Consider the following 41,695-nt stretch of genomic DNA (forward strand, 5'->3'; position numbering starts at 1 on the left):
GTTACCTGCCCTTTTACCTGGTAGTTTACAGGCTCGGTCGCCAGTCGAGCATCCAATACGGAATAGTCGTAGGCAGTGCTTCCATTTTTCCAGGCATAATTGTCATAATAAGTCACCGAGTGAACATCCAGGTCAGCATTCGGAAAACTTACATTGGTATAACCGTGGGTGCCCGCCAGGTCAAATGTTTCGTGGCTGGCGTATCCAGGGTTGCCAAAATTAGCTTCTAAAGTATTTTGTAGCGCCAAACGGGTTTGGTCGCTGGTGTACACGCCCGTCATTACGGGGCGGTTGAGCTGGTCATACTTGGTAAAGCTCCACTTGCCCAGGTTGCGTTGGTTGGCATCTTGCGAAAGCACCAAACGGTCGCGTTTGTCGTACACCATCATTACTTTGCCTGCACCAGGCACTTCTTTGCTGATGAGGCGCCCACGGGCATCGTAATAATAACGGTACCAAAGTTTGTCGAGCTGGGCATCAACCGCGGCAAAATCCCAATTGGCGTCGTCCAGTGCTTTTACTGCCGCTGGAGGCAATACATAGCTCAACTGACCAAAGTCGTTGTACACATAATAAGTTTGTGCCCAGGTATGGGCGTCTACTTTGGCACGTTTGAGCACCACTTGTCCGGCCTTGTTTTTAAACTCTTCGGTTTGCTTGCCATCTTCGTCGGTCACCCTTACCCGGCTGAGCTGCCCGGCGGCATAAAAACCCGTGGCAGTAGGTTTGTTTTGGTCGCTTGCCACAATCTCAAAGCTAATGGTGGGGTCATTGTTTCCAATGCTAAAGCCCTCGCTGAGTATGATCTTTTGCCCCGCCCGGTGCAAGGTATGGGGGCTGGGGCTACTTAGCATCACCTCGTCTTTGGGTTTCGTCAGCTCCGCATTTGCGGCTATGTTGTTTACCTCAAATCGCCGTATTTTTTCCAGCGCAGTCGTACCAGCCTGCTCAGGGTCAGGGTTGGTCCACAGGTCAGTCGTGACTCCTTTGCCTGCGCCTCCCCAACTATTGCCAGGAGCCAGCATTTGCAACACTCGGCCACGGGCAGCGTTTTCTACTTTTTGCTCACTGTAGGGGTGAGCAGTATGGGCAATGTGGGGCGTGTTTTGATAAAACGAAAACAGTTCGTTCAATACATTAGGCCTTACATTGCCTGGTTGCGCGTTTTGAGCAGTATAAGGCAGCAAACCTTTGGTAGTGCGGCTCAGCTCATCGTATACCACTCCTTGCACTACATCGCGCTTATTGGGCGAATACTGTACTTGTACCGCCTGAACAGATCTGCCCAACCCATCGAAGTAGTGTACAGTGGCCAGCTTCTGCCCCTGGAGCACCGACAAAGCCGTTACCTCGTTTGCTTGGGTTATCCCAGGCACCCTTATTACTTCTTCTTGCCATTGATTGAGTTTATGGGTAGGCGTGTTTACCTCACCAGTAACCACCTTCGCCACCTCATAACTCGCCCCTTGGTATCCAATGCGTAGTTTGTAGGTGCCAGGGACAGTTGTTTGATAAGAGGGTTGGGTGGCTCCACTGATTGGTAAATCATCTTTAAACCATTGGTAAGAGTCGTAGATAGATGCCACCCATAAAGTATGCAAAATACTGCCCTCACTTTGGTACCGCCAGGAAGCGTTCAATACGGGGAGAGGCATCACTTTTATTTGAACAATGGCAGGAGGACTCACACAACCTTTAGCATTGACTCCTCGCACTTCTATATTTTTATCTCCCGACACATAGTCAAGGGCCAAATGCCTGGCCTTGATGACCGCCGGATACCCCGCCCATTGATAACTTATCAAGTCGGGATGATTATTTAGCGACACAGTGACAGGGCCAGGTCCAAAGCGGACAAACATCGATTGACTAGGCACTGGCACAGCAGGAGTAGTGTCTACCTCAATGCTGGTAGCCGCACTATACAACAAACTACACCCTTGGTAGTCTTGGTGTTCGGCTCCCACCCGGTACCAATAAGTAGTGCCTGCGTTCAATCCATTGGCTACTACCGACAAAGTGGCTGTAGTAGCAGAAATATCGGTCCAGGTTTGGCCGTTATCGGCAGATTGTTGCCACTTTACCACTCGGTAAGCTGGGTTATTATAAAAGCTAAAAGACAAACGTGCCTCATCTGACGATCCCGCGCATAACCTATCAACGGAGCTGTTTACAGTGCCTGCATCTATAGCCGCAGGGGGCGATAAGCGAGTAGCAACAGTTGCCACAGCGCTGTATACAGGGTTGCACCCCATATAGGTTTTATGGGTGGCTACCAGCCTATAGCTATAAAGAATACCAGCGTTTAAACTCGCGGGGTTTACGCTCAATACTGCAGAAGTATGCGCTATATCAGTCCAGCTTTGCCCACTGTTCGGCGAGCGTTGCCACTTGACTATAGCAAAATCATTGGTATTTACGGTGCCAGTGAGCACAAAATGCTCAGCCGCCCCAGTGCATAGTTCGGCCACTGAACTTGATATGGTGCCTGCGCTTAAAAAGTTGTAAGACTCAATAGTAGCCACTGGGGTAGTAGCGGTGTAGTTACAAGCAGTATACTTTACTTCGGCAAACACTTGGGTATACTCGCCCGCCACAAACGAACAACTTGCCCCTGATGCAATGGTCACATAGCTCTCCGGAATGTCTATAGCCTTGGCTTTCCAAACAATGCTCAAGCTATTGTTGAGGCTGGCGTTGCTATAGCCGTAGTTTTGCAAAGTAAGGTGTACATTGGCATACGAGCAAAACTTCCCGCTTCCCAAGCCTTGGATGGTTCCAGCAGCCGGAGCCCCCGCGTTATTGACTGTCACCAGGCTACGATTGGTCGCATAGACTCCCACTCCTACCCCATTGATCGCCCGAAAATAGGTATTTTGGGTAAGCCCACTAAAATGATAGCGAAACGACATGTCGGTGGGGTGTATGTCGAATAGAACTTCTCCCAAAGCAGGGTTGATTTGGGTCCAATGGACTCCATTGGTGCTTTTTTGAAGGTAAACAAATCCACTGCCCGGAAATGTCTTATGTATATTTACGGTCACTGTACCTGTGGCGCTTCCGCAAGAAGAGGTAACTCTAGTGGATAAACTAAAGCTACTATGGCTGTTTTGCCCATACACTTGCGCTTGGGTCAGTAGTAAACAAGCGGTTATGATGAGGTAATTGATTAACTGACGTTTCATTGTCTGATCGTTAAGTAATTTATAGATTAATCTTGTTGGTAGGTATAGGTGTATTTTTTAATAATATTTTGTTCGTGGTCTTTGACTAGGGTTAGCCTGCCCCAGGCATCGTATACATAATGTATAGCACGCCCGTTGGCATCGGTACCTGAGGTCATACCATATATAGGGTGGTAAGTATAGGTATACATCTGGGCGTCTTCAGGGTACATTCTTACTTCATCTATCAGATGAGTGGTATTTACCAACGTCGGGTTGGTGTTGGGGTCGTAGCTCAGTTTTTTTTGCCTAAACACCCACTTGCCATTTACGCGCTCCCAGTAAGTCAATAAATAGTTGCCCGCTGCTGGTTTTTGCCCCACCGGAATTCTATAGCTCCCTTGCCAGCTTTTATTGCCAGTATACGCCTGAGTAGCTACCAGGTGAGAAGAGGGCTCTAGGTCTTCGAAACTGGTATGAAAAATTTGTTGGGGCAAGGCATTGATTGCCCTCGCAATTGGGTAGTGGTGGTGGTAACCCCACAAATAAGCTATGCTAAGGTCATTGTTTTTTTGCTGCAAGTGGATGTTGCCTTCGCTGTCAAACCCAAAAGTAGCCGCCAGTTTATAATGACTGTCGCTTAATAATGTGTTATACAATGGCCCGGTTTGGGTGGCTTGGTTGAGGCTGGTCAATGCCTCATTGGTTTCAAGGCTGTACACTTTTTTGGGTTGTAAAACAAGCGGATCAATTGCAATCACCTTGCCGCTCAATAGTGTTTGAACTCCCGCCTTTTCTTGCCATACTTGTTCTTCAAGCACTACCGCCAATATGTGTTTATCTACCAAAAAACCCGCAATGGCATGGGTATAGTCTTCTGGGTATTTTTTTCGGTGAATGAGTTTTTCACCTTCCGAGTTCACGCTTATTACCTCGTTAGGGTAGCGATGTATACTGCTATAGCTTGTATGGGTGGTATTGATCATGACCTGATTGCGATCGTCGTAGCTTTTTTCGGTGACTTGAGTCAAGTACCGCCAACGCATAGGCAGGGTATACGACTCGCGAAAGTAATCTTTCAAATTATTACCGCCCAGGTTACACTGGTTGGTGCTCAGCACCCTGATTATAATGGCCCAAAATGTACGATCTGTCACCTCTTGGTATTGGTACGCCACCTCGTTGACCAAGCGAAAAGTATTGGTAGCGGGCATAAAAGCCAGCTGTTTTTGCTCCTTGACTGTCACATTGTTAAAATCTTCCTGGTTGGGTATTTCATAGTAGGTAATATTTTTACCACCTGCCCCGTTGTCGCCTATCAACTCGGTTACCTTGGTATATACCAGGGCATAATGGCTATAAGGCGAGAAGTACCTAAAGTCTTGGGGGCTGGTGCCTATATAGGTATAATTACAGGTAATACAGTCATAATCGCTTATATTGGTAGGGTTACTGCCTTTTGCCTCTAGGACAGAAACCTCCACGTTGCTTGCATAATTTTGCGTGGGTATTTGCAACACTCCCCCCTCATACAAATAAGTTTGAACTTTGGCTGGGGTGGTTTTCAAACGATCGTAAGCCGTAATTCTTTTTATCCTTAGCCCCGGCCCCGTTTTTCTGGTAATTACCTTATAATCATAGCTTTTATAATTTACACTGGCCACTATGTCGTCCCCCCCTTCGGCGTTTACCACCAAGGTATAATTGCCCGCAGGCAATTCTTTTTGCATCGTGCCTGTAATTCCTTGCTCTGCCTGCGCATTGTATGTAGTGTAGATGTACCAGATTACCTCACCCTGTGCATTCTTTAGCTCAATATCGTTTATATTGTCTTTTAGACCTGAGGTAGCTCTGTACCTTTTGACATTATGCTGCAAAGTAACCACTTGTTGATAGTCGATCGTAAGCGAAACACTACGTGTGGTAAGATTGACATTACTTACCGGGGGAGCTACAGAGGCTGACGCCTGTTGGTTTTTGAGTGCTACCGAGTTACTTGGTATATTTTCATAATGATTTTGTTCATACTCAAATACCGTGTGACCACCTGTGGGGTAAATCATTTTCTTGAGCACTGTGGTGCGGGTAGCTTCAAAGTCAGGGTTCCGGTTGGCGTTGCCATAAGGCTGCCCAGAAGTCAATTTGGGAATGAGGGTGGTATTTTGGGCACCATTGTAAAACCCCCAGTGGTCTTGTGATTTACTGGCTCGATCAGGCACGGGCAATTCTTCATGGTATTCAAACACATAAGAAGGCTTGGGCTGTAGATTTTTGTCATACGCTGTCACTTTATTTAGTTTTAGATGCACATTGTTGCCAAAATACCCTTGCTCTAATTGTATGGTTTTTATCGGATGATTTAAGTCTTGCTTGTCATACACCTCAATCGTTTTTAACGCTTTTCTGTTGGCCACATCCAACCTTACCTGGCTATCTGTCTTAAAAACAACTTTCATTAGGCTACTTTCTATGGCAGCCAGCTCTTGTCCATTGATATTGGTTTCGCTTGGAGTATGTACAGACGCATTATTTTTACTGCAAGCTCCCAAGGCATATCGATAAGACGCTATGCTTTTACTAATGGTGGTTGCCACGGCATTATAGCGTAGCGTAATGGTGTCTTTCTTATTGGCTGAAATAACTTGTGTGAGGTGCCACGAAGAGATATAGTCACTGGTGTTGATGTTGGGTATATTGCCAAAAATATGGTTTACCCGCTCCGCCGCGTCAAAAGTATAGGTGGTGCCATCTTCTCCAATAATGGTAAATAAATTGCTTCCCGAAAAATGGGTAACTTTCAAACGACTATGCGAAAAAAAGTAGGCTTTGTTTTGGTATAAAATAAAACGACCACTCTGCCCCAAAAAATTAAAAGTATATACATCAGGCGCCCCATCCTGAAAGCCTTGATCTATCTTACCAAAAAACTCTTGCGTAATTGTATTTTGAATATCTGCAACCTGATCGTAGCGTGTCATCCCACTTTTCTCATCTACTTCTCCTCTTACTACACGAGTGATCATACCACCCGCACTCAAATTCCATCCTAACCCCACTCGTCCAGACTGACCCTCGACTTGCAATCCTTTATGGTGATAACTTAATGATACAGGCAAGGTCAATGTTTTCCCTCTGACATTTACTATGGGCACTGCTACACCAGGGGTACCTGTATAAGCACTTACCGGAACATCTACATATTTACCAAAGCCACTTGCTTCGGCAGATGCAGGTATCAAGCTTTGAATGTTTGCATTGCTTGTTTGCCCCCTTACAGGTTTTATACAGCACAGGTTTACACAAAAAAAAGCGAATAACAGTAATACAGTATTTTTTCTCATCAATTTTTTATCTAATAGTTTAATCATTCCTAAAGCCTACATTTTCTCGCTCAATCCACTAGAGAAAGCCTCCTCCTTATTACATACCAACTTTTATCCTTCACTTTGGAAGTTTTTTCAAAAAAGTATCGTTTTATCCCTTTTTCTCCAGTAAAAAACCCCAATCATTGAAATGAGTGGGGTTTTTATGTGCATACTTGGGCTACGCTCTGCTTTCTTTTTTCAAATAAATTGCCCACTATAGTCTCCCTGGGCAAAAATATGCATTAACGATTAACCAAAAGGCAACATACATGACAGACAAAAAAAAGCCCGAAAAAATCGGGCAACTCTATGATTTAAAATCTTTGAAAAACTGCTATGCTTCACGCAACCAAATGGTTTTGTTGGTTTTGTCAAGCCACTGTCGGGCTTCTTCAAACTTGTCAAACAACTGAATGGTAAACTCGGCTTGCTGGGCTACATAACGCTTCACCGCGATTTGCCCAAATATGCTCTCAGGCATTACTATTGCCAGGTGAGTAAGCCCGGCTTTGGCGAGTGTTCTGTTCCATTCGTTGTGCATCCAGTCTTGATCGTCTGCCTTGAAAGCCGACATTTTGCCAAAATTGATGATCCAACCCAATTGATCCAGTTCTCTGCTTTTTTGGGCATATAGCATCAAACCATCTTCAAACTCCTTACGAAACGATTGCCCTATCATAGGTTTTTTGATAAAAGTAATCAGGGCAGGAATCGTAGTATCAAGCGTAATACTTGTATACTTATTGTCTTTTAAAGTCATCATTGTGGTATTATTATGTGGATAATATGTTATGGTTTTAGGATACCCTCAGGTTATTTGCTTGTGGTTGTTTGCTAGTACATTTACCTACCAAACGCATAGTTAAATTTACCTTATGCATTTTTCACGCCTAAAGTTACCAAAAAGCGGGGAAGCAAAGAAAAATATACAAAAAAAAACGCCTCTTAAAGAGGCGTCCTTTTCTATATTCAAAAATTTATTTAATTGTGTATTTATTCATAAGCAAATGTTCAGTCATCCGTCATTGTTAGTCAATCAAATACCTTACGCCCAACGAAAAGGTACGTCCTACGGTATAGTTATTTACTATGTGTTGGGCATCTTTAAAGTTGATAAGAAACTTATACTCAGGGTTTAACAAGTTACGTGCCTTCAAAGTAAGTTTCCATCTTTCGCCAAGCGACTTACCCACAGTAAGATCAAGTACCGGACGAGGTTGTTCGTATACATCGGGTACACCATTGCGAGATACAATGGCCATACGCTCTCCAAAAATATTGAAGTTTAAGCTGGCAGACCATCCACTGTTTATATTGTTGTAGTTAAGGTTGGCATTGATCAAAAAGGGAGATTGTGCAAACAAAGGACGTGTGCCGTCTTGGGCAAGCTCGGTTACTCTGTTTACATCGTTGGCTCTGATTTGGCTCAACTCCTGGGCTTCAATATTAAGCGCAGACACAATAAATGAGGCATTGGCGCCAATTGTAAAGTCTTTCAAACCAATGAATCCAAGTTTTTTGCGTAATTCAACCTCTGCACCAAACAACTGCGCATCTTCCTGGTTTACCCAGGTTACTTGTTGGTTAGGTGTAAACGCACTAAACGCGGTAGCTATTGGGTTTTTGATGTTCTTGAAAAAAGCACTTACTGTAATGATCTCTCCTGGGGTGGGGTACATTTCCCAACGCAAGTCTACATTGTCAATCAACGAACGCTTAAGGTTGGGGTTACCTACATATATCAACCCTCCAAAGGCATCAAAGCTGTCAAAAGGAGCCAACTCACGGAACACAGGACGTGCCAGGGTACGACCATAAGCCAGGCGCAAGTTCATATTTTCGGTCAAACTGTATGTAAGGTTAATGGCAGGCAATATATCATTGTTTTCCAACAAACCTTTGACAAGCGATGCGTCATTGCTAATCACAGAGATATCTGTTCGCTCAAAACGAACTCCAGCCAACACCCTGAACTTGGGGCTGAGTTTGGTATCAGCCATAATATAGGCACCAAAAATATTTTCTTTGCCATTATACACATCACGGTCTTGCGAACCATTCTGGATACGCGTACCAGGTACTTCTACGTAAGTGTTAAAATCAAACCCACCATCGGCATCCGCGGCAAAGTCGGTACGGTTAGATGCATACGCAAAAATAGTTTGGCTAAAGTCTCTGTTTTTGCTCACATAGGCTACTCCGGTTTTTAGTTTACCTTTGTTTTCTCCCAACTTGAAAGGAATCGTCAGGTTAAGCTTGTTGTCCCAGTTGGTTTGGGTCAAATCGCGGTAAAAACGACGAGGAGCTGCATTAGAGCGCACTACAATACTGCCGTTAGGCTCGTTTTCGTAGCTAAAGAAACGCAAGTCGGGCTGGTTCAAACGAGACACGGTAAAAGAAGTGATCCAGTCTAATTTAATGTTATTAACCCCTTCGCCAAAAGCGTGCTCCCCTTTTAGCTGAGCCGAAGACAATGAACGACTTAGGAAGTCTAATGCAATACTGTTAAATGTATTGGCAGGGTCCAGGTCTTGGTACTTACCTTGCTGCACCCGCGTTTCAGTTTTACCACTTTGGTTGTGCATCAGGTTCAAACCTACCTTACTTTTGTCAGTTATTTTATAAGAAGTATTCAATACAGCACCCCAAAGCACATTTTCAGTGCCTACATTGTTTCTTACAGTATATTCAGGGTTCAAAGAGTTGATCAAAGAAGCATCGCTATTGAGGCTAAAACGACCTAATCTGGCTTTTTCGCCAAACTCACCTATTTTGCCATTGTCGTAATACTGGTTGGTTTTGCGGTAAGAAAGGGCTGCTATAAAACCCAATGGTCGGCCTGCCACTGTGTATTGGTTACCCACCGATACTGAATAGCTTTGATTTAAGAAAGGGCTCTTGGTAACAGGTGTAATATCTTTAGAGAAATTCTCTTTGCCAGGCAAGGCATCTTCGCGACTGACAGGCAATTGACGCCCACCATCATCAAAGCCCAGGTAGTCCATGCTACCACCGTTATAAGAAAGGAAGTCAGAGTTGAACGTTGCCTGATCGTTGAAACCTAAACTGGCGTTTACCTGAAATGTGAAGCGATCGGGAAAGTCTTTGGTAGTAATGTTGATATAACCACCCGTAAAGTTACCAGGCAAATCAGGCGAAAAAGTCTTCAAAATCACCATATTATCAATCATATTGCTCGGAAACAAGTCCATTTGCACCGAGTTGCGGTTGGGGTCAAGCCCTGGAATGTCGGCACCGTTCAAAGTAGTTTTAGTGTAGCGATCGCCTAGGCCACGCACATATACATACTTGCCACCTTCAACCGATACTCCAGTTACCCGCTTGATGGCACCTGCAGCATTGCTATCGCCGGCTCTTGAAATCGCCTGCGCCGAAATACCGTCTTGTACCAGTGCCGATTTTCTTTGCATGGTGAGCAGAGCAATTTCTGCTTTTTTCTCTATGCGTGCTGTTACTACTACGGTTTCCAGCACTTTGGCATCAGAACCTAGCTTTACATCTTGTATGGTTACCTGTCCGGCTTTTACTTCAATGTCTTTTACTTCTTTGTTTTGATAAGATACATACTGTACCAATAAAGTATATTTTCCGGCTGCCAAGTCCCCAATTGTATACTTGCCATCAATGTCGGTAGGGGCACCATTGGTGGTTCCTTTGATTACTACAGTAGCGCCAATAAGTGCTTCCCCTGTTTTGGCGTCTGTTACAGTACCTCTAATGGTACCAGTCTGAGCGAAGACGCTGGCACCCAATAAGATGCCGATAAATGTAAGTAAAATACGTTGCATGAGTATTAATGATGTTTTAAATAAACTTTTGAATATGATGGTAAATATTGTTCGATATGAAATCAGTTAAAAATTAACCCAAAATGTTGAATGAAAATAAAAAGAACGGATCACTAAGTATCCGTTCTTGAGGTTATAAATGTATAGATGATTACTGTACAAGGTTTTGAGCCGCAAGTGCAGTCCAGGTGTTGTACCAAGGAGTTTGACCAGCAGCAAAAGCACCACGGTAAGCCGCAGCAGTAGGAGCACCAGCACTCACAGTTGTGTTGTTGGTAGCAGGTACTACATTGGCACGAGTGATCGCATTTGCTTCATAAGTATTGCCAGCAGTGGCAAAGTAGCTGTTCAAAGAAGCAACAAAAGCGTTACGATCAGCCTCAGCAGGGTATTTGTCGGCAACAATTACATCGTTGTCGTCTTTTACATAATTAGGTACCAATAGTTTATCAGCAGTAGTACCCGCAGTAACGTTACTGAAAGTGTTGTTTTCTAACAAAAGATCCTTCGCATCAAAACGTTTTTTGCTGCTTTCGCCATCTTTGATGTACTCAATGTCAACACCTTTGTCCCAGTTGAAGAAAATACTGTTATAGTATTTACCACCAGCGTTGTCACGGAAAGTCAAAGCTCTTTTACTACCGTTACCTACATAAGTTATATTGTAAAATTTAGGAGTGGCATAAGGAGTTCCATCTTCAGGAGAAGTACCACCATCGTGCTCACCGCCACGGTCACCAGCCGCCGCTGCCTGATAAATCAAGAAGAATTGGTTGTTTTCACCACGGTATCCTTCATCGTAGTCAATGTTATCGTCACCACAGTGCGACACTACAGCGTGCGTAACGCTTACAGTACCACCAAAAAACTCAATACCATCATCTTGGTTAGCAAATACCTCTACATAGTCAATGGTAGTTCCAGAACCAACCCCACCAAGAGTTAAACCGTTGATTTCGTTGTTGGCACCAATGTTAGTACCTCCGTGACGGATAGATACATATTTTAAAGTACCAGAGTTGTCAGCATCTACAGCACCTCCGTACAAACCGCGAGTTTCGGTATCAGGAATACCCTCTACTGCAGACTGTCCCTGTCCAGAGTTCAAGCCAGCTTTACCCAAAACTATTAAACCACCCCAAAGGCCGTTTTGAGTACCTAAAGAACCGTCTAATTTGTCAGACTCAGCAGTGAATATAATAGGCTCGGTTGCTGTACCTACTGCCTGAATTTTACCACCACGTGCCACAACCAATGCACTGGCATTGGCAGCTTCGCCTGGCTTACCTTTAATTACTGTACCTGCTTCAATAGTGAGGGTTTGTCCATCGTTTACAAACACCAAACCATCCAAAATATATACTTTATCTTTGGTCCATGTGGTAGTACCTGTGCCTTCGCCCTGATCTTTGTAAGTAACAGAAGCCCGGCTGGTAGCTGCATCTGTACCTTCTGTTATTAAAGTAGCAGTCGGATTTGTTGGGGTTGTTTCATCTTTCTTACAAGAAGAAAAAACAAACGCCATCATAGATAAGAATAGTGTACTGTATAGTAGCTTTCTCATTTGATTAAATGTTTTTAATATTTTTTGTTTTTGATGCCGCAAATGTCAGTAATTAATATTAACCGTAGATGAAAGCCTTGTTATCAAATGTTAAATATTAACAGGCTTTACCAAAGATAATTTGGCGCTAACTACCTGATAATCAGCATTGCATTTTTTATGATAAATAAATTAATTAAATGATTTATAAGATTTATTTAATGAAAACTTAATATTAGAAAAGCCTTTTTTTATCACTTCACTCCACTGTTATTGTACAATTTAAAGTTGATCGATTTGCTCAAATAAGGAATTGAATGTATGATTTAAAGGGGAAATTCATTTTTAAGTAATACTAAAATATTGTAAATGAGCTACTTGTTAAACAAGGTGCTTTATAAATGAGCTTGGTTTAGACGTGCTAAATATGCAACTAATACAGGTCAAGTAAAAAGTCAGGCGATAAACATACAGCTAAGCCAATGTTAGAGTACTTTTAAGTTTTGCGCTCAGGTGGCCATATCAGGCATTTTTTAGTTTATCAAGCAGTGTATTTTCATTATACCCTCACAAAACAGTGGGTTTTATCACATCTATTCCAGCGTAGCGACCTCAATTACTCCTTGGTTTTACCAAAAAAAATAAGTGAGTCATAGAACAATCAAGCTTTACTGGCTAGTTTTGTAGTGGCATAAACACAACTTCAAACATAAACCCCCAACCTATGGAATATAAAAATACGGCAGACTTTGCCCGGCAACAAGACCAACAAGACCCTTTACGTAAGTTTCGTGATCAGTTTCATTTACCTGCGAAGCTTCACCAAGACGTTATTTATTTTTGTGGCAACTCGCTGGGGCTACAGCCCAAAAACCTAAGGGCACAAGTAGAAAAAGAGCTACAGAAATGGCAAGACCTTGCCGTAGAAGGTCATTTTTTGGGCGACCACCCCTGGATGGACTACCACAAGGCGCTCAAGCAACCTATGACAGATATTTTTGGGGCAAAACCAAATGAGCTTACGGTTATGAATAGCCTCACAGTAAACCTACATTTATTAATGGCTACCTTCTATCGCCCTACTGCCACCCGCTATAAAATAGTAATGGAAGCAGGTGCATTTCCGTCTGATCAATACGCCATGGAATCGCAGGCGAAAATACATGGTTTTGCCTATGACGATGCGGTAGTAGAAGTAAGCCCACGCAAAGGCGAACATACATTGCGTACCGAAGATATTGTACAAACCATTGAAAACCTGGGCGAATCGGTGGCGTTGGTCATGTTTAGTGGAGTAAATTATTACACCGGACAAGTGTTTGACATGGACACTATTACCAAGGCAGGGCACAAAGTGGGTGCTTATGTGGGATTCGACCTGGCCCATGCTGCAGGTAATGTAGCCTTGCACCTACACGATTGGAACATTGATTTTGCGGTGTGGTGTACTTATAAATATTTAAACTCAAGCCCTGGTGGAATTTCAGGGGTGTTTATCCATGAAAAAAATGCTACTGACACTTCATTGCCCCGCCTTGCGGGTTGGTGGGGACACAACGAAGATGAGCGGTTTTTGATGAAAAAAGGCTTTGAGGCAATGCCCAATGTAGATGGTTGGCAGCTAAGTAATGCACAAGTGTTGCTACAGGCAGCTCACCTGGCTTCGCTTCAACTGTTTGCCCAGGCGGGTATGCCTCAGCTTACTGCCAAAAGTAAAAAACTGACGGGCTACCTTGAGTTCGTGATTCGTGAAGTGTGTCAAAACAGCCACTACCCTATAGAAATTATCACCCCAACAGAAGCACGGGGGTGTCAGTTGTCGTTGTTGGTACCCCAAGAAGGAAAGAAACTGTTTGATTATTTGCACACCCACGGAGTAGTGGGCGATTGGCGTGAACCTAATAGCATACGCATAGCCCCAGTGCCTTTGTATAACTCGTTTGAAGATGTATACAGGTTTGGGCAAATACTAAAAAACGGCATCCAACAAGGATAAATATATATAGGGGCTGTTTTGAATACCTGGCAGTTTTTTAGAAACCCGTCAGGTATCACTAAACCTATAATTGAAAACCGTACACTTTTTTATCTCAGGTGTTTCTTGATTTTTTTTGATAATTTTGCAACATAAAAACGGGGGTTAATCTACCTAGGTGTAAGGTAAAGCTTAGTTTCGTGCACCTCAGGCATCCGTTCATTTCCCCGAAGGCAAGTTCGGGATCACGGATTTTCTTTAGCTAAAAAAACGAACCAAAACCGATAGCTGCAGCTACGCTGCGCTGAGCTCTGCCAAAGGCTAAAAAGCCACCGCTGTAGTTTGTATGGCTAAAATTTACTGCATTACGCCTAAACAGCTCAAACACTCCTTCGTAACCTCAGTCGGTGATCTGTTTTTAACGGCTTCATTCCGTAAATTTTTTAACACCAACAAACTAAGGAATGGTGAGAAATTAAATTACCATTCTTGAGGTAGAGGTTTTGTTTTGAGACGAGGCTATTTTTTGCGCCCATAGCAGCGCTACGGGCAATAAAAATAACGAAGTATCAAGGCGAAAAATCACCCCTCAGAGTGTAAATTTATTTTTGAACAATTCCTAAGGCGGAAAGAAAGACCTTGTTATTCAAGCACTTTTAAAACTGATAAAGTTAACTTCTAAGGAACGATGCAAAAATAAAGTTCTATAGTTTAAGGAAATATTTTTTGGTCAGGCGAGGCCAAAAAACGCGGCATAGCCATAGCTATGGCAAGTTTTTTTAACGAAGCATGTCTAAAAAAGATGAGGTTAAGAATGTAAATTTATTTTGACACCGTTCCTAAGCAAATATTAATAGCTAAAAATTAGTGTACGGTTTCAAAAACCTATAATAAGACAGCTTCCATCATCAAATCATAAAGAATAAAAAAATGGATACATTGATTGGTCAGAACTTAAGTCAGGCAAGCACACTGCTTACACAAGGAAAACTGGTGGCCATACCCACCGAAACTGTGTATGGCCTGGCAGCCAATGCCTTTGACGAACAAGCAGTGACTCGTATATTTGAAGCAAAGAACCGCCCCACCTTCGACCCTTTGATTGTGCACACCTACAGTATAGAACAGGTGCGGCAGTTTACCAAAAATATTCCTGAAAAGGCAAAAAAGCTGGCAGAACAGTTCTGGCCTGGTTCGCTGACTATTCTGCTGGAAAAAAATGACTTGATCCCCGACTTGGTTACCGCAGGCTTGTCTACAGTAGCGGTGCGTATTCCTAACCACCCTTTGACTCTTGAGTTACTCAAACAACTTGATTTTCCATTGGCGGCACCCAGCGCCAACCCTTTTGGCTACATTAGCCCTACTACGGCATTGCATGTAGAAGCCCAACTCAAAAACAAAGTGAGCTACATTATAGATGGGGGCCCTTGTCAGGTGGGTATTGAGTCTACTATAGTAGAAGTAAAAAACAACCAAACTACAGTGTATCGTTTGGGAGGCATCAGTGTAGAAAGCATAGAAGCTGCCACGGGCAAAGTAGAAGAGGTAAGGCATTCTTCGTCAAACCCCAAGGCATCGGGCATGCTCAAGAGTCATTATGCTCCCCAAAAAAAAATGATTATTGGAGATATTGCGGCGTTGTTGTCCCAATACCCTTGTGATAAGGTGGGTATTTTGTCTTTTAGAAAAGCTTATGAACAAGTTTCCCAACAACAACAAGTGGTATTATCGCCTGAGGGCGAACTGGCAAAAGCAGCGCAAGGGTTATTTGCCGGCATGCGTTACTTAGACAACCAACCTGTAGAAATTATATTGGCTGAGCTTATGCCCGAAAAAGGCTTGGGTAGGGCAATCAATGACCGGATAAGAAGGGCTGCCGCCACCGAAAGCTAGTGCAGGAGTAATTTGGTGAGTTTATAAGTAAAGTTATATTTTTTTCTTACAAAGGTATTGTTATTAAAAAAGATATTTCTCTTAACAATATTTTAACAAACAAATACTTAAACAGGCTAATTAATCAGTATTTTTTAGAATTTAATACGGTTTTTTAACCATAAAAAAGAATATTACATATACAAAATCACATCAAACACCTAAAAAATTCTTAGTAACTGAAACTTTATTTTAAAAAAGTAGTATATAACTTTAAACATTTAGAATATAAAAAATACTCAAAGGGTGTGAAGTTGAACAATGGGATCAGATATTCTAAATACTTGAAAAAGACAAAAAACATTAATAAGTGTAATATAATTTGGTGAATTGGTGTACTAAATATTTAGTACATCAATTTTTTTTTTACCCCCTCTCCTACTCCCCACCTACAGTCTTTATTTGACATTACCAAACTTCATTCATTACCACTGGTGTTTGTGCTGCTGCGCTGTTTTTTTGTACAAAACTTTTTTTGATAATTTGAAATCATACACTAATTTTTGGCTATTAATATTTGCATAGAAGTTAATTTTATCAGCTTTAAAAGTGCTTGGATAACAAGGTCTGTTCGCATTAGCGTCAACTTAACTTTTTAGTTGAAGGGTTTAAATCACTGATAAACAACACCTTCAATTAAAAATAAACCCCTTTTAAAGTTACTTGATCTTGATGCGTTAGGAATACACGCGGGACGCGTGCGCCAGCCGTGAAAGCCTCTGAAAAGCTTTAAACAAAGTATTTTAAACACTCAAAAGTTATCTAACGATGAGTGTAAGCAATATTTACAGGGTTTCCTTAATACCCTTAGGTTGACGCCAATGCGAACTTTATTTAAGGGAATAAACGAATATCTGAGGTGCACGAAACTAAGTTTTACCTTACATCTCGGCAGATTAACACCCGTTTTTATGTTGTAAAACTATCCAAAAAATCAAGGAACATCTGATATAAAAAAATGTACAGTTTTCAATTTGATAAAAGGTGTTCTTTACTCATTATTGAATTCCTACTGAATTTTTTGAGTTTTCAAACTACTCATTTTTACAGGGCATGTCATACTATTTTGGTGTAAAAAACCGGGATACGAGCACCCTACTTGTCAAAAAATAAAAAGCCCTGAAAAACAAAAGCTGCTACTTTTCAACTTAAGATAAAAGCCAAGATGAGTTCATTTGGTTAAAAACTACTATATTGTAGATAAAAAGTAAAATAACAGATTTTAAGAGTGGGATTATACTCTATCCAGCTTTTTAAAAGTGTCCTCCTCGCTTTGCTCTCCGAATCAAGTTCGGTTTACAACTCGGAGATCGGGCGAACTTGATTTGGAGGTTGTGTGTTCGCACCAAGCGATCTACATTGGTATCTACGGACTCGTAAACTCGGTTGTAGAGAAACAAATCAGGGCGAAAAATAGTAGGGTAGAGTAGCAGAATTACATTGCTCAAGTAAAATCAAGCAAACCATCTTTAGACAGTAATAATAACAGACATGGACACACTGATAGAGAATGCAGGAAAGTTGCTTGCCAGTGAACAGGCAGAAAACATAGACAAGGCTTTTGAAACATTGCGAAAGCTGGATGTAGCCCATATACCCAAATCATTATACAGTGATTTGTCAGAGCACCCTCTCAAATGTTTTGAATATAATATGATTGAGCCGCTCAAGCACTTGAAAGAACTTGACTTGCAAGGGTCAAAACTAAATGAAGTACCCAAAGCTATAGCTCAGCTTACCAAGCTTCAGTTTTTATACTTGCACGATAACAACATCAATGAGGTGCCTTCCAGTATTGGGTTTTTATCTGATTTGATTTGGTTAGATCTGGAGCGCAACAACCTCAAAGTGCTGCCCGCTGAGATAGGTCGCCTCAAGAATCTGCACAGGCTTAACCTGAGTTTTAATCAACTCAATGTGTTACCAGTAGAAATAGGACAGCTATCGCAGTTGCAAAGTCTTTATCTTGATGGCAATAGGTTTAGCGCCCCCGAAAGGCAAAGGATACAGCAATCGTTGCCCAAAACTGAGATTTACTTTTAGACAATCCTGTTGTCCTGTATAATATTACCCTCTTGAACACTTTCTTGGGGGTTTTTTATTGGGCTCAAGGCAAAAGCTCCTCCAAGAACTGAAACAAACGCCTCCTCAACGCCCGAAAAACCTGCCATGCCTGAGTGCCAGTTCAGGCTTTTTTATCAACATTTTATCAAACAAAACCTGAAAGTTTTAGAGATTTAATCAAGGAAAAATATATTTGTATATACTTGAAGTTAGAAGCCCTAACAAGGTTCTAGCAACTAGGGGCTAGTGCATTGGGGATTAAATAAATTGCCTATTAATTTGGATGAATTTTGTTTTCTGACGAGTCGTGAAAATGGCGGATAGCCATAGCTATCTAACTTTTTCACGAGGAAGTCAGGGGGCAAAAGTCGCCAAAGAATATGTGAGTAACTTAGTACCCAATGCACTAGGCATATCTTGTTCCTTAAGTAGCTACACATTTTCTATCACCTTGAATTTTAGCGATTTATAAAAACCGCAGTTAAACAAGTATATTACTTAATGGGACACCTGCCCTGGTTGTGGGGTACTGGCAGTACCATTCCATACTTAGGAATGGTACCAAAATAAATTTACATTCTTAACCTCATCTTTTGAGGCTATACTTTGTTAAAAAATAGCCGAATAGCGCTGCTATTAGCCGACCATCCCTCAAGCTCGCTCAATATCCACTGGATATTGCCGTGCCGCGTCTAGCAACAAAATATTTTATTAAACTATAGAAATTTATTTTTACACCATTCCTTAAACAATTTTACACCAATGAAAATCTACAAAACGCATTTATACAACCAACCAATGATGAGAACTCTTTTGGTTATGTTGGCAGTAGGAATAATGCTGGTTGCCTGTGGCAAAAAAAACAAGCAGGCAGTAAGCAAAGTACACATTCCTAAAACGGCTTCGGTGGCAGCCGTCATTGATTTGAAACAAATCTCAGAAAAAGCCCCCAACTGGCGAGATGTGTTCAAGGCCGATTTTTTGCAAAAACTTGATGTAGACATAGACAGTAAACAAGTTGCTGATCTTCAGCAGTTGGTCGAAAGGGTGATTAGCTCTATAGATCAAGACGAAAAATTGTCTGTTTTTAACGGGCAAGTGTCGAAAGACCGCAATAAAAATCATTTTGCCCTGACTTTTGTGATCAAAGATGTAGCAGCTTTCGAGAAGGCTTTGACTACTGATAAGGGAATCACTATTGTGAAAAATAAAGACAGCAAGCACGTATTTTTAGATAACAAAACCATTCTCTCGTGGAAAGCAGGCTCTGGCTTATTGGTAGGGTATGAGTTTAAAGTAGCCAATGTGCGCGAAGAGCTGGTGAGCAAGGTGACCGAACTACGCAAAACTACCGCCGCTAATGCCCTGGAAAACAACAACAAAGAGTTTAAAGCCTTATTGGGCGAAAGCCATGACATTGCTATTTGGGCAAACCAACAGGAAACCCGCAACTTTAGCCCTTCGGTGGAGATGTACAGCAAACTATCGCCTACTATAGCCAACCTGATCAATGCCACCAAGTATGGCACTTCTTATATTGATTTTTTGGAGGGTAAAATAGTGATGAATGGTAAGACCATGTTTGATGGTAAGGCTACCGAAAAGTACCAAACCGTGCTAGGGATCAATAATGAGAAAGTAATGAAAAGTTTGCCCGTTAAAAATCCTTTGCTGTTGATGAGCCTGAGTATTAGCATGAAAGACATCAGGAAGATCATGGAAGAAGAAAATGCCTACAACAAGTTTGACGCGGAGGCACTGCAAACATTGCAAGAGCTGGATTTGACGGTAAAAGATGTAGCCGAGATGCTGAGTGGAGACCTGGTGGCTGCGGTAGAAGACCTGGAACTGAACAACTTACAAAAAGCAAGTGCCAAGCTGGTATTGGGCATTGGACTCAATAACCGCAAGGTACTAGAGAAGTTACTGGGCAAATATACAGAGATGGGGCTTTTGCAAAAGCAAGACAACATTTATCGTCCGGTAATACCATTGTTGGGCTTTGACCCTCAGATAATAGTAACAGATGATGCGGTGTTTTTGACTGCTACCGAAGAGTTTAAAGAGGCCATTACCTCAGCCAAGGCAACCAACCTGAATGAAGAAATGCTCAAAAAAACCAAAGAGAGTAACTTTATGCTCTTTTTGCGCCCCAGCGAAATATTGAGTAAAATACCTAAAGAGAATTTCTCGGATGAGTTGCTCGAAGAACTGCTACCAAAAATAGAGTCGGTGATAGTAAATACCCTGCCTGCCAAAAAAGAAGAACTGGAGGGGAATGTAACGGTGTATTTTAAGGACAAAAAAACCAATGCTTTGCAGCAATTACTTGACTTGGCTCCCCAAAAGGTGAATAACTAAGTACAACATTGCCCTATTGATTAAACAGCACCTTTGCGTTACAGGCAAAGGTGCTGTTTTTATGATTTGGTTAGTCAAAAACTGGTTGGTGTTGAGTCATGATTTGTACTTTGGACGTTGTGATAAATACACCTATTCTGCACTGCTTTGTTTGGGATTGGCTTTTCAGAAAAACATCCATTTTTTCAAGCAAGGGTTAGCTAGAGAATACACTACTACCTAAAGCAGGCAAAGGTGGGAAGCTTCTCGCTCCCCACCTTTGCAGTGTTATGATTATGGTTGTTTTTACTGCTTTATTTCAAAAAAACAGTTTCTCACAAATCCACGAAAGTCAAAACACACCTGGGCTCCTCGGTTGTAGGCTACCCGCACGCCGTTAGAGTGTAGCAATTCTGTATCTTTGCCCAAGACTCCTTGTACCACCCCAGGGTAATGGTAAGTAGCCAGTCTCACTTTAGAGTTACCCAAAAACAGGACTTTATCTCCAGGTACGTCCTTTTTGTGAATACGCAACCAGGTATCTTCTGCCAGGGTACCATCATACGCCCCTCCAGTATTGTTCTTAGACGAAGCAACAAACTTGATAAAGCCAGCCTTGAATTTGGCAGCCACATGCCCCACTACATATACGTGAGTGTCTTCTACCATTTGCCCTTCAAGTACCTTACCACGAGCATTCTTTGTAAGGTATTCATTGTTATGAAACTTTACCGTAGTATTCATTCCGGCAGGCACAAGCTCTACAATAGAGTGGCAGGGAGACACCCATCCGTTTTCGTCAAAGCAAAGGTTATCTCCTGCCTGATAGGTTACTCGTCTGCCACTAGGGGCAGTTCCCAGACGTGCGCTTCTACCCAAAACTCCCTGAGTTACTCCTGGGTAGTCGCCACTGGTGGCCATTTCTACCTTGGTATTGTTCATAAACTCCGCCGGATACCCAGGGCCAATCCCTATGCTTCGATTAATGACAAGCGTGGCATTGCCTGCAAGCTTTCCTTCGTAAACCCCCTTACTATCATACTTGCCAAATTCGTGGGTAAATTTAACCAAAGAACCGCTCCTGAAGCGTGCCGGACGACCACAAACGGTCTCAAGGCTGGTTTCCTCTGCCAGGTACCCCTCTGCAATAAACCCGCGATTGTCATATTTTAGAAAGGGGTCATTGAAAAACTTGACATCATAGGAAATTCCGGCAGGTAGAGCATAGATAGTTCGATTCTTTGCCGAGATGTCAGATTTTTGTGTTGTAGGTGTTGTTTGTGGTGTAACTTTTTCCCGATTTTGGCAGGCGAAAATGGTGGCCATCAATCCAATAAAGATGGCTAGTTTTGTGATTTTGTACATTGTTTTTGATTTTTAAAAATTGTTAAGATTAATTGCGAAAGCAGGGCTTTAGTTAGGTAATAAGCCACTTGCTTCCTAAGCGATCAAGTATTTATTGTACAAGTAGAAGCCATCATTTTTTGAGGGTTTTGTTGTGCAGAACCTTCAATAAGTTTGATATAAAAAACAGTGTTTGATGCAAAGCAAAGCATGGCACGCACTTACTTTTGGGTTTTGTAAAATGACGATTTTTTCAGCGCAATTAAAGCGATGCCCTTGAAAAAGGTGATGCTGGAAAAATATCACCTACAGGCCTGATTTTCAGTACAAAACACGCTTTTTTTCTTTGACAACAACTCTCTGTTTTTGCTCACTTATTCATTAATTACCTGATTTGTGCCAAAAGTACATAACTTTTTTATATTAAAAAAACAGGGGCAAATGCGAAACGGGAGATAGTCTGCTTCAGACCGGATAAATAATGCCTGTACCGGGTACAAAGGGAAGGTGGAACCCAGCTACAGGGTCTACCAAATGTGCGCCCCATCTAAGTATTAATTCAAGTTGCAAGTTACAGGTAGCCCCGCAAGCGGGATTTCGCAAGTCCTTAGATACCGATGCATCGGCGCTCAACAAGCTACAAGTTGCTGTTTTTAAAGAACTAAAAATATCCAAGTGCCTGATAGCTAAAGTGTTTTTTTGTTACAAACACAACTTACGTTATTATTTGATAAAAGACGTAGCCCAATCAAAAACATCGTTTTTCACCTCTGGTGTATTACCCATCAAGCGACATAATTCTTAGTTTAAACGCTGTTTTTCAAGGACTCGCTCAGTTGATGACAACACCCCAAGGCCAACAAAACTCAAGAGAAAGCTATGCAGTTGTTTGGTCGTCTCAAAGTTCATTTTTTTACGCAAACGGTAGTGTTTGGTGTGCACACTTTGCTCTGAAATGGCCAGCAAATCGGCAATTTCGGTATTATTGAGATTGAGCTTAATCAACGCACACATACGCAAATCGGTTTTGTTCAACTCTGGAAACTGCTGCTTAAGACTGGTGTAAAAGTCTGGATGTAATTGTTCAAATATGTGGTGAAACCTCTCCCAATCTTTATCTATATTCAAACCAAAGTTTACTAAATTAGCCAATTTGCCTAGTTGCTTTTTGGTGCTCTTAAAGTCACCTTGCTGACGCACCTCATTTACCATTTGCCGGAGCTGCTGAAGCGCCTGGTTTTTTTGTAGCATGTGCAAAGTATGAGCCGTTAGTTGTTGGTTTTGGTTGGCAATGCGTTCTTCCAGCGCTTTTTTCTCTATATTGAGTTTGCTTTCGGTAGCTGCCAAACGTTTATGCATTTCGCGTTTCAACCACTCATTGGTACAGGCAAGGTTTTGGTTAAGTTTTTCCACCTGGTTATTTTTGCCTTGTTTGTATCTATAAAAACCCAACAACAACAACAGCAAGCCCAGTAACACTCCAGTGCCCCCCCATAAAACCTGCCGTTGTCGGCGTTCCTGGTGGCTTTGAACTGTAAATCGGGCTTTTTCCTGGGCTTGTACTCGTCCTATAGAATCTTTCTGGCGTAACAACTGATACTGGGTTTGGGTGGAAGCCATTTTTCGGGTAATTTCCTGATTATCCAGGCTATCTTCCATTTGTTTAAAAACATGGAAACTCTCCAGCGCTTGCTCATAACTTTTGTTGGCCTTGTAAACACTGGCCAATACTTTGTTGCCATTTCTGACTATGTGCGGTAGGTTGAGTTTTTGAGCCAAGGCAAGGGCTTTTTTCAAGTAACTCAAAGCTTGTCGGTTTTGCTGGCTCCTGTGACAGGCCGTTCCAAGCCCCACCAAGGTTTCAGCTATTTTGCTTTGCTCACCTTGAGTTTTTCGAATAGCAAGCGATTTTTCAAAATAAGCAATGGCACGTCCATGCTGTTGAACCGTTAGCGTCAGACTACCCAACTTAAAGTATCCCGTAGCCATTCCTCCCTGACACCTCATCTGCTGGCTTAGCTGAATAAATTTTTGAAAATAGGGCAAGGCCCAGGTTATTTTCCTCTGAGCTTCGTACACATTCCCAAGACTGAGGTAGCTCTCGGCCAACCCTTTCTTATTGTTTAGTTTTTTTTCCAGGTGCAACGATTCCTGGTAATACTCAAGCGCTCGTTGGTAATGTTGTTGGCGTTCGTAAATACCACCCAGGTTGTGATAGCTCTGAGCTGTTCCTGCTTCGCTTCCTATTTGTTGATAGAGATACAACGCTTGTTGGTGATAGGCCAAAGCCTTCGCCTCGTTCCCTTGCCTGCTACTCACCAACCCCAGGTTATTGTAACTATGGGCTACTCCTAGCTGATCAGCATTGCTTTGGGCAATGCTTAATGCTTTTTGATAGTACTTTTTCGCCAGAGGGTACTTTCCCAAACTCGCATACACATTGGCTATATTACCCAGACAAGCTCCCACCAAATGCTCATGACGGCCTTTTTGAGCTATTTGTAAAGCTTGCTGGTAGCGGCCAAGTGCCTTCAGGTACTTACCTTGAGCATGGTACACATTGCCCTCAATATTATAGGCCTGGCTTTGCCCTGGCAGGTAATGGTGCTGGCGGGCAAAAGCCTGCAATTGGTGGCCTATTTGCAAGGCTTGTTGGTAGTGTCCCTTTCCTAAAAAACACCACCCTAAATGATGGCAGGCAGTGGCCTGCCCAGCCACATCCTTGGTTTTGTGAGCCAACGCAATAGCCAGGTTTGCATAATGCATAGTTTTAGCCGAGTCGCAAGCCTGACTGTGAACAGAAGCCAACGTATTGTACAGTTTAATGCGCTGGGCTTTGTCTACCTGATGAGTATGTAATAAATGAGTGAGAGAATCTGTCAGGGATTGAGCCTGGATTGGTAACACATGGGTTAAAAGATACAGGCCAAGCCAAACGAAGGTTATCAAGGGATGGATTTTCATAATAGTTGAGAATTTGACAACAAAACTTACTTGTCCTTAAGATAAACGACTTCGTTGAGGATGCATAAAATGCCTGATGGACAAATAATGGACTTGCCAAAAGTTGTAAGGTCAAAAACTAAAAAAGTTGGTACCTTCATTCAGTACCAACTTTTTTGCCGCCAGGTCTCTGGTTTGTTTTTATTCCTCCAGGGCAAGTCTTTAGACCTTTGATGCCACTACTCCAAGGCGGTTACCTCCAACAATTCGTTTACCCGAACTTCGTTATAGGCCAACAAAGCATCTTCCAGGGCCAGTTGCCAGTCTTGCAAAGCAGGGGTGGCCGAAGGTTCCAAATCTTCCAGAGCCTTGATAATTTTGCCCGTTTGATATACTTGGCAGGTTTTTATGTGGGCTACTATCGGCTCCAACACGGCCAACTCCTTGGAGGTAAAGACAAAAGTAGGTTCAGAAGCTTCAGCTTGAACCAGGTGCGTCGGCTGGCTGGTTGCTAACTCCTCTGCCTCAGGCGTAGCCAGAGGCAAGCAAAACCAAAAAGTACTCCCCTCACCCAATACCGACTCTACACCTATTTCGCCCCCGTGGGCTTCTACCGCCAACTTGCAAAAGGTGAGCCCCAGCCCGGTAGCCCGCATGCGTCCTGATTGTTGAGAGTGCGCCTGAGCAAATTTATCAAAAACCTGGGGTACAAACTCTAGCGCAATGCCTACTCCAGTATCTATAACCAAAACCTTGCAATGGGTATCGGTTGTTTCGGCTTTTATCCAGATTTTCTGGTTTTGGGCCGTATATTTGGTAGCATTGGTCAGCAGGTTTACCAGCACCCGAACCAGCAATGTAGAGTCTACCTCCAGCAAGGCGTTGGGCAAGGCATTGGCCTGTATGGTCTGGTTCTTTTCTTGAGCAATAAAGCTCACTTGCACCACCGCCTCCTTTACCAGGTCACCCAAGGGCGTTACCACTTTCGCAAGAGGCATTTGCTGGTCTTCCATTTTCTGTACTTCCAGAATGTTCATCACTAAGTGGTGCATACGCTTGCCTGAGCGGTTGATGGCCATCAAGTGAGGGTTGCCATTTTCTGCCTCCGAGAGCCCAATAATACTATTGAGGGGGTTTTTGAGGTCGTGTACAATCATGCCCAGCATTTGGTGTTTGAACTGGTCGAGGCTTAGCAACTGAGCATGTGCCAACGCCAGTTTGTGTTTGCTGCGACGCTGGGCGTAATAAAACCCTCCCAGGGCTAGCAGCAACAATCCCAGCAAGCTGCTGCCTATCAAAGTCGCTCGTTGATTGGCTTTTTGGGTATTTATTTCAGCGGTCAAAGCTCTTCGTTCGGCAGTTTGAGCCAACTTGAGCGAATCTTGCTTTTTGCCATAAGTGTATTGGGTTTCCAGTTGGGCTATTTTTTTGATGTTCTTTTTGTTTAACAGACTGTCCGACATGCTTTTGTAAAGCTCAAGGTTTTCGTAGGCCAACTGGTACTTATGGGTAGCCTTGTATACTTTGGCCAGGTACTCGGCGGCGTTTCTTATGGTGACGGGGTTGCCCGTTTTGTGGGCTCCCTGCATGCTCTGGTTCAGGTAGGGCAACGCCTTATGGTATTGTTGCAAGGCGTAATAAGTCATCCCCAAATGTAGCCAAACCTGTACCACCAAGTCTTTTTCCCCCATCTGCTGGTGAAGCACCAATGCTTGTTCAAAATACTGCTTTGCTTTGTCAGGTCGTTTTTGCTTCAATACCAAAGCTCCCAAACCAAAGTAACCCATAGCAGCCCCATTTTTGTTTCCGATTTGCTCACAAAGGGTCACTGCTTTTTCGTACATTTTGCGTGCCTGCCCAAAGTTGTTTTGTTCTTCGTACACTGTAGCTATGTTGTGGTAACTCCTGGCCATGCCCCGTTTATCGCCCAATTGCATTCTGGCCTGAAGCGCGCGCTGATGCATTTTGAGTGCCTGGGGGTAGTCTTCTTGCCTTGTATATACCAGCCCTATGTTGTTGTAAGAGTCCCCCAACCCACGTTTATATCCTAGTTTTTCATAAATTTTTATGGCTTGCTGGTACATCTTAAGCGCCTCAGGATAGTTGCCCTGGTAATAGTGACAAATAACCCCTAAACTATTGTAACTAATGGCTACACCCAGCTCGTCTCCCAGTTGTTCTTCTATCTTAAGCGAATTTTTATACATTTTGAGCGCCTGGGAGTAGTCTCCCTGGTGTTTATAAACAATCCCTATATTATGGTAGCTACTGGCCACCCCCCGCTTATTGCCCAATCGTTTGTATATTTTGAGTGATTTTCGGTAGGTCACAATAGCCTGAGAAAGGTCGCCCAACCGCCAGTAAGCCACGCCAATGCCATTGTAACTACCCGCCATTCCGGGTTTATCATTGAGTTGTTTACTAATGGCAAGCGATTGATGATGTGCTTTTAGTGCATCAGCATAATTGCCCTGGCTCTCGTGCAGCTTACCCAGACCATGCCAGGCTTGAGCTCGTCCTTTTGTATACCCTGTTTTTTGCGCAGTTTGCCTGACTTGCCCAAAGTACTGACGTGCCACAGTAGCGTGCCCTTTGAGCATAGCCACAAGCCCCAATTGATACCAGGCATCGATCATTCCTATGGAGTAATTATTTGCTTGTGCCAAAGCAATGGCTTGTTTTGTATACTGTGCTACTTTGGCCGAGTCGCTTCTGTTGTATTCCTTGGCCAACAGATTATAAATATCTACTTTTTCCTTCGCTGAAACATCTGTGTTAAGTGCTTTTTGCAAAGAATCTACTTTTGCTTTGTTTTGAGCTAGGGTTGAGAATGAGCCAAAGAGCCATAAGCTCAAAAATGCTAGTTTCAGAGAGTCGTACGTATACATTACTTTTTGTTAATTGAGAATGGGTGATATTAATTGACCAAGGTTTCAAGGCGTTCTTATCTATTAGAAGCCTCAGCGATAGATGCTGGTGAGGAAATAAGGTATTGGTTGTTATAAAATGTGTGGTAGGAACCGAAATTGTTATATTTCAATATCGTTAAACAGAAGCAAAAAACCAACACTTAAGTAAAATAAGCACGTATTTTTATTAAAAAACTACCACCAATCGGTGATATACTTAGAACGGTCTGGCTAACTGAAACCGAGCGATTTGATTGTTCCGCCTGATGGCTGATTGCTGGAATTGTTGTCGCTGTGCTCATTGTTAGCGCAAAGCGCTTAATTGTTAGGATGGTTGTCGCTGCACTCATTGTTGCGCCTTACGGCTGATTGTTATTGTTATAATTGTTGTCGCCTGCGGCTCATTGTTAGATTGTTAGGCGAAGCCGTTCTACCGCGCTTCGCCTAACAATTCTTCAACCATCCCAACAATTCTATTATGCTACTTCGATCATTGTTTCGCCTGACGGCTGATTGTTGGGATTGTTGTCGTACCGAGTCCTAATGAACTGCGTTGAACTCACTATGTTCGGTTTCTTGGTTCCAGGAAACACAAGTTGAGATGACAACCCAAAACCCGAAGAGCTGTGTCATCCCGACGCGCAGCGAGGGATCTGCTGGTATTTTTACTACCTTGATACACTTACTTGCATCAGGTACCACAGCTACAAATTCCTCAAATAGTCATCAGTATATGCATCGGTATTCAAGCACCTGGCGGCTGATTGTTAACGCAAAGCATTTAATTGTCAGGATGGTTGTCGCTGCGCTTATTGTTGCGCCTGACGGCTGATTGTTATTGTTATTGCTCCGCTTATTGTTGCGCATAGCGGCTAATTGTTAGTGCAAAACGCTTAATTATTAGAATGGTTGTCGCTGTGCTTATTGTTGCGCCTGACGGCTGATTGTTAGCGCAAAGCGCTTGATTGTTAGGATGGTTGTCGCCTACGGCTCATTGTTAGATTGTTAGGATTGTTGGGCAAAGCCATTCTAACCCGCTTCGCGAACAATTCAACAATCCCAACCATCTTTTTTAAGGCTTCCCCCCGCGCCAAAACAACTCCGTACTGGCGCTCTGCCCGCCGGGGGCAATGACCGACACCAGATAAATGCCATTGCGCAAGCCCTTAAGGTCGAGGCTGTGTGCCGATGCCGATGCCGCCACGCTATCGCCCCGGATGATGTGCCCACCCACATCGGTAACCGCCACCTTTACCGGGGTTTTAGGGCTGATGTTAAACTTTACCTCGGCTTTTTGCCCAGCCTTGTCTATTTGGGCTTTGTCTACCTGTATTTGGTAGCGGATGGTCGTTTTTTTTTTGACCTCCTTTTGCGGCTTCTTGGCCTCTTGTTGGGTGGTTTCTTGGTTTACAGTGGGGGACGTCTGCTTTTCTTCGCTTTTTTGGCAGCTGCCCAGTCCCACCAGGCAAACAACGATAATAAGGTATTGGATTTGTTTTTTCATATGCTTTGTTTTTTTATGAATACCCGGCAATGCCCAAAAGCCATTGCCGGGTGGGTACCCTGGTTTAGAACTTGCCAGGTGTGGTTACTTTGTTTATGAAAAACGTAAAATTAACACCTACCGTACCATCGCTATCGTCACTCTTATAGTGACTGTATACTTCCAGCAGGTTACCAGCCAGCTTTAGGTACCAATATTTGTTGCTAATAGGCAGACTGGTCACTATAGCTGCTCCCAGTTTGTCAGCCATCTCAGAATTGGTTGAACTAGGAAGATCATAGTAGCTTTGACCTTTTGGCAATACCAAAAACTTCCAGGTTTTGCGCTCTTCGCTTGATGTCTCATCAAATTTCCTGAAATCTACTGCATGGTAGGCCGAGCCAGAAGGTCCATCAACGCTTGTGTGGATAGCCAGACACATGGTAGGGTCCAGAGCCGAAAATATATACATGCTACCATCGTTTTTGGGTTTAAATATCAGGTACTGGTTCATATCATTTGCTTGACTGTTACGTGGCAACCACTGAGCGCTGGACGTACTGGTAGTGGTGGTTACTCCAGGCATATAAGTCAAAGTTTTCTTGGTATTGTTGTGCTGGGTTTCTATAGTATACAGCGTATAATCGCTTACTTGGGCAAAAGCCCCACTGCCCCACCAACAGAGCAGGCTTAATATCAATAATTTTTTCATTGTTTTCTTATATTTTCAAAATGTGAGAATGAATGTTATTTTTTTACTGCTTTTTCCAGCTTTTGCAAGCGCTGGTTGAGGTCTTTGAGCTGCTGGTGACGGCTCAGGGTATAGAGGGTGAGCTCTTCTACCTTTTCTACCAGTAGCAAGCCTACTTGCTTTATATTCAGCCCCTCCCGGATCACCTGCTCGGCTTTGGGCATTTTGGGCAGGTGGTGGTGAGCCCCAATGTAGGCTCCCAGCTCGTTGAGCGGCATCAGTGAGTAGTCGTTAGCAAATACATAGTCGGGAAATGACGATACCTCTACAGTAATGCCTTCAGTAATGCTTGCATCCCCATTTACATAGAGGGCATAGTTGCCCGGATTAGATGTATTGATGCCGACCCTTACTGCATTGGAAGCATCAGGTTTATCCTTGTTGTAATGGTTTTGTACAGCCATGGCAATGTGCTCATTATTGGTGCCCGAACCATAGAAATAATAATGGGAGTCGCCAGTAGCGTCATTATCTGCCGAAAAGTTCAGCGAGCCATCAGTACAATAAAGAGAGTAGTCATAATGAAGGAATAAACCTTTACTCTTCACATTGCTAGACCCATTGTCTTGATAGTTCTCTGTTGCTTGTCCAAGAGTGGGATATGCCATAAAAAGCCCGCCCAGCAGGAACATACAATTTATCAAAATCTTTTTCATTGTTAGTATTGTTTGAAAGGTACAGTACACCGCTCCAAAGCGTAGAGCCTGCACCAGGTAAAAAATATTTATATTGTTTGTATAGAGATACTTTATTCCCCATTTCCGCCTTTTGTCTTACCCACCTGGTGTTGTTTTTCCAGTTGGGTTATTTGCTCAAGCAGGGTTTGGGTTTGCTGGTGCAGTTGCAGGCTATAGAGAGTCAGCTCTTCTACTTTTTCTACCAACAACACATGCATTTTACCTACCTTAAGCCCTCCCTGTACTACTTGCACCTCGGTGGGCATTCCCGGCAGGTGGTGGTATTGCTTTAAGTAGCCCCGCAGCTGGTCAAGCGGCATCAGTTTGTATCCCTTGGCAAACACATAGTCAGGAAAAGTATTGCTGCCTATTGTGAGGCCTTGGGCATAAACTTTCCCTGACACATCCAGGGTATGACTTGGGCTAGTGTTGTTAATGCCCAATTTCCAGGCATTGACGCTGCCCGTAAGGGTCATAATTTGGGTTTTGTCGTTGTTATTCCCTCCATTTGTCCAAAACCTGATGTGGGCATCTCCAGTGCCATCTCTATCGGCCAAAAAATTCATAGTGCCATTCGAGAAGGCCGTTCTGGTTTCTCGAATTTGATATCCTTGAAATTCTTTCTTTGTTTTATCTTTGCTTGTTATTTGCCCTTGCGAATTCGGAGCCATCCACCAGCTTAGCAGACAAACGGCCCATAGTGAAATCAATGTTTTCATTGTTGTTGTTGTTTAAATTAAGAATTGCGTTGGTTTATTTTTTTAGGATCTGTTTTAGGGCAGCCAGCCGCTGGCGCAATGCCTGCAGTTGTTGTTGCTGCTGTAGGGTATAGAGAGTCAACTCCTCTACCTTTTCTACTAGCAGTAGGCTTATTTGCTGCACCGCCATGCCTTTTTTTATTACCTTTGTGGCGGTGGGCATTTTGGGCAAGTGGTGGTGGCGCTTGAGGTAGTTACCCAGCTTATCGAGCGGCATGAGTCTATAGCTGGGAGCAAATACATAGTCAGGAAATGTACTTACATCAATGCTTAGGTCATCTTTGATATACACCTTCCCATCTACCGAAAGTTCATAACCCAGGGTAGGGGTATTATACCCTATAATGAGCCGACCCCTGTTACTGTCCCCATACAATTTCATCATGATTCGATTTTCGTCGTCAAATTGCTCGTTGTCTTTAACACTGCGGTAAAAGTAAAAAGAGCCACTATTCCCATCATTACCCCCTCGTTTTCCGGCCAAGTGCAAAGTGCCTACGCTTTGCGTAGCCAAGCCACTGTTTTTATAAAAACCCCATACATTACCACTGTTTTGTTTGTCTCCTATATGCTGTCCTTGTACTACACTGGCTACTGCCAGCAACAGGCACAGCCCTATCATTTGTTTGATTATTTGTTTCATTGTTTTGAATATTTAAGTTTATTTTTTTATTTGCAAATTTGAGAAAAACAGCAACGCAGTTTTTTTAATTTTGAATGAACCATTGCGTTGCTGCACTACTAACCCCATCACCTGATGGAAAACATACCTGGCAGGTATTTATCCCCTTATTGTATCACCAATCGTTTGACTACTACCTGTTGGGTAGCCGGATTGACAAAACGTAAGGTGGCTATATAGGTGCCTGTAGCCTGCCCCTGGGTGTGCCAGGCAGTGGTGTGATTACCTGCGTCTTGCTCCTCATTATTTTTGAGGGTGGCCACAGTTGTCCCCTGCACATTGCTGATGGTGAGCGTTACCTGGCCTGCTTCGGGCAAACGATAGCTTAGAGTGGCGGTGGCTCCCTGGCTTACCGGGTTGGGGGCGCTCATCAGTTGCAGGTCTATGCCCGTTTGGGCCTGCCCGCTTTCGCTCAGGCGGAAGGCATAAGGCTGCTCCAGGCTACCCGTGATGCTATGGGGCTCAAAACTCAACACATTGTCCAGGGCGTAACGTTCCTTGCCCTCCTGGCGATTCACCAGCTCAAAACTCAATTGTTCGCCTGCCTCAAGGGCATAAGCCACCATAAAGTAGTGCCACTGCCCATCTAGGCGTTGAGGAATGGCAATGCCACGTACCTCTTTGTTGCCCGTAAGCGGATGAGTAGCAAATGCGACCACCATGTAAGCGTGCTCGTCACCCAGGGTTTCGGCTCCTTCCAGTATTCCTGTTACCTGAGCAGTATGCGGATACTGGTGTACCTGGGGCAACAAGCCCAGATTGGCAGCATCGTGGCGCACCTGCTGATCGGCCGCCTCTACTGTGCCAGTAATGCGCTGGCTACTGACAGCCTTGAATTTAATGCTTGCCTGATCTATACTTACCAGGGTGGTCGTGGTTTCTCCATCACCCATGCCGCTTCCCAGTGCAATCAAATAGCCCTGGTTGGGTTCCAGCGTGGTAAGCGAACCTACCCAGGCACCGTTGTTATAAATAGCGTAGGCTGTTTGAGAAAGAACTATAGTACTTTCCGGAATACCTTCTAATGTGGTACCTGGGTTAGCTCCTAAGTCTGTACCTTTGCAGCTAAAAGTGGCAAAAGCACCCGATAAAGACTGACTGCCTGCCAGGAAGTACGCCAAAGGCTGAAAGTCTCCCCGAGTATTTGGTGTACCACTGCCAGTAATGGTTTGGGTAATTTGGTCAGGGGTAGACCTTGTCCCTTTGATGGTAAGGGTACGCTCAGCGGCAACGTATATCTGGTAACTTGTATCAAGTTTGAAAGTTACAGCACCTGAAACATCGGTTCCCAAGGCATTCAGAACATATAGCTCATCTGCAGCATCCAGCCCAAAAATACGGTTGGCTTTGGTAATGGTGGCATTGCCTGCGGCATCGGACAATTGCCACGATAGCCAGTGGTAACCCGGGCTGAGGGTAAGGGCGTATCCTTCGTTTGCCCCACTGTAGCCGATGCTTTCGGTTTTGTAAGCCCCATTTTCAAAAGTAAGCCCGGTGTACAGCTCCAACTCATTACACGAAGCTTCATTGACTACATACAGGCTATAGGTAGTCGTGGCACTGGTACCATATACTACCATGGTGGTGTATACATCCGTACCACCGGTTTCTACAATGCTTTTGCCCAGCAAGGTTCCAGTAGAAGTACCGCCTTCCCGTGCCAGCAAGGTTTTGCCTGCCAGGTCACTGGCGTGAGTACCTGTAAAGGTAAACTTGGTCACCATTTGGTAAGGAAAGTCTGCTGGGTCAATGCTGTAGTTGTTGGGGCATTCTACCACTACTCTTACATCCAAGGTGGTGGTGCCCAACGAACTCAACCCTCCATTGCCATCTTCTTCGTAAATGGTAGCTACCACTTGTCCATTGTGTACCCCGGTAGCCAACGACGATGAAGTAGTAAAGCTCATGGGATGGGCGTGGTTGGCAGGCAACTCATAATTACCATAGGTACTGCCAGGTGCCGGATTGTTTACGGCTAACCACGAGGGCAGGCTCAGGTTGTAGTAGCGGGCACTGGGGTAGGCACTGGTAAGGGTAGCCGTAAAGGTCTCGTTGGTGCCCATAGCCTGGGTAACCGTGTGATTGGCTTTGTTCCACTGGGCATCTACTTTTGTAAAGTCCAGGTTCATCAGCTTATAATCGCGCAGCATAATCACATTGGTAGCTCCTGGCACAAACCCATCATTTACAAGGCTCCCTTTAGTTTCGTCTATGTACACATGACGATCTCCCTGGCTATTTGCCAGCACATTATAAATGGGGCGATAGTGCCGATTCCCCATCGTGCGGGTACCATCACTGTTTACATCTTGCCCCAGGTAATAATTCATAGCCCCACTGCCCGCATCGCAAGCCGAATAAGCCACTATTTTGACCCCAGCAAAGCTCATAGCAGCATCGGCCGATGCCCGCTGTGCCACTATACGAAAGGTTTTGGTGCCATCTTTATCCAAGCCAAAGCCATAACCTTCACTAGTAAAACGATTGTCGTCGTAGTTTTCTACCTTCATTTTGAGCCCATTGGGTACAAATGCCCGTAACTTGTATACTTTGTAGTAGCCATTGTTGGCGGCTTCTTCGGCTTCTTGAGTATTTTTTACCGTTACCTCAAATACCAGGTCACCATCGGCATTTACTGAGGGGGTAGTCACATTGGTTATCTCCACCCCTTCGCGGGCATTGGTATTTTGCTCTACCGGACACATAGACCTGCCCGCTACTGCTACCGTTACCGGAGAACCCTTGCCATCGTCTTTAACGATCACCTCAAACTGGTCACCTTCATCGTTGTCGTTGAGGGTAATGCTGTAGCCTTCGCTACTTCCATTGCCAGTGTTGGTGCTTGAGTTCGTAGAATAGGTGTGTTTTATACTAGTATTGACATATAAACCCGCTGCAACAAAATAAAACTCACCTGATCCTTGGTAACCAGTGGATGTAGAACCATTGTTATACTCATCCAGTGTGGTTTCCGAAGCAGATTTGTTGATGGCATGGGTAATGGCTCCTACCCCTCCGGAAAAAGCAAATTTTTCCAGGTTTCCATTGGTACTGCCTGGTGCCTGAAAACTCAACTCTAACTCACCCGCACTGTTGCTTTTGTATACCCCTTTGTAAGTGTCATTGTCCGGATCAGCAATGTCATGACGAGTAATGATGGAGGTCTCCAGGTGGCGTTTAAAACAGTACAGCCCCAGAAAAGCTCCTTGTGCCTGACTTTTCTTTGTCTCCAAATCATCATCTGACAAACCATTTGGATTTCCAGAGCTAACAACTACAGCGCCCGTTCTTTTACCCTCTGTGTCAAACGTTGGGGCTCCTATAAACATGGCATAGGCGATTTGTTCATCCGTTGGGTTGGGTATATCCTCGCCAGTACCCAGCGTTTTTAAATGCGGTAGTTCGGATATATCTCCACCTGCAGATTTCACCAGACCTCTCTGGGTATTATAAGTACCCACCGCAGTATTATAATTAGTATAATCAGGACTGGCAGGTTTCACATCAGGAAAATTGTCCTCAAAAGCAGTTTGCAACAAAGGTAACTGTATTTGCTCTATTTCGTTGCGGGTAAACACAAATACTCCGTCATCGTTGAGGGTATAGGTGTTATCCAAATCTGCTACTACTGCTTTGATTTCCTTCTCTACTCCCGGGTTATTCAGGTACTCTATCTTCAACTCCTTGCCGCTGCCTATTTGCAGGCTGGTGTAGGTACCTATAAACACATCTTGCTGAATACCAGGCAAAGGTACCGAACCACTGGCGGTAGAAATGCTGCGGTTAAAACTCAGGCTCCTACTCTGGTTTTTTCCATTAAAAGCCAATACAGCTGAGGTTTCATTGGATACCCCCTGTTTGATATTCACTTTGGTAAGTTTTTTCCAGATAAGCGGAGCATTGGCAGCAGCCTCGTGATTAATGTAACTTCCTCCACCTAATGAGGCACTTACGGTATGGTTACTTGACCTACTGTATGAATAACTCAAAGATGTTCCTTCGCTCAAATTAATGCTGCTACCATCGCCGGGAGGGTCATACAATACCTTCAATACATTGGGGGTAGTGAGGGCAAAGTCCACATTGGGGTTTTGTACCTTGCCCGTTACCCAGGCATTGAGGGTGTCGCTGGTAGGCTCACCATCGGTATTTTCTGGTATTTCAACAATCAGCTTTCGCAAATAATCATCAAAAGGAAAAGGGTCGTCAGAAGAGATGCCTGTTGGGAGGGAATAACCAGAAGTAGCAGCCTTATAGTCTTCATACTTACCATAGGATCCCTCGTTAAAATTGGGAGTACTGGTCAGTATCACCAACTCATCACTACCTGTGGTGCTGGTAAGGGTGCCAGTAACCGTAGTATCGTTTTTGGCTATTGCCAGGGCCAAATCTCCTCCCAGGGTATATTCCTGGTTGCGTACCTGGCACCCGCTATTACTATTTTTGTAGGTAAAGGTAGCTTTTACTTTAATGGCGGTCATCAGGGGCAGGTTGTATATGTCATCTTCTGTGTCTATTGTGTCATCTGCTCCCTTTGCTTTTCTTCCCTTGCCAGAGTAATTGTACGTTGCCTGGTCAAACGGTACCCAGTTATCAGCTACTCCGTCGTTGTCGCTGTCTACAAACATTTCGGTCACTTTCAGGCTCATTTCAATGGGGGGTTCGTGCAAAATATTTACCTGTTGCCAATCTTTGCGCAGGTCTACCCCATACTGAGTCAGCAAGGTTTCCTGGTTCCCGCCGGTAGGGGTATGTTTTACCACTACCTGGTATATGCCTGGCATTAGGTCATCAATCACAAAAACAGTCTTGTCACTGTTAAACACTCCTTCGACGTAGTAGGCATGCTGGTCATCAGAACTATAGGTTTTTGTCCAATGGTCCTCCTGGTAGTCAGTGCGGGTGACGATTACCTCAAATGTCCCTTCCAAGGATTCCATACAAGGAATGATCAAATTGCCCACCAGCCCATAGCGGGTGTCTATCCGAAAGTCTACTTCCTCCAGCGCTGCAGTTACGTTGAGGTCATACACCGAAAGCGTACCATCTCCGTCGTGGTCAGCTCGGGTAATGGTGCCATCATCTGAGCTAGTCACTGCTACGATATCGTCGTGGTAGCTACGGGTATAGGGGTTGGCATAGCGGTCGTCTATAGTAGGAATCACCGCATAGTCATTGGGCGTATTCGGGTCTACCAGGTCAATGATATACGCAGCTGCGTTGGAGGTGCTACTGAGCACCCGAGGACTCTTTTTGTGTTCGGCAAAACGAAACGACAGGTAGAGGTTGTCATCGTCGTTGTCTACACAGGCACATTCGCCTAGTTTTTCTACATTTTCGGCACTATAAGCACTCTCGCGTAGCTCCAGCAGGTGCAGGTTACCCTTGTAATATTCGCTGTAGCTGCTGCTACCATCATAGTTGGCACCCAATACCACTTGCTGTCCATTAAAATCACCTGCCGCAAAAGTATGATTGGCAGCAGTGCCCTCATAATGAGCTTCGGTGTAGAGCGTTACTTTGCCAGAGCTTTTGTCAAAGGTAAAAGCAATAAACTTCCATTCGCTGTTGTTGTCGCCTGCCACATCTTGTACAAAGCCTGGTACCTTGGCTCTTTCGGTGGTGCCCTTGTACAATACCAAGTCGTTGTTGTTGATCAACTTCAGGCGAATGTCACCTATTTGCAAAATGGTTTGATCTCCGGCAGGCGCGTCGGCATCGCTCACTGGGCGTACAAACAACGACCAGGTAAGGGAGTTCATATAGATAGCATCAGTAGTCGAAGCGGCTCCGGGCATCACCCAGGTATTGGCAGACTTGGCATAATCGTCTACCCCATCAAAATACAGGCTCAACGCCGGAAACGAACGCTTTTCGCTGGTGGCCGTAGGGCGCAAGCGCTGGTTGCCGGGGGGCAGGGTGATGGCATAAGTGCCGTCGTGCTGGGTAGCCAGTTCGGTGCCATCAGCGGTTGCCAGGGTGGTATACTGGCTTTTTTCGGCAGTAGTACCGTCCAGGTTGGCGTAGCGCAAGCCTCTGCCTACAGGTATGGGGTATTGTTTAGTCACTCCATCAACCTTTGCCTCATAGTACATTTTCCCACTCACGAGTAACGACGAACGGTCGGTAAAATCAACCCCGGTATGTTGGTAGGCACTACTGCTGCTGCTTGCCCGTAGGCGTATGGTTTTGCTGCTGGGGGCAAACTCAAAGGTGCTTACTGCATCGGTTGACTTAGAAGGGGTAACCGTGTACTCGGCACTGCTGCCGTAATTGATGCCAGCTATTTCGTACAAGCCACTGCTACTGGTGTAGGCGGCATAGGACAAGTCCTTTGCTTCGCTGGTTTCGGTGTTTAATACAGTAGACGCTGAGTGAGCCGTATACCAAGTACCCTGAGTAGCCTTGGCCCAGTTAAAGGTTTCATGACTGGTATTGATATCAAAACTATAGCGTAGCAACAAGTGTTCTTGGGAATTGCTTACCACACAGGGGTACATCGCTTGTATCTGGTGGTGCAAACGTTTAATGCGTTGCTGATGAGTCTCTTCTGTTCCACCCACGGTTTGTTGGGAAGCGTCCCAAATCCTGAATTCGTCGAGGTAATAAGCCTCCGTGGCCGATACATTGAGTTGAAAGTTTTGCAGTTGGTTGACGGCTGTTTGATCAGGTTCATACTTTAAAAGGGTCGCTCCCGATTCATAGTGGATGCTTTCTCCATCTACATAGGCCAACAATCCACCAGGCTTCCCTGTTGTCCCTGATCCATACTTGTGCCAGTTGGTATGTCCCGCATGGCTATCTAATATAATGGCATAATGATGCCATTCGTTAATATTATGATTATCAGCCAAGCTAAAATGAACATAATCTCCACCTTCTTTTATAACAGACAGCTTATCCTCCGTGAGCTGAATGGTATAATTACCTACTTGCAACACCTCCACCGTATTGGTTGTGGCACTGCTCTTGAGCCAAAACTCCACCATAAAGTCCCGGGCGGTGTGCTCCTCGGTACGAAATATATCGGCATGGTTTACCTCCAAAGGGTCACTGTCTGCATCTAGTCGCAGCACTTTGTTGTGGGGGGTGGCAGAGGCTGCTTTTATCAGCACCCCCTGAGTGCCTATGCCCAGGCTCGAAGTTACTTTACCTTCTATAGAGCCATTAAACGCCACAAAACCCGCCGATGTATAGGACTCAGAGCCACTTCCCTGGGTTTTCAGGGTATATTCGTGGGCAGTGCCGGGGGCTATATCTTCAATCCAGTACGTCACCAATTGTCCTACAACCAGGTTAGACCCATCTATTTGGGCATCGCCAATATTTTCCCCATCCTGGGCAAGGGTATAGCTAGTTATTCCATCTATATGGTGCCAGCTAAGCTTGATGCGGTCATCATAGCTACCCTTAGAAGCATGAAAATGAGGGTCGTCCAGCAATAGAACAGGGTGTTTGTCGGCTCCATTGGCCTCAGCGTCTACAACCAACAATAGCACCGTAGAATTATCGTAATGATCCACTCCAGTTCCCTTGGTATCAGTTACCCGGTCTTTCCATTCCATTTTTGTCAATTCATCCAAGCCTGCTATTGCTTGCATTGTTGATACATAGGTTGTGCCATCATCGTATACCCCAAATACGTGCTCCAGCCCATTGCTGGTGTAGGTCTCAAGGTTACTCAAATTGGCAAAGGTTTGCATCCAGTAGTTATCAGGAGCACCGCTAATTCTATCCCAGGCCCGTAATTCGGTAATGCGGGTAACGGAGCTACTTTCTCCTCCATCCCGGTAAAAATACAGGTAGCGTTCTCCAGTAGTTGATATGCCTGAGGGCAACTCAGTGATTGCCTGTGGTTCGCCGTTGATGTAAATATGAAGGAAATATCTGTCTGCTGAAAGTATTGTGAATTTTTCTATGTCCAGTGCAATATGGTACCATTTTTCTCCACTACCCGTGAGTTTGGGGTTGGAAATTCCCATATCTGTAAAGTCTTCCGCTGTCAACTCATTACCTGCGCCATAGTTGAATATGAGAGCGTTTTTCTTATTATTGTGCTTCATATGCAGGCGAAAATTTTCGTCATCGGGGCGCATGTCGGTCAAGCTCCAGTTAGAGCCCCCCGTTGCCCAAAACTCTATCCGGGCTTTGTTGACCTGACCATTCTTAAGCAAGGCATTGAGGTCAATGCCCGTGTTGTAATAATGCCCGTACTTGCTATTCGTCATTTTGAGCATGCCTAGTTCGGGGGCTTGCGCCTGGGCTTGAGCTATGCTGCCTATGCACAACACCACCAGCCACAGCCACCAGTAGCGGTGCCGGGGCTTGCGTTTGTGCGATTTGAATGTTATTTTTGAGTTCATATTTGATTTTAATTTAAAATTAAATAAGGGAGATCAGGCCGGGTTCCAAGCGGGTCTTTTCTCCTTTTTTTTTATTTTGATTGTTTGTTTCCCAAACCGGCTACCTGGTAGCCAGATGGGTGTAGCGTGTTGGCTTTCTTTTTTGTTTCCTTTCTTTTTTTCCGCCTTCTTTTTCTGGGGGAACACCTCCTTTCTGAGTATGGGTTTTATTTACTAAGTAAAACTATTAAGCTGGTGAGCCCCGGTAGGCCTACCTAAAAAGTCTGATCTAAAGCCGGGCAAAGCCCGGTGTTTCTCTGGTGGCTTCAAACCCACGCTAAGAGAAACACTACTCGTCACCTAAACTATCTAAAAACTACTCTTAGGAATTTGCACTACTGAGCGTTGGTTCAAATATTTGGTTTTTTGGGCAAACAGCCCGCATTTGGCAGATCACAAAGACTGACACCAGGCTTACAAAAGCTAGACAACAAGCGTCAAAACACTGTTAATCAACATTTTAAAAGGAGTGTTCTTAGAAACGAAAAGTAATGATTAGCCAGGCTTCAAGGCGACAAAACATACTGTTGCGCGTCAACAGGTGTTGTTATTTCAAGCCCTGACTGCTTGGTTCCGGGAAATATAAATCACGATGAGGGAGGGAGTTTTGTAGTAGCAGAAAGTAACATAAGCTTGAATAAAGCACAGGGCTTTTTTGGGGGCAATCCTGGAGTCCGTAATAGTTGTTGGAAGACAAATCCTGCTCGAGAATTATACACAATAATTCAAAATAAAAACCAAATAATATACACACCAAAACAATATAAAACATATATAATATTGCAAATATCGACCAGTACATTATTTGTCTATCCCTCTAAATTGCCATCTCGCTGTTACTTCCTTACCTTTATATATATGTTATTTACCTTATGCCATTGCTCCTCTCAATGTTTGCTCTGAGGTGGGCAACAAAAGGAAAGTAAGCCTTCTACCAATACATCAATTATCCGACATTTTTTTCAAAGCTAGTGGTAGAAACACCGCTAGAGGTAAACATTATTCACACTAAAAGCATTCACTATGAACACTTCAGATTTATTCATCGAATCAGGCGATCGTCATCCCTCAGTTATTTTTGATCCTCAAGAGGGTATTCTGGAAATCAAAGGAGCATCGGTTATGAAACACCCTCGTCTGTTTTACAGACAGGTTTTTCTGTCGCTTAAGCACTGGTCTAAAACCAACACCCAGGATTCCTTTACCGCAAACCTGTACCTTTCTTCCCTTAATGATGGGTCTTTGCTGGTTTTTTACCAGCTTTTTAGGTGGTTACAACTCAAGCAACCTTACGCTGTGGTTCACTGGTACGTGGTTGCTGACTATCCGGATGGGGTGATCACTGGGAAACAGTTTAAGGAGGATTTTCCAATGCTCGATTTGCAAATACGGCAAACTACTATAGGGCACAGTGAAATCCCCGCTATTTTAAGCGTTCCGAAGGGCATTTGAAATTTGAGAATTACGAATTACGAATTAGGAGTGTACGAAGTCTTGTAATCAATTGATAATAAGTATTTTGCAAGGTTAAAGCGGACAAAAACAAGGTTG

Annotated in this window: 19 protein-coding genes; 5 read left to right on the forward strand and 14 right to left on the reverse strand. The window is 44.0% G+C overall.

Annotated elements, in window-relative coordinates:
- The 5 genes from Q0954_RS16755 to Q0954_RS16775 all read right to left on the reverse strand — a co-directional run.
- The coding region (locus Q0954_RS16755; RefSeq protein ID WP_299458646.1) for a DUF6443 domain-containing protein at window positions 1-3,185 on the reverse strand (3,185 nt) is incomplete at its 3' end.
- 26 nt (window positions 3,186-3,211) lie between these two features.
- Window positions 3,212-6,505, reverse strand: a complete 3,294-nt coding sequence (locus Q0954_RS16760) for an RHS repeat domain-containing protein (RefSeq protein ID WP_299458647.1) — start codon at window positions 6,503-6,505, stop codon at window positions 3,212-3,214.
- Between the two features lie 358 nt (window positions 6,506-6,863).
- Complete coding sequence (locus Q0954_RS16765) at window positions 6,864-7,292, reverse strand: hypothetical protein (protein ID WP_299458648.1); 429 nt, start codon at window positions 7,290-7,292, stop codon at window positions 6,864-6,866.
- Between the two features lie 265 nt (window positions 7,293-7,557).
- Window positions 7,558-10,338, reverse strand: coding sequence for a TonB-dependent receptor (locus Q0954_RS16770; protein ID WP_299458649.1), 2,781 nt, complete (start codon window positions 10,336-10,338; stop codon window positions 7,558-7,560).
- A gap of 151 nt (window positions 10,339-10,489) precedes the next feature.
- Window positions 10,490-11,902 (reverse strand): hypothetical protein, encoded by a 1,413-nt coding sequence (locus Q0954_RS16775; RefSeq protein ID WP_299458650.1) that lies wholly within the window; start codon window positions 11,900-11,902, stop codon window positions 10,490-10,492.
- Window positions 11,903-12,605: 703 nt separating this feature from the next.
- Between Q0954_RS16775 and kynU the strand changes: the two genes are divergently transcribed.
- The 4 genes from kynU to Q0954_RS16795 all read left to right on the forward strand — a co-directional run bounded on the left by kynU (window position 12,606) and on the right by Q0954_RS16795 (window position 20,216).
- Window positions 12,606-13,877, forward strand: a complete 1,272-nt coding sequence (gene kynU, locus Q0954_RS16780; protein ID WP_299458651.1) for a kynureninase — start codon at window positions 12,606-12,608, stop codon at window positions 13,875-13,877.
- 909 nt (window positions 13,878-14,786) lie between these two features.
- Complete coding sequence (locus Q0954_RS16785) at window positions 14,787-15,752, forward strand: L-threonylcarbamoyladenylate synthase (protein WP_299458652.1); 966 nt, start codon at window positions 14,787-14,789, stop codon at window positions 15,750-15,752.
- A 1,530-nt stretch (window positions 15,753-17,282) separates the two neighbouring features.
- Window positions 17,283-17,834 (forward strand): leucine-rich repeat domain-containing protein, encoded by a 552-nt coding sequence (locus Q0954_RS16790; RefSeq protein WP_299458653.1) that lies wholly within the window; start codon window positions 17,283-17,285, stop codon window positions 17,832-17,834.
- Window positions 17,835-18,617: 783 nt separating this feature from the next.
- Window positions 18,618-20,216, forward strand: a complete 1,599-nt coding sequence (locus Q0954_RS16795) for a hypothetical protein (protein WP_299458654.1) — start codon at window positions 18,618-18,620, stop codon at window positions 20,214-20,216.
- A 285-nt stretch (window positions 20,217-20,501) separates the two neighbouring features.
- Here Q0954_RS16795 and Q0954_RS16800 read toward each other — a convergent pair whose 3' ends face one another.
- From Q0954_RS16800 to Q0954_RS16840, 9 genes are all read right to left on the reverse strand, one after another.
- Window positions 20,502-21,560: a hypothetical protein gene (locus tag Q0954_RS16800; protein ID WP_299458655.1), complete on the reverse strand. Its 1,059-nt coding sequence runs from the start codon at window positions 21,558-21,560 to the stop codon at window positions 20,502-20,504.
- Window positions 21,561-22,340: 780 nt separating this feature from the next.
- Complete coding sequence (locus Q0954_RS16805) at window positions 22,341-24,446, reverse strand: tetratricopeptide repeat protein (RefSeq protein ID WP_299458656.1); 2,106 nt, start codon at window positions 24,444-24,446, stop codon at window positions 22,341-22,343.
- Window positions 24,447-24,721: 275 nt separating this feature from the next.
- Window positions 24,722-27,370, reverse strand: a complete 2,649-nt coding sequence (locus Q0954_RS16810) for a tetratricopeptide repeat-containing sensor histidine kinase (protein WP_299458657.1) — start codon at window positions 27,368-27,370, stop codon at window positions 24,722-24,724.
- A gap of 1,093 nt (window positions 27,371-28,463) precedes the next feature.
- The gene (locus Q0954_RS16815; protein ID WP_299458658.1) at window positions 28,464-28,895 is read right to left on the reverse strand and encodes a hypothetical protein; all 432 of its coding nucleotides are present in this window, start codon (window positions 28,893-28,895) and stop codon (window positions 28,464-28,466) included.
- A 64-nt stretch (window positions 28,896-28,959) separates the two neighbouring features.
- Window positions 28,960-29,586, reverse strand: coding sequence for a hypothetical protein (locus Q0954_RS16820; protein WP_299458659.1), 627 nt, complete (start codon window positions 29,584-29,586; stop codon window positions 28,960-28,962).
- A 35-nt stretch (window positions 29,587-29,621) separates the two neighbouring features.
- Window positions 29,622-30,281, reverse strand: a complete 660-nt coding sequence (locus Q0954_RS16825) for a hypothetical protein (protein ID WP_299458660.1) — start codon at window positions 30,279-30,281, stop codon at window positions 29,622-29,624.
- A 92-nt stretch (window positions 30,282-30,373) separates the two neighbouring features.
- Window positions 30,374-31,021 carry a hypothetical protein gene (locus Q0954_RS16830; protein WP_299458661.1) on the reverse strand — a complete coding sequence of 216 codons (648 nt, stop codon included), beginning with the start codon at window positions 31,019-31,021 and terminating at the stop codon, window positions 30,374-30,376.
- 34 nt (window positions 31,022-31,055) lie between these two features.
- Entirely contained in the window at window positions 31,056-31,703 is a 648-nt protein-coding gene (locus Q0954_RS16835) for a hypothetical protein (protein WP_299458662.1), read from the reverse strand.
- A 146-nt stretch (window positions 31,704-31,849) separates the two neighbouring features.
- A complete protein-coding gene (locus Q0954_RS16840) occupies window positions 31,850-40,105 on the reverse strand; it encodes a hypothetical protein (protein WP_299458663.1) in 8,256 nt (2,751 codons plus the stop codon).
- Window positions 40,106-41,167: 1,062 nt separating this feature from the next.
- On the opposite strand from Q0954_RS16840, the gene Q0954_RS16845 reads away from it, so the two are divergent.
- Entirely contained in the window at window positions 41,168-41,596 is a 429-nt protein-coding gene (locus Q0954_RS16845; RefSeq protein WP_299458664.1) for a SiaC family regulatory phosphoprotein, read from the forward strand.
- Window positions 41,597-41,695: the final 99 nt, after the last annotated feature.

The sequence above is a fragment of the uncultured Microscilla sp. genome, from assembly GCF_947493425.1.
Classification (GTDB): domain Bacteria; phylum Bacteroidota; class Bacteroidia; order Cytophagales; family Microscillaceae; genus Microscilla.

Coding starts and splice junctions, on each gene's coding strand:
- Q0954_RS16760 (WP_299458647.1), bottom strand. CDS start 6,505: ATGAGAAAAAATACTGTATTACTGTTATTCGCTTTTTTTTGTGTAAAC.
- Q0954_RS16765 (WP_299458648.1), bottom strand. CDS start 7,292: ATGATGACTTTAAAAGACAATAAGTATACAAGTATTACGCTTGATACT.
- Q0954_RS16770 (WP_299458649.1), bottom strand. CDS start 10,338: ATGCAACGTATTTTACTTACATTTATCGGCATCTTATTGGGTGCCAGC.
- Q0954_RS16775 (WP_299458650.1), bottom strand. CDS start 11,902: ATGAGAAAGCTACTATACAGTACACTATTCTTATCTATGATGGCGTTT.
- kynU (WP_299458651.1), top strand. CDS start 12,606: ATGGAATATAAAAATACGGCAGACTTTGCCCGGCAACAAGACCAACAA.
- Q0954_RS16785 (WP_299458652.1), top strand. CDS start 14,787: ATGGATACATTGATTGGTCAGAACTTAAGTCAGGCAAGCACACTGCTT.
- Q0954_RS16790 (WP_299458653.1), top strand. CDS start 17,283: ATGGACACACTGATAGAGAATGCAGGAAAGTTGCTTGCCAGTGAACAG.
- Q0954_RS16795 (WP_299458654.1), top strand. CDS start 18,618: ATGAAAATCTACAAAACGCATTTATACAACCAACCAATGATGAGAACT.
- Q0954_RS16800 (WP_299458655.1), bottom strand. CDS start 21,560: ATGTACAAAATCACAAAACTAGCCATCTTTATTGGATTGATGGCCACC.
- Q0954_RS16810 (WP_299458657.1), bottom strand. CDS start 27,370: ATGTATACGTACGACTCTCTGAAACTAGCATTTTTGAGCTTATGGCTC.
- Q0954_RS16815 (WP_299458658.1), bottom strand. CDS start 28,895: ATGAAAAAACAAATCCAATACCTTATTATCGTTGTTTGCCTGGTGGGA.
- Q0954_RS16820 (WP_299458659.1), bottom strand. CDS start 29,586: ATGAAAAAATTATTGATATTAAGCCTGCTCTGTTGGTGGGGCAGTGGG.
- Q0954_RS16825 (WP_299458660.1), bottom strand. CDS start 30,281: ATGAAAAAGATTTTGATAAATTGTATGTTCCTGCTGGGCGGGCTTTTT.
- Q0954_RS16830 (WP_299458661.1), bottom strand. CDS start 31,021: ATGAAAACATTGATTTCACTATGGGCCGTTTGTCTGCTAAGCTGGTGG.
- Q0954_RS16835 (WP_299458662.1), bottom strand. CDS start 31,703: ATGAAACAAATAATCAAACAAATGATAGGGCTGTGCCTGTTGCTGGCA.
- Q0954_RS16840 (WP_299458663.1), bottom strand. CDS start 40,105: ATGAACTCAAAAATAACATTCAAATCGCACAAACGCAAGCCCCGGCAC.
- Q0954_RS16845 (WP_299458664.1), top strand. CDS start 41,168: ATGAACACTTCAGATTTATTCATCGAATCAGGCGATCGTCATCCCTCA.